This window comes from Mycobacterium sp. (genome assembly GCF_004298145.1).
Taxonomy (GTDB): Bacteria; Actinomycetota; Actinomycetes; order Mycobacteriales; family Mycobacteriaceae; genus Mycobacterium.
Genome location: NZ_SCRH01000031.1, coordinates 1 through 52,641 on the forward strand (window position 1 = coordinate 1; position 52,641 = coordinate 52,641).

General features: G+C 67.7%; 53 protein-coding genes, 1 tRNA gene and 1 pseudogene. 41 read left to right on the forward strand and 14 right to left on the reverse strand.

The features are described 5' to 3' along the window. Positions 1-122 (forward strand): hypothetical protein (locus EPN51_RS11665; RefSeq protein ID WP_293035417.1); only part of this gene is annotated, 122 nt, incomplete at its 5' end. Positions 123-258: 136 nt separating this feature from the next. Here the strand turns inward: EPN51_RS11665 and EPN51_RS11670 are convergent. The 9 genes from EPN51_RS11670 to EPN51_RS11710 all read right to left on the reverse strand — a co-directional run bounded on the left by EPN51_RS11670 (position 259) and on the right by EPN51_RS11710 (position 11,017). Next, positions 259-2,049, reverse strand: a complete 1,791-nt coding sequence (locus EPN51_RS11670) for an ABC-F family ATP-binding cassette domain-containing protein (RefSeq protein WP_293042340.1) — start codon at positions 2,047-2,049, stop codon at positions 259-261. Between the two features lie 123 nt (positions 2,050-2,172). Next, a complete protein-coding gene (locus tag EPN51_RS11675; protein WP_293042343.1) occupies positions 2,173-2,865 on the reverse strand; it encodes a PAS and ANTAR domain-containing protein in 693 nt (230 codons plus the stop codon). Between the two features lie 90 nt (positions 2,866-2,955). Beyond that, complete coding sequence (locus EPN51_RS11680) at positions 2,956-4,074, reverse strand: enolase C-terminal domain-like protein (RefSeq protein ID WP_293042346.1); 1,119 nt, start codon at positions 4,072-4,074, stop codon at positions 2,956-2,958. Continuing rightward, positions 4,071-5,087: an SDR family oxidoreductase gene (locus EPN51_RS11685; RefSeq protein ID WP_293042349.1), complete on the reverse strand. Its 1,017-nt coding sequence runs from the start codon at positions 5,085-5,087 to the stop codon at positions 4,071-4,073. Before EPN51_RS11685 ends, EPN51_RS11680 begins: the two co-directional genes overlap by 4 nt. Positions 5,088-5,129: 42 nt before the next feature. Continuing rightward, entirely contained in the window at positions 5,130-6,920 is a 1,791-nt protein-coding gene (locus EPN51_RS11690) for a glycoside hydrolase family 15 protein (protein WP_293042352.1), read from the reverse strand. After that, complete coding sequence (locus tag EPN51_RS11695; protein WP_293042354.1) at positions 6,913-8,610, reverse strand: GMC family oxidoreductase; 1,698 nt, start codon at positions 8,608-8,610, stop codon at positions 6,913-6,915. The genes EPN51_RS11690 and EPN51_RS11695 overlap by 8 nt, the downstream gene beginning before the upstream one ends. Beyond that, complete coding sequence (locus tag EPN51_RS11700) at positions 8,610-9,356, reverse strand: gluconate 2-dehydrogenase subunit 3 family protein (RefSeq protein WP_293042357.1); 747 nt, start codon at positions 9,354-9,356, stop codon at positions 8,610-8,612. Before EPN51_RS11700 ends, EPN51_RS11695 begins: the two co-directional genes overlap by 1 nt. Before the next feature lie 17 nt (positions 9,357-9,373). Next, positions 9,374-9,880, reverse strand: coding sequence for a hypothetical protein (locus EPN51_RS11705; protein WP_293042360.1), 507 nt, complete (start codon positions 9,878-9,880; stop codon positions 9,374-9,376). Between the two features lie 552 nt (positions 9,881-10,432). Continuing rightward, positions 10,433-11,017 (reverse strand): TetR/AcrR family transcriptional regulator, encoded by a 585-nt coding sequence (locus EPN51_RS11710; RefSeq protein WP_293042363.1) that lies wholly within the window; start codon positions 11,015-11,017, stop codon positions 10,433-10,435. Positions 11,018-11,153: 136 nt separating this feature from the next. On the opposite strand from EPN51_RS11710, the gene EPN51_RS11715 reads away from it, so the two are divergent. From EPN51_RS11715 to EPN51_RS11760, 10 genes are all read left to right on the forward strand, one after another. Further along, the gene (locus tag EPN51_RS11715; RefSeq protein WP_293042365.1) at positions 11,154-12,161 is read left to right on the forward strand and encodes a hypothetical protein; all 1,008 of its coding nucleotides are present in this window, start codon (positions 11,154-11,156) and stop codon (positions 12,159-12,161) included. A 5-nt stretch (positions 12,162-12,166) separates the two neighbouring features. After that, positions 12,167-12,940: an SDR family oxidoreductase gene (locus EPN51_RS11720; protein WP_293042368.1), complete on the forward strand. Its 774-nt coding sequence runs from the start codon at positions 12,167-12,169 to the stop codon at positions 12,938-12,940. Next, positions 12,940-14,130, forward strand: coding sequence for a sulfotransferase (locus EPN51_RS11725; RefSeq protein ID WP_293042370.1), 1,191 nt, complete (start codon positions 12,940-12,942; stop codon positions 14,128-14,130). The genes EPN51_RS11720 and EPN51_RS11725 overlap by 1 nt, the downstream gene beginning before the upstream one ends. Continuing rightward, complete coding sequence (locus EPN51_RS11730) at positions 14,127-14,507, forward strand: nuclear transport factor 2 family protein (protein WP_293042373.1); 381 nt, start codon at positions 14,127-14,129, stop codon at positions 14,505-14,507. The genes EPN51_RS11725 and EPN51_RS11730 overlap by 4 nt, the downstream gene beginning before the upstream one ends. A 44-nt stretch (positions 14,508-14,551) precedes the next feature. After that, entirely contained in the window at positions 14,552-15,496 is a 945-nt protein-coding gene (locus tag EPN51_RS11735; protein ID WP_293042376.1) for a zinc-binding dehydrogenase, read from the forward strand. A gap of 341 nt (positions 15,497-15,837) precedes the next feature. Then, complete coding sequence (locus EPN51_RS11740; RefSeq protein WP_293042379.1) at positions 15,838-16,320, forward strand: STAS domain-containing protein; 483 nt, start codon at positions 15,838-15,840, stop codon at positions 16,318-16,320. Between the two features lie 66 nt (positions 16,321-16,386). After that, on the forward strand, positions 16,387-17,562 hold the full coding sequence (locus EPN51_RS11745; RefSeq protein WP_293042382.1) for a hypothetical protein: 1,176 nt from the start codon (positions 16,387-16,389) through the stop codon (positions 17,560-17,562). A 221-nt stretch (positions 17,563-17,783) separates the two neighbouring features. Further along, the gene (locus EPN51_RS11750; protein WP_293042385.1) at positions 17,784-18,308 is read left to right on the forward strand and encodes a DUF5994 family protein; all 525 of its coding nucleotides are present in this window, start codon (positions 17,784-17,786) and stop codon (positions 18,306-18,308) included. Positions 18,309-18,706: 398 nt separating this feature from the next. Next, positions 18,707-21,745: an acyl-CoA synthetase gene (locus EPN51_RS11755; RefSeq protein WP_293042388.1), complete on the forward strand. Its 3,039-nt coding sequence runs from the start codon at positions 18,707-18,709 to the stop codon at positions 21,743-21,745. After that, positions 21,742-21,957, forward strand: a complete 216-nt coding sequence (locus EPN51_RS11760; protein WP_293042391.1) for a Trm112 family protein — start codon at positions 21,742-21,744, stop codon at positions 21,955-21,957. The genes EPN51_RS11755 and EPN51_RS11760 overlap by 4 nt, the downstream gene beginning before the upstream one ends. Here the strand turns inward: EPN51_RS11760 and EPN51_RS11765 are convergent. The 4 genes from EPN51_RS11765 to EPN51_RS11780 form a co-directional block, all read right to left on the reverse strand. Further along, complete coding sequence (locus EPN51_RS11765) at positions 21,923-22,543, reverse strand: TetR family transcriptional regulator (RefSeq protein WP_293042394.1); 621 nt, start codon at positions 22,541-22,543, stop codon at positions 21,923-21,925. The two genes, EPN51_RS11760 and EPN51_RS11765, sit on opposite strands and share 35 nt — an antisense overlap. Before the next feature lie 109 nt (positions 22,544-22,652). Next, positions 22,653-23,471: an ABC transporter permease gene (locus EPN51_RS11770; RefSeq protein WP_293042397.1), complete on the reverse strand. Its 819-nt coding sequence runs from the start codon at positions 23,469-23,471 to the stop codon at positions 22,653-22,655. Then, a complete protein-coding gene (locus EPN51_RS11775; RefSeq protein WP_293042400.1) occupies positions 23,405-24,169 on the reverse strand; it encodes an ABC transporter ATP-binding protein in 765 nt (254 codons plus the stop codon). Before EPN51_RS11775 ends, EPN51_RS11770 begins: the two co-directional genes overlap by 67 nt. Positions 24,170-24,290: 121 nt before the next feature. Beyond that, on the reverse strand, positions 24,291-25,562 hold the full coding sequence (locus EPN51_RS11780; RefSeq protein ID WP_293042402.1) for an ammonium transporter: 1,272 nt from the start codon (positions 25,560-25,562) through the stop codon (positions 24,291-24,293). Positions 25,563-25,695: 133 nt separating this feature from the next. Between EPN51_RS11780 and EPN51_RS11785 the strand changes: the two genes are divergently transcribed. From EPN51_RS11785 to xerD, 14 genes are all read left to right on the forward strand, one after another. Continuing rightward, positions 25,696-26,301: a DNA-3-methyladenine glycosylase gene (locus EPN51_RS11785; RefSeq protein ID WP_293042405.1), complete on the forward strand. Its 606-nt coding sequence runs from the start codon at positions 25,696-25,698 to the stop codon at positions 26,299-26,301. 92 nt (positions 26,302-26,393) lie between these two features. Next, a complete protein-coding gene (gene tyrS / locus EPN51_RS11790) occupies positions 26,394-27,656 on the forward strand; it encodes a tyrosine--tRNA ligase (protein WP_293042469.1) in 1,263 nt (420 codons plus the stop codon). Positions 27,657-27,782: 126 nt separating this feature from the next. Next, positions 27,783-28,145 (forward strand): DUF732 domain-containing protein, encoded by a 363-nt coding sequence (locus EPN51_RS11795; RefSeq protein WP_293042408.1) that lies wholly within the window; start codon positions 27,783-27,785, stop codon positions 28,143-28,145. Positions 28,146-28,173: 28 nt separating this feature from the next. Beyond that, positions 28,174-28,974 carry a tetratricopeptide repeat protein gene (locus tag EPN51_RS11800; RefSeq protein WP_293042411.1) on the forward strand — a complete coding sequence of 267 codons (801 nt, stop codon included), beginning with the start codon at positions 28,174-28,176 and terminating at the stop codon, positions 28,972-28,974. 18 nt (positions 28,975-28,992) lie between these two features. Further along, a complete protein-coding gene (locus EPN51_RS11805) occupies positions 28,993-30,024 on the forward strand; it encodes an HAD-IIA family hydrolase (protein WP_293042413.1) in 1,032 nt (343 codons plus the stop codon). A 23-nt stretch (positions 30,025-30,047) separates the two neighbouring features. Then, positions 30,048-30,233 (forward strand): hypothetical protein, encoded by a 186-nt coding sequence (locus tag EPN51_RS11810; RefSeq protein WP_293042415.1) that lies wholly within the window; start codon positions 30,048-30,050, stop codon positions 30,231-30,233. Between the two features lie 8 nt (positions 30,234-30,241). Next, the gene (locus tag EPN51_RS11815) at positions 30,242-31,051 is read left to right on the forward strand and encodes a TlyA family RNA methyltransferase (RefSeq protein ID WP_293042417.1); all 810 of its coding nucleotides are present in this window, start codon (positions 30,242-30,244) and stop codon (positions 31,049-31,051) included. Then, on the forward strand, positions 31,048-31,974 hold the full coding sequence (locus tag EPN51_RS11820; RefSeq protein WP_293042420.1) for an NAD kinase: 927 nt from the start codon (positions 31,048-31,050) through the stop codon (positions 31,972-31,974). The genes EPN51_RS11815 and EPN51_RS11820 overlap by 4 nt, the downstream gene beginning before the upstream one ends. Positions 31,975-31,999: 25 nt before the next feature. Beyond that, positions 32,000-33,772: a DNA repair protein RecN gene (gene recN / locus EPN51_RS11825; protein WP_293042422.1), complete on the forward strand. Its 1,773-nt coding sequence runs from the start codon at positions 32,000-32,002 to the stop codon at positions 33,770-33,772. Positions 33,773-33,954: 182 nt separating this feature from the next. Continuing rightward, entirely contained in the window at positions 33,955-35,136 is a 1,182-nt protein-coding gene (gene steA, locus EPN51_RS11830; RefSeq protein ID WP_293042424.1) for a putative cytokinetic ring protein SteA, read from the forward strand. Then, positions 35,137-36,081 (forward strand): copper transporter, encoded by a 945-nt coding sequence (locus EPN51_RS11835; protein ID WP_293042426.1) that lies wholly within the window; start codon positions 35,137-35,139, stop codon positions 36,079-36,081. It abuts the gene before it with no gap. Between the two features lie 122 nt (positions 36,082-36,203). Beyond that, a complete protein-coding gene (locus tag EPN51_RS11840; RefSeq protein ID WP_293042428.1) occupies positions 36,204-37,955 on the forward strand; it encodes a CTP synthase in 1,752 nt (583 codons plus the stop codon). After that, the gene (locus EPN51_RS11845) at positions 37,948-38,580 is read left to right on the forward strand and encodes an NUDIX hydrolase (RefSeq protein ID WP_293042431.1); all 633 of its coding nucleotides are present in this window, start codon (positions 37,948-37,950) and stop codon (positions 38,578-38,580) included. Before EPN51_RS11840 ends, EPN51_RS11845 begins: the two co-directional genes overlap by 8 nt. After that, positions 38,577-39,521 carry a site-specific tyrosine recombinase XerD gene (xerD, locus tag EPN51_RS11850; protein WP_293042434.1) on the forward strand — a complete coding sequence of 315 codons (945 nt, stop codon included), beginning with the start codon at positions 38,577-38,579 and terminating at the stop codon, positions 39,519-39,521. Before EPN51_RS11845 ends, xerD begins: the two co-directional genes overlap by 4 nt. Before the next feature lie 113 nt (positions 39,522-39,634). On the opposite strand, the gene EPN51_RS11855 is transcribed toward xerD, so the two are convergent. Beyond that, entirely contained in the window at positions 39,635-40,387 is a 753-nt protein-coding gene (locus tag EPN51_RS11855; protein ID WP_293042436.1) for an O-methyltransferase, read from the reverse strand. Positions 40,388-40,623: 236 nt separating this feature from the next. Between EPN51_RS11855 and EPN51_RS11860 the strand changes: the two genes are divergently transcribed. From EPN51_RS11860 to EPN51_RS11935, 16 genes and pseudogenes are all read left to right on the forward strand, one after another. Beyond that, a complete protein-coding gene (locus tag EPN51_RS11860) occupies positions 40,624-41,487 on the forward strand; it encodes a ParA family protein (protein ID WP_293042438.1) in 864 nt (287 codons plus the stop codon). Continuing rightward, positions 41,484-42,302, forward strand: a complete 819-nt coding sequence (locus EPN51_RS11865) for a segregation/condensation protein A (protein WP_293042441.1) — start codon at positions 41,484-41,486, stop codon at positions 42,300-42,302. The genes EPN51_RS11860 and EPN51_RS11865 overlap by 4 nt, the downstream gene beginning before the upstream one ends. A gap of 47 nt (positions 42,303-42,349) precedes the next feature. Then, positions 42,350-43,057: an SMC-Scp complex subunit ScpB gene (gene scpB, locus EPN51_RS11870; RefSeq protein WP_293042472.1), complete on the forward strand. Its 708-nt coding sequence runs from the start codon at positions 42,350-42,352 to the stop codon at positions 43,055-43,057. After that, positions 43,057-43,800 carry a pseudouridine synthase gene (locus tag EPN51_RS11875; protein ID WP_293042444.1) on the forward strand — a complete coding sequence of 248 codons (744 nt, stop codon included), beginning with the start codon at positions 43,057-43,059 and terminating at the stop codon, positions 43,798-43,800. Before scpB ends, EPN51_RS11875 begins: the two co-directional genes overlap by 1 nt. Further along, positions 43,797-44,486 (forward strand): (d)CMP kinase, encoded by a 690-nt coding sequence (cmk, locus tag EPN51_RS11880; protein WP_293042447.1) that lies wholly within the window; start codon positions 43,797-43,799, stop codon positions 44,484-44,486. Before EPN51_RS11875 ends, cmk begins: the two co-directional genes overlap by 4 nt. Further along, on the forward strand, positions 44,483-45,883 hold the full coding sequence (gene der / locus EPN51_RS11885; protein ID WP_293042450.1) for a ribosome biogenesis GTPase Der: 1,401 nt from the start codon (positions 44,483-44,485) through the stop codon (positions 45,881-45,883). Before cmk ends, der begins: the two co-directional genes overlap by 4 nt. Before the next feature lie 230 nt (positions 45,884-46,113). Further along, a tRNA-Pro gene (locus EPN51_RS11890) sits at positions 46,114-46,187 on the forward strand. A 90-nt stretch (positions 46,188-46,277) separates the two neighbouring features. After that, positions 46,278-47,471: a site-specific integrase gene (locus tag EPN51_RS11895; RefSeq protein WP_293042452.1), complete on the forward strand. Its 1,194-nt coding sequence runs from the start codon at positions 46,278-46,280 to the stop codon at positions 47,469-47,471. Positions 47,472-47,669: 198 nt separating this feature from the next. After that, positions 47,670-47,888 carry a helix-turn-helix domain-containing protein gene (locus EPN51_RS11900; protein ID WP_293042454.1) on the forward strand — a complete coding sequence of 73 codons (219 nt, stop codon included), beginning with the start codon at positions 47,670-47,672 and terminating at the stop codon, positions 47,886-47,888. Then, positions 47,885-48,373: a hypothetical protein gene (locus EPN51_RS11905; RefSeq protein WP_293042456.1), complete on the forward strand. Its 489-nt coding sequence runs from the start codon at positions 47,885-47,887 to the stop codon at positions 48,371-48,373. The genes EPN51_RS11900 and EPN51_RS11905 overlap by 4 nt, the downstream gene beginning before the upstream one ends. Then, positions 48,370-50,151 (forward strand): hypothetical protein, encoded by a 1,782-nt coding sequence (locus EPN51_RS11910; protein ID WP_293042459.1) that lies wholly within the window; start codon positions 48,370-48,372, stop codon positions 50,149-50,151. The genes EPN51_RS11905 and EPN51_RS11910 overlap by 4 nt, the downstream gene beginning before the upstream one ends. Positions 50,152-50,205: 54 nt before the next feature. Beyond that, entirely contained in the window at positions 50,206-50,469 is a 264-nt protein-coding gene (locus EPN51_RS11915) for a hypothetical protein (RefSeq protein ID WP_293042461.1), read from the forward strand. 257 nt (positions 50,470-50,726) lie between these two features. After that, the gene (locus EPN51_RS11920; protein WP_293042463.1) at positions 50,727-51,299 is read left to right on the forward strand and encodes a hypothetical protein; all 573 of its coding nucleotides are present in this window, start codon (positions 50,727-50,729) and stop codon (positions 51,297-51,299) included. Positions 51,300-51,510: 211 nt separating this feature from the next. Next, entirely contained in the window at positions 51,511-51,891 is a 381-nt protein-coding gene (locus EPN51_RS11925) for a hypothetical protein (RefSeq protein WP_293042465.1), read from the forward strand. 154 nt (positions 51,892-52,045) lie between these two features. Then, on the forward strand, positions 52,046-52,210 hold the full coding sequence (locus EPN51_RS11930; RefSeq protein ID WP_293042467.1) for a helix-turn-helix domain-containing protein: 165 nt from the start codon (positions 52,046-52,048) through the stop codon (positions 52,208-52,210). Positions 52,211-52,322: 112 nt separating this feature from the next. After that, a pseudogene (locus EPN51_RS11935) lies at positions 52,323-52,641 on the forward strand (hypothetical protein); the annotation flags it as partial.

Genomic DNA, 52,641 nt, shown 5'->3' on the forward strand with positions numbered 1-52,641 from the left:
TGGCGCGCCCACCCACCAGGCCCCCACCCGCGGTGGCCCCATGTCCGGGCCCCACCGGTGAGCGCGCCCACTGGTGGTGGTACACACCCTTCCAACCCCAACCACCACCAACAAACAACTGACCCCGCCCACCACCGGCGCCGGATCAAAGCTCAAACATGTTGGGGAATCAAGGAATTCGTTCGCGATAGGCGTCGCGGACGTCGGGCGGACAACCAAACCCGCACCGCCGCCGACGAAAACTATTGCCGCTCACGGCTATTCGAACTGTTCGGAAAGCTCCAGCCAACGGCTCTCGGTCGCGGCGACCTCGTCTTCGAGCGCGCGCAGCTCCTGGGTGAGTCGGGTGATGACGATATGGTCGGACTGGTCGTGCGCGGCGATTTCGTTGTGTTTGTCCTTGATTCGGTCCGCCAAGCGCGCCAACTGGCGATCGGCGGCGGCCACCTCTTTCTCGGCGGCGCGCCGCTGTGCGCCGGACATCGCCGGCTGCGACGGTTGCGACCGTTGCGACGCCGCCGCGCGTTCGGCGCTCGTCCGCCCGGTCCGCTGCTCGGCCAGCCGCAGGTATTCGTCGACGCCACCGGGCAGGTGCCGCAGCCGGCCATCGAGCACCGCGTACTGCTGATCGGTGACCCGCTCCAGCAGGTAGCGGTCGTGCGAGACGACGATCAGCGTGCCCGCCCACGAGTCGAGCAGATCCTCCACGGCGGTCAGCGTGTCGGTGTCGATGTCGTTGGTCGGCTCGTCGAGCAGCAACACGTTGGGCTCGGCCAACAGCGTGAGCATCAGCTGCAGCCGCCGCCGCTCGCCGCCGGAGAGGTCCGCCACGCGGGCGGACAGGTGGCCACGGCCGAAGCCGAGCCGCTCCAACAGCTGCGCCGGGGTGACCTCACGGCCGTCGACCTGGTAGCCGCCGCGCAGCCCGCCCAACACGTCGGCGATCCGGTCCTCACCGACCGCAGCTAGCGCATCGCCCTGCTGGTCGAGCACCGCCAGCCGCACCGTCTTGCCGCGTTTGACGCGCCCCGCATCCGGCGCGATGGTGCCGTCGATCAACCCGAGCAGGGTCGATTTCCCGGCGCCGTTGGCCCCGACGATGCCGGTGCGTTCGCCGGGTGCGATCCGCCACTCGATGTCGCGCAGCACGGGGCGGCCGTCAAACGAGACCGACACGTCGAGCAGGTCGATCACGTCCTTGCCGAGCCGGGCGGTGGCGAGCTTGGCCAACTCGACGGTGTTGCGCAGCGGCGGTACGTCGGCGATCAGCTGGTTGGCGGCCTCGATCCGGAACTTGGGCTTCGCGGTGCGCGCCGGCGCGCCGCGTCGCAGCCACGCCAGTTCCTTGCGCATCAGGTTTTGCCGCTTGGCTTCGGCGACGGCGGACATCCGGTCCCGCTCGACGCGTTGCAGCACGTAGGCCGCATAGCCGCCGTCGAACGGCTCGACGATGCCGTCGTGCACCTCCCACGTGGTGGTGGCGACCTCGTCGAGGAACCAGCGGTCGTGGGTGACCAGTAGCAGCCCGCCGGTGCTGGGCGCCCAGCGTTGTTTCAGGTGACCGGCCAGCCAGGTGATTCCCTCGATGTCCAGATGGTTGGTGGGCTCGTCGAGCGCGATGACGTCCCATTCGCCCACCAGCAAGCTGGCCAGCTGCACCCTCCGGCGCTGGCCGCCGGACAGCGTGGCAACCGTTGCGTCCCAACCGATGTCGGAGGCCAGCCCGGCGACCACATCGCGGACCCGCGCGTCACCGGCCCACTGGTGTTCGGCGGCATCGCCGACCAGTGTCCAGCCCACGGTGCGCTCCGGGTCCAGCGTGTCCGCCTGGTTCAGCGCGCCGACCCGCAGCCCGCTGCGTCGGGTGACCCGGCCGGAGTCGGGCTCTTGCAGCCCGGTGAGCAGCCGCAGCAGGCTGGACTTGCCGTCGCCGTTGCGCCCGACGATGCCGATGCGCGCGCCGTCGTTGATCCCGAGCGTGATCGACCCGAACACCACCTGAGTGGGATATTCCAGGTGTACGGCCTCAGCTCCGAGTAGGTGCGCCACCGGCCCGACCCTAGCGGGGCGACGATGCCGGCCGGTTGACGGCCGGTGGAGGAGTCGCGCGATCCGACCCTGCTGCGGCGACGATGCCGGCCGGTGGGGGAGCCGCGCGATCCGACCCTGGCGCTAGCCGAGCGTCAACAGCGCCCGGTCGACCTGGCTTTGCGTTTCCGGTGACGCCTTGCTGGCCACGGCGTCCAGGAAGCGGCTGGCGACGTCGCGCACCTTGAGATTCTCCTCCTGGGAACGCCACACCAGGATGTCGAACGCACGCTCGGCGGAAATGCCGTAGGCGACCATCAACACGCCCTTGGCCTGCTCGATGCGGCCTCGGGCATCGGCCACCGCCGAGAGCACATTGGTGATGTCGGCGTGCAGCGAGTCGGTGACGTCGACGTAGAAGCCGGATGTGCCGGCCGGCGCACCGGTGCCGTCGACCATCCGATCGCCGGCGACGATGACGCAGTGGGTGCGTCCCGCGGTGTCGATGATCCGGTGCCGACTGCTGAACGCCTTTCCCTTCATCACCTGCTCCAGCACGGCCGCCACCCGCTCACGGTCTTCGGGGTGCTTGTGTCGCAGCAACAGTTCCGTGGTGGGTTCCACCTCTCCCGGCTGGTAGCCGTGTATGCGCGCCACCGCGTCCGACCACTCCCAGCGATGGCCGTCCAGAAAAAACCGGAACCGGCCCACGCGCTGCGGATCGCCCATACCCAGCACCGAGTCGACCGCGCTCAGATCACCTTCGTCGTCTTCGACGACAGCGGACGTGTGGGCCGCACGGCGTTCAAGGGTTTCGTCGTCGGAGTTCACTGTCATCGCGGGTTGCTCCATTCCCTTTTGTCAAAACCTTGGCGTATCGATTCCCGTTTTTGCGCGCGTCATGCATGGTTGTCCGAACGGGCGTGTTCAGGCCACCCGGTACCGCCCTGCGTCGGCGGCCTTGAACTCCAGGCCGAATCCCGGACGGTGCTGGTCGGGCCGCAACGCGCCGCCCTGGGGCGCGAGGGCGCCGTCGAAAAGCATGTGTTCGATGCGGTGGTGATCGTGGAAGTACTCCAGGTGCCGCAGATTCGGGATGGCGGCGGCGACGTGAGCGTGCAGGTTGGGGGCGCAATGCCCGGAGACATCCACGTTGCGGGCGGCGGCCACGGCGGCGGCTCGCAGCCAGTCGGTGATGCCTCCGCAGCGAGTGACGTCGATCTGCAGGCAGTCGACCGCCTCGGCGGCCAGCATCCGGTTGAAATAGGCCAGGTCGTAGCCGTATTCGCCGGCGGTGACGTCCGGGGTCACCCGGTCGCGGACCTCCCGCAGCCCGGCCAGGTCGTCGGAGGAGACGGGTTCTTCGAACCACGTCACACCGTGATCGGCCATGGCGTGGGCCACCCGGATCGCCTGCTTGCGGCGGTAGGCCCCGTTGGCGTCGACGTACAATTCGGTATCAGGTCCGATCACCTTGCGCGCCAATGCGATTCGGTCAAGGTCGCGTGTCACGTCGGAGCCCCATGATTCGCCGATCTTGATTTTGACGCGCGGGATCCTCCACTCGTCGACCCAGCGTTCGAGTTGGGCGCGGGTGGCGCGCTCGTCGTAGGTGGTGAAGCCGCCGCTGCCGTAGATCGGCACTTCGGCGTGCGCCATGCCGAGCAGTCGGCACACCGGCAGGCCCAGCAGCTTGCCCTTGAGGTCCCACAGTGCGGTGTCGATCGCCGAGATCGCGCACGACACCAATCCGGGCCGCCCGTTGTTGCGCATCGCCCTGACCATCGCCTCCCACCGGGCGGGGATGTCGACGGCGTCGTGTCCGATCAGCGTGCCGGCGAGCGGCCCGCTGATCAGCTTGCCGCACGCGCCGTCGCCATAGGTGTAGCCGATTCCGCGCAGGCCACCGGCCGCAACCTCGGCCAGCACCAGCGTGGTCGACGACCAGGGCAGGGTACCGTCGGCTTCCGTTGCGTCGGTGGGGATTTCGTAGACCTGCGCGGAGACCTCGTCGACGGCCGCGTCGACCCGCGCGGCGGTTGTCATCGCGCCCACCGGCGGCCCGCGCGCGCCGCGAGCCACGCGCCCACACCGGCGGCGCCCAGCGCGCCGGTGCCACTGACGACCGGGTGTTGCGATGCCCACAGTTGCGGGCTGTGGGTGTGCGAGTTGTCGTCGAACTCGCCGCGGGCGCCGTGATCGCTGCCGGGCTCCTGATCGAGCGGCCGCCAGAGGTTGTCGGGCCGGTCGGCGCTGACGCGCTCCTCGGTCTGTTGCGAGCCGTATCCGGTGCGGCCGAGGTAGCGGTCCAGCAGCGGTGCGACGAACTTCTGCGCCAGCAGCGTCACCAGGGTCGAATCGCCGACCCAATATTGTTTGCGCCCTGGATGATCCGCGGCGTACAGCACGCCGCGGGCGGCGACCTCGGGCTGGTAGATCGGTGGCACCGGTTGGGGATGGCGGGGCAGCCGGGACAGCACCCAGGAGAATTGCGGGGTGTTGACCGCGGGCATCTGGACCACGGTGATCCGCACCTTCGAGCTCTCGTGGAACAGTTCGCAGCGCACCGATTCGGTGAACCCGTTGATCGCGTGTTTGGCGCCGCAGTAGGCGGACTGCAGCGGGATGGACCGCTGACTGAGCGCGGAACCGACCTGGACGATGGTGCCGCGGTCGCGGGGGCGCATCTTGGCCAGCGCCGCCATGGTGCCGTGCACGTAGCCGAGGTAGGCGACCTCGGTCACGCGTTTGAACTCCTCGGCGCTGATTTCACTGAACGGCGCGAACACGGAGGTGAACGCGACGTTGACCCAGACGTCGATGGGACCGAACGCGGCTTCGGCCTCGTCGGCGGCGGCGACGACGGCCGCGTGGTCGGCCACATCGGTCGGGATGGCCAGCGCCTTGCCGCCGCCGGCTTCGACGTCGCGGGCGGCGCCTTCGAGCCCGGCGGCACCGCGGGCGAGCAGGGCGACGTTCGCGCCGCGCTGCCCGAACTGCTGGGCGGTCGCGCGGCCGATGCCCGCGCTGGCCCCGGTGATCACCACTGTCTGAGTCATCGCGGAAATCCCTTTCGTTCGGTCCGGGTGTCGGGTACCCGATCAGTTATGGTGGGCGGCGTCGTCGGTGAGCATGGCCGTGCATTCCAGCATCAGCGCGTGGGTGAAGGCCTGGGGCAGGTTGCCGCGGAGCTGGCGCTGCCGCACGTCGTATTCCTCGCAGAGCAGGCCCGGCGGCCCGCAGGCGGTGCGGTTGCGTTCGAACCAGCGCATCGCGCAATCAGCATGGCCCAGTTGGTGTTCGGCCAGCGCCATCATGAATCCGCAGAGCAAAAAGGCGCCCTCGGCTTCGCCGAGGTCGCGCGCGTCGTGCCGGAAGCGGTAGACGAACCCGTCGTCGGTGAGTTCGCGGCGGACGGCGTCCAGGGTGGCCCTGGTCCGGGGGTCGTCGGCCGGCACGGCGCCGCGCACCGGCGGCAGCAACAGCGACGCATCGACACCCGGCAGCCGCGGGCTGCGCTGCCAATAGCCGTGCGGGTGCAGACTTTCCGATGCGGTCTCGGCGAGGATCGCGTCGGCCAGCGAAGCGCAGGCCGTGACCTCCGGACCGGCGCCGGCCAGCTTCGCCACGGCGCGTAACCCGGCCACACAGGCCAGGCGGGACTGCGTCCAGTGCTCGTCGTCGATTTCCCAGACGCCGGCATCCGGTTCGCGCCAGCGCTTTTCGATCGCCTGTATCGCGATCTGCGCCGCGCGCCAGCCGTCAGCGTCCAGCCGGTCGGCGGCGCCCGCCGTGGCCAGTAGCTGCAGCGTCTCGCCGAAGACATCAAGCTGGAATTGCTGGTTGACCCAGTTGCCGATCTTGTCGGCGCCGCCGGGGTAACCGGGCAGGTCGAGGGTTTCTTCGCCGGGCACGGCGCCACCGGTGACGGTGTAGGCGGGTTTGAGATCGGGTCCGTCCTCGAGCAGCCGGGCGCCGACGAACTCCACCGCCCGGTCGAGCAGTTCGGTCGTGCCGACGGCGGCAGCGGCCATGCCGGCATATACCTGATCGCGGATCCAGGCATACCGGTAGTCGTAGTTCTGGTTGGTGTGCGCGCGCTCGGGCAGGCTCATCGTGGCGGCGGCGACCATGCCGCCGCCGCTGCTGGTCAGCCCCCGCAGCACCGCGTAGGAGTGGCGCCCGTCGCGGGGAGCGATGGTGCAGTTCAACTCGGGCACGCTGCGCCGCCAGGCGGCGCTGGTGGCCTCCCAGGCGAGGTCGGGGTCCGGCGGCCGCCCGGACAGCGTGTGTTCGGACAGCTCCAGCACCAGATCGTGTTGCCGGCCCTCGTCGAGGGTGATCTCGCAGGTGAGCAGCTCACCCTTTTCGTGGGCCGTTCGGACCGGGCGGGCGTCACAACCGGCCTGCCACCGCCAGTGCAGCCGTCCCGAGCGGCCGCTCCACGCCCCGTCATCCACGGTCGGCTCGCCCGGGCCGTGCCGGCCGAACCCGGCACTCGGCGCCAGCAGCACCCGCACCCGCGCCGTCCCGCGGCAGCCGGTGAGGCGCCGCAGCAACACCGCCCGGTCGGGGTCGCCCGGAAAGGCCAGCGCGTCGCGGCATTCCACGACGCCGTCGCGAGTGATCCAGCGGTTACGCCAGATCAGGGTCCCCGGCTCGTAGTAGCCGCCCCATACGTGCCGCACGCCGGTCGGCGTGACCGCGTAAACACCGCCGCCGCCAATGAGATTGGAGAAGACGGCGTCGGAATCCCAGCGCGGCGCACACATCCACGCCACGTCACCCTGCGGACCGACCAATGCGCCCCGCTCACCGTCGGCGAGCAGCGCATACTCGCGCAGCACCCGGGGGGCGAAGGTGGCCTCGACGTCGATCTTCAGGTCAGCCACGGGCGTGTGCCTTCGACCCCCGCCCCGCACCGGCATCGATCTTTCCGGCGGCCATCCGTTCGGCAAGCCGCGAGGCCAACGCCATGATCGTCAACGCGGGATTGGCGGAGCCCTGGGTGGGACACACCGAGCCGTCGGCCAGAAACAGGTTCGGCACGCCCCACACCCGATGGTCGGAGTCGACCACCGAATTCTGCGGCCCGGTGCCCATCCGGGCGCCACCGATCAGGTGGGCGAAACGCTCGATGGTGAGCACGTCCTGGGCGTCGGCGGCCTGCAGGATATCGCCGATCACCTTGGTGGAGTAGGCCATGTTGGCCTTGTCGTTGTCGCAGAGCGTGTAGTCGAACCGCGCCACCGGGATGCCGTACGGGTCCTTCTCCTGCGCCAGCGTCACCCGGTTGTCCGGCAGCGCCAGCAGCTCGTTGAGCACACCGACGGTCGCCCAGTGGTTGTAGTCGCGCATGTACTCCCGCAAGGCGCGGCCCCAATGCCCGTCGGCCAGCACGTGTTCGGCCCAGCCGATCGGCATCGGCGACACGGTCTGGATGGCGAACCCGCGGGCAAAACCACGGGAGAGGTCGGTCTCGTAGAACTGCTCGGACGACACCTCGGGCGGGGGCGCCTTGTACATACGCACCTCCTCCGACCACCGTCCCGCGGACTGGGTCGCACCCTGCACCATCACGTAGCGCCCGACCTGATCCTCGTTGTTGCCCAACCCGTTCGGGAAGCGGTCGCTGACCGAGTTCAACAGCAGGCGCGGTGTCTCGATCGAATACCCGGCCACGGCAACCGCTTTGGCGCGCTGCAGCCGTTCCTTGCCGCCCACCTCGTCGTAGTAGACCACGCCCCGGGCCGCGCCGGTCTCGTCGAGTTCGACGCGGGAGGCCATGCAGTTGGCGCGGATCTCCACGTCGTGGGCCAGCGCGTCGGGAAGGTGCGTGACATACGGGCTGGCCTTGGCGTTGACCTTGCAGCCCTGCAGGCAGTAGCCGCGGTAGATGCAGTGCGGGCGGTTGCCGAAGGTGCCGTTGACGATGCCGACGGGCCCGACCCGCATCTCGATGCCGAGCTTGAGCGCACCCTCCCAAATCTTGGCGGCCGCACCCGAAATGGGATGCGGGGCAAAGGGGTAGCGATGCGGATCGCCCCACGGCCAGTTCTGCCCGGCCACCGGCAGCTCGAGCTCGATCCGTTCGTAGTGGCGGCGAATGTCCTCATAGCGCAGCGGCCAGTCGGCGCCCACCCCGTCCAGGGTGTAGGTCGCAAAGTCGCTGGGGTGAAACCGCGGGGTGTACCCGGCGTAGTGGACCATGGAGCCGCCGACACCGCGCCCGGAGTTGTTCTTGCCCAGCTCAATCGGATCGTCGCCGCCGATGATGCGCTTCTGTGTCCAGTACAGCGCGTGGGAGCCGGCCTCGTCGGACACCCAGTCCTCGTCGGGGTGCCAGAACGGGCCGGCCTCGAGGATCACGACCTGCCAGCCGGCGCGCGCCAGCCGCTGCGCCAGCACCGAGCCGCCGGCGCCGGCGCCGACGACAACCAGATCGACCTCGTCGTCGTCGCGGTAGCGGCGCATGGTCTTCTCGCCGGGCAGGTCGCGCGAATGCACGTCGAGCAGGAACCGGGAATCGTTGTCTTTCGGTCCGACGGCCCCCTTCAAGAGGCCTCGCCAGAAGTCGCCCATCACACCTCGCCTTCCTGCACGACGTGAACGGGGTCTTCGTCGGTGGCGCCGGGGGTCTCGAACGGTTCGCGCGCGGCGGCGGGCCCGGTGGCACCGCCGAGGCGCATGAACCCGCGCGGGTAGGCGGGGCCGCCGAATCCGATCTCGTTCCAGGCCCACGGGTGGGAGTAGAAGCCGGACAGCGTCATTCGCATGCACATCGACCAGGCGCGCTTGACATTCAGGTTCGCCCAGGCGCCGCCGTCGAGGGCGCCCTGGGAGAACTGGTGGATGATCGCCTCACGGGTTTCGGGCGCTGCGGCGGCGAAGGAGGAAGCGCCGTATTTGGCCGAAGCGGTCTCATTGAGCCCGCGCAGCACCAACCGCCACGCGTCGCGGTCGTCGGGCATGTCGGCGTACTGGTAACCGTCGAGGCGTCCGTCGGCGAGCTTGGAGTCGACGGATTCGGCCGCCGGCACTCGCGGCTCGACGTCCTGCGCCAGCACCGTGTCGCAGAACGCGCGCAGGCAAGGTTCTTCTTCGACGGTGAAAAACCGCAGTGGGCCGGGAGGCCCCAGCCGGGCCAGCACCACTTTCCTGGTGGCGTCGTCCCAGGTGCCGGCGTTTTCCAGCACGTCGAAATCGGGGTAGCGCCCGATCATCTGCGGCGTGGTGCCGCGGCGCTGCCTGGGCAGCCAGGACGGGTGCGGCGGCTTGCCGTCGGGGCGCAGGTTGGGCAGGTGGTCGGGGCGTGAGGTGTCAGCCATCTCAGTATCCCGGTGCCCTATCCCCGGAACCGTTCGCGGCGCAGGATCGATGCCAGCAGCCCCATACCGCCGACCATGCACATCAATCCCGGCGCGGCGATCGGCGGGCCCATGGGCACGTTGTAGGACGCGTGTTTCCATCCGCCCGGCTTGCGCGCGACGCCGCGCGCGTGCAGGTATTCGCCCATCAGCCCGTTGGCCGTGTAGATGCCGGCGGTGATCGGCAGCCAGAGTTTGGCCCAGCGCCGCGAGAACACGCCGCCGATTCCGGCGACGACCACCGGCGGGGTCACCACGATCGGGCTCCACATCCACTTGTTGCCGAAGCTGGCCTTGTAGTGCTCGAAATAGATTTCGGCCGTCGTGACAAGTGCCGCAATGGCGGTCAACCCGGACAGCGAGCGTTCGAAACGACCGTGTGCGACGTCGTACAGCGCCCGCTCGGCCAGTACTGAGACCTCGCCGAGTCCATCGCTGCCGGCGGTGCGGCCCTTACGCCGTCCGCCGTTGCCCAGCAACAACATGTGTATCCCTTCTTCGCTCGCGTCCTGCCGGGCCGGCGATCACCGGCCCGGGGTGGTCTCCTCGGTGAAACGGTTGGCAGCTTCCGCGCACCGTGGGCACCGACGTGGGCGACCGCACGAATGCGTGGTTGATTTCGTGAGCGTGCTCGCCACCCAAATCCGTCGTTGTGTCGATCAAGCGACCTCGCCTTCGGGCTGGAAGGAACACAGTCTGGCGGTCTCCAGCCCCAACACCGTCAATGACGGTTGTGGCAGCCGCCCAGCGCGTCAGGCGTGTACCCGGTGTCCTGGTGCACAAACGAGCTCGCAGTTGATTCACAGCGAGCCACAAGGCGGTGCGGTCGGGAGCATTTGACAGCCTGCCGCGGATTCCCGGTGGAACGGTGACGAGTGTGTCGATCGGTGATCGCGACATCGAAGTGACGATGCGGCGCCATGCCCGGTTGCTGCGCGGTGTCATCCGCGCTCACCGCGCCGTGGCCCGGATACCGTAGGAGGACAGGCATTACGCCGATCGCGGCCATGGCGTAGAGCAGGCGCCGCACGCGAGATTCACTCGGGTCGAGGTGAGATGCGGGCGAGGCTGGCGATCTCGGGACGGAGTTCCTCGAACGTCTGGGGGTGTACGCTCCGCCGGACGAGCACACCGAGGACATACGCGAGGATCACTCTGGCACGTGCGGGTGCCTCGTCCACGCCGGCGTCGGAGAGCAAGCTGGTGAGCAGGTCGATCAGGCCGTCCTGCAGGCGTTCGACCTTGTCTACGTGTCCGGTGCGCGTGACCATCGTCCAGTACTCGAACCACACCAACGACAGGTTCGGGTGGCGATCGAAAACGCCGAGGTAGTCCTCCAGGACGGCCCAGAACCTTGACACCGGATCGTGAAGGCCGGTACCGGCGTGCGCGATCCCCGCGGTCAGCTCGGCGAAGAGCGACTCCATCGCCGCGTCGATGATCTCCTCGGTCGTGGAGAAGTAGTAGTGGATCAGCCCTTGATTCAATCCGCCCGCGCGGGCAATCTCGCGTGTCGTGCAGGCCGCCGGGCCGACGTCGATCAAGACGCTTTTGGCCGCATCAATGATCTGCCGCCGCTTGCGCAGTTGCTTGGGTGACAGCTCCTCGATCTCCACTGGCATGCACGCACCTTAAGCGCCCGTACGGATGCTCACCATTGACAAGGCTCCAGCCGCCCATTAATTTGGGCATGCAACCAATAAATATTGGTCACACGCCCAAATTATGTCGGGCGGAGCGGCCCGGAGCGGAGGCGCGATGACACGGATCGCCGTCTACGGCACCGGGCAGTACGGGCAGGCGGTGGTGCGGCTCGCCGAACGACGGGGCTGGCAGATCGTGGCGGCGTTCAACCGGGCGGGCGCCAAGGTGGGTCAGGACGTGGGCCGGCTCGCCGGGCTGGACCGGGACCTCGGGGTGGTGGTCCAAGACTGCGAGACAGTTGACTTCTCGGCGCTGGAAGCCGACATCGGTGTTGTCACCATGACCGACCGGATCTCGGAAAACTTCGACGCCTACCAGCGGCTGCTGGGGGCGGGCTGCAACGTGATCTGCCACGGCGGCGAGGCGATCCATCCCGTGGCGGTCGATGCGGACCTCGGTGCCCGGATTGACCAGCTGGCACGAGCCAACGCAGTCACCTTCACCGGCACCGGTATTTGGGACATGTCCCGGGTATGGTCCGGGCTGCTGATCACCGGGCCATGCACCGAGATCACCTCGCTCTACCACCGCAGCCTCACCGACACCGAAGGTTTTGCCAAGGAGATCCTGCTGGGCACCGGCACCGGCATGAGCCCCGAGGAGTTCGACCGCACGGTCGGCGCCGCGAACGCCTCCATGGGCGGGCTGTACCCGATCGTGATGCACCTGGTGCTGTCGGCCCTCGGCTACACGGTGACCTCCTGCACCGAGCGGCGCGAGCCCGTCCTGCTCGACCGAGCCTTTCACTGCGAGGCGATCGGCCGCGACCTCGAGGCCGGCAGCTGCGCCGGCATGCGCTCGGTGATCGAGGCCGAGACCGCCGAGGGCGTCACCGGGCTGGCGCACATGGAAGCGCGGGTGTTCTTCCGCGACGACGACATCGAGCACATGCATTGGGAGGCGGAGGGCCACCCTTCGGCGCGGATCACGGTCGAGCGCGACGACGCCTCGAACATGACCATCGCCTCGTTGTTCAACAGGATCCCAGACGTCATCGCCGCCCCACCGGGCATCCAGCTCATCACCCAGCTCGGTCCGATGACCTCCACCGCCAGGAAGTGAGCCCTATGACCAATCCACTCGACTACACCGGCAAGACCGTCCTCGTGGTCGGCGGTACCAGTGGGATCGGTAACGCCATCGCCTGCCGTTTCCGCGACCACAACGCCACCGTGCACATCTGGGGCACCCGCTCCGGCCTCGCGGACTACGCGGACGAGGGCACCGACCTCGACGGCATGAAGTTCAACCAGGTCGACGTGTCCGACCACCATGCCGTAGAGGCCTTCAACTCGGAGTTCGACGTCCTGGACGTACTGGTCTGTTCCCAGGGCGCGATGTTCAATCTCGGCGAGTACGAGATGGACAACTTTCTGCGCGTGTTGCAAGTCAACGTCGGTAGCCTCGCCGCCGTGTCGTTCCGGTTCAAGGACATGCTCGCCGATCGCGGCGGCTCCATCATCATGATCAGTTCCATGGGATCGGTGCTGGCAGTCCCCAGCTCCCCGGCCTACTGCTCCTCCAAGCATGCGGTCACCGGACTCTGCCAGAGCCTGGCCATGGCGTGGGCCGCCGAGGGTGTGCGAGTGAACGCCATCGGCCCCGGCGTGTTCCCCTCCCGCCTCGCCAAGGTCATAGTGGAGAACGCGGACTACCTCAACGCCGTGGTCTCGAAGAATCCCATGGGTCGCCTCGGCAGACTCGAAGAGATCGGTGACGCCGCGCTGTTCCTCGGCTCTCCCATGGCCAGCTATATCACCGGCCACACACTCATGGTCGACGGCGGTCACACCCTCAACGACATCGTCAACCACAACACCGCGACCGCGGCGGTGACCTAATGACGACCCTGAAGACGACCACCTTGGATGCCGACGCCGTCATCGCCGAAGCCGTCGCCCGCAGCGGACTACGTGACTTCGGCCCGGACGACTTCATCGAACCCCTGCGGCGATTCACCTGGGCCTGCCACGACGACGCACACATCTCCGCGGAGGGCGCGGCGGCGATTGCCGAAACCCTAATCGGCAAGTTGATCAGCCGGTTACGGTTCGAAGACGACCTCAAACGCCACCCGGAGATTCTCGACGAACCGCTGGTCTCTCCGCTATTCCTCATCGGCGCCGGCCGGGTCGGATCCACCAAGATGCACCGGCTACTTGCCAACGCCGCCGGTATCCAGTCGCTGCCCTTCTGGCAACTCCAGAACCCCGCACCCAGCCGCGACGGCACCGACCAGCGGCAGGCTGCCTGCGAGAGTTTCTGCACACAGATCGAGCACGGGCTCCCACAGTTGTTCGCCGCGATCGAACCGGTGGCCGACGAACCAGACGAAGAGGTCCACCTGTTCGACCTCACGATGCGCCAGTTCTACTTCAGCGCCCTGGCCTATACCCCCAGCTACTTCGACTGGGTCCACGCCCAAGACTGGCAGTCGCCCTACGAATACCTCAAGAAACTGCTGCAGTACCTGCAGTGGCAGAACGGCACCGCCGGCCGACCGGTGCTGCTCAAGGGCCCGTTCCACACCCCCTACATCGACATCATCGCCCGGGTGTTCCCCGACGCGAAGTTCGTGCAGATCCACCGCGACCCGGTCACCTGCGCCGCGTCGCTGGGCAAGGTCGCCTGGATGCTCCAGGGCATCGCCCACGGCACGGCTACCAAGCACGAGTACGGCCGGCTCTTGGAGGACTACCTGGTGCGCTCTCTCGTCGGCAACCTCGCTCCGCGCGAACAGCTCGCTTCCGACCAGATCACCGACTTCTACTACGAGGACGTCGTCGCCGACGCGCCAGCGCTGGCCGAGAAGATCTTCCAGTTCTGGGGACAGCCACTGACCGACGCCGACCGGGCCGCCATCCGCGACTGGGAGGCCACCAACCGTCAGCACAAGTACGGCAGGTTCGAGTACTCCCTCGAGGAGATGGGTGTCAACCGGGTCCGAATGGAGACCGAACTTGCCCCCTACCTCCAGCGCTTCTATCCACCCACTCCGCCCGCACCGTGTTCCGAGGAGACAATGAAGTGATCGCGTCCACCACTGACACCACCCGCGTGACGCTGGAACGCATGTATGCCGCCGCCCACGACAGCGACGTGGCCGCCCTCGCAAGTCTCATGCACCCCCAGGTCCGCGTCGATGAACCGTCGTTCCTGCCCTACGGCGGCACCTACACCGGACTCGACGAATTCGCCGCCGTCTTCACCGAGGCCGCCAAAGTGCTCGACATGCCCAAACTGCGCATCCACAGCATCACCGCCGAAGACGAGAACGCCTTCGCCATCGTCACCGTCCCACTCGTCGACTCCGCTCAGACGATCAGCATCGTCGAACACTGGACCGTCGCGGACGGCCTGATTACCACGGGTCGCATCTACTGGTTCGACCGTCCCACCGAGACATAGCGCGACAGGCTCACCCATATCCCTACAGTGAAAGGACGACCCGAATGCGCGCTTGGCGCAAGCTCGGTCCGGGCGGAGACCTGGAAGTGTCGGTGATCGACGAACCGGTCCCCGGACCGGGGGAGTTCGTCCTGGACGTGCACGCCGTCGGACTGTGCCACAGCGATGTCACCATCGTTGACGGGCCGGGTGAGCAATGGCTGGCGAAGATGCCGATCACCCTCGGGCACGAGGTGGCCGGGGTCGTGTCCGCCCTCGGCGGCCCGTCCGACGACATCCGGATCGGCGACCGGGTCGCCCTGCTCAGCCTCGACTTCGGCAACTGCCCAGGCATCTCCCGCGACGGCGGATACGCCGCGAAGACGATCGGCCGGATGGACAGCTTCGTCCCGATCCCGGAAGGCGTGGACTTCGCCTCGGCGGCCGTCGGGACAGACGCGGGCATGACCGCGCACCACGCCGTCCGCGCAGCGGCCGTCACCTCGGGCACCCGGGTCGGAATCATCGGATTGGGAGGCCTGGGCACTATGGGCGCACAGCTCGCCCAGCACCTCGGAGCCGAGGTCTACGCAGCCGAAACGCGCGACGAGGTCCGCGAGCACTCCGCGCGCTACGGGGTCACCGCATGTTTCCCCGACGCCACCGGATTTACCGGCCTCGATCTGGATGTGATCATCGACTTCGCCGGCGTCGGCACCACCACCGCGATCGCGGTCGGCACCGTGAAAGCCGGGGGAACGGTGGTGGTCGTCGGCCTCGGAGCGTTCGAGTCGACCATCTCTACCAACGCACTCGTCACCAAGGCCATCACTCTCACGGGCTCACTCGGTGGCACCCGCGAGGACGTCGAAGGCATCTTCGCCGCGATGGCCGCCGGCGCGATCAAGCCCGAAATCGACCCAATCCGATTCGATGACATCGGCGAAGCGATATCCCGCCTCCGTGCGGGCGCCGTACGCGGACGCTTCGTCGCCCAACTAGCCGACTGATTGGACCACCAGCAGCCACGCTTGCTGCCAGTTGCCTGCCCTGCCTCATGTACGGCAGGACTAGCGGTTCGGCTATCACCGCGCCGGCGTTCTCTGGCCTATCGATTTGCCTTCACCGGGTGTTGTCGGATGGCGACAACCGTCCGCCGTGGCGTTGTGCGGTCCGGGCAAAACCCGCCGCGCGTGCCCGCGTCACTCTGGAAGTCAGGGACCACCCTGACGACACCCATACTGCGAAAGGATAAAGCACGATGACGAGTCCTCGACGTGGTTGACACGGTGGGAATACCGACAAACCCTCAATTCTTAGTTAACACAAGTGATTTCGAGGTCTGTTTCCCATGCTTGTCGCCAATAAGGCCCGCCATAACAAGTTCCGCGCACACCCGCCTGCGGGCACCCGGCGCCTGACATCCGGGCATCCCGGCATGTCGCTGCGCACACACTTCCAGCCCGGCATGCTCATCGTGCAGGCACGCGGGGCGATCGAGGCGGGCAATGCTGCCCGGCTGAGTGACCACATCACCGATCTGGCGAACCCCGGCCGTCCCTTGATCCTCGACCTTCGAGGTGTGAATTTCATGAACGACGACGGCTTCTATGTCTTGGTCAGAATCGCCGAGTGCTCGCACAGAACGGGGATGCGATGGGCGCTGGTAGCCAGCGAGGCCGTCGATCGGCTCCTGAGTGTCACGCCCAGCACCTACCGGCTACCCATCGCAGCCTCGGTGGATGAGGCCATGCAGCGGTTGACATCTCACGACCCGGCTTGGGCTCTACCGCACCGGGTCGTCACTACCGCCAAGGAGCTCACGAGGTGCTGATACGAGCAGACGGTTGGCAAACAGTATTGACTGCCCACGGGCCGGCGAAGAAAGAGGTGATGAACGGTGGTCGCGATCGAGTGGCTTGACCAGGACAGTCTGTGGGCTCTCTCCCGGCGAACTGACAAGCTGGGTGTGTTGTCGGTGTATGTGAACGCCGATCCCCGGCAAGACCCGAATCTGCAAGCGGCCGCCATCGACGTGAAGAACCGATTCCGGGAACTGCAATGTCGGATCGTCGGGGATATGGGTGTTCAGGGGAGCCGCGATGTGGTTGCCGCACTGGAGCGGCTCCGGGAGCAACTCGAGAGCCTGACAAGCCCGGCGGCCCCGGGCCGAAGCCGAATCGCCTTCGCCGCGTTGGACAGCGGCTGGATGCTGCGGCTTGAGAGCGCGATGCCGGTGACCAATCGGGTGGTATTGGGCGACGCCCCGTTCATCCACCCGCTGCTGGAGTTGCTCGACGAAGGTCGGGCGGCAGGGGTCGTCCTGGTTTCCGCGCAGGAGGCCCGGCTGTTCGAATGGCGAGCCGGATCACTGCAGCTGCTGACGCGAATCGAGCAGCCGTATGTTCAGGCGCCGCACGAACGTGCGGGTCAAATCGGGGGCGGTCCCGAGGGGCAGTTCCACACACCGATGCGCGAACAGCGCCAAGCGCGCGATCGGGACCGGATGCTGCAGTTCTTGGACCGGGTCGCCGAAGCGGCTGCCGACTTGGCCGGATATCGCGGCTGGGAGCGGATACTCGTCAGTGGCGGGGAGCGCTGGACCGAACCGGCCGTCGCGAGGTTCCCCCGGGCACTTCGTGCCAAGGTGTTCGCAGACACTCGAATATTCAACGGGCACAATGACGTTGAACTGTCCATGGCCGTGACGCAATGGGTTCACGACCAGCACGCCGAGCACGAGCGGCAGCTTCTGGAGCATGTGCGTGACGTCGCCGGATCCGGACGCGCGGCCCTCGGGTTGTCCGAGGTGACCGCGGTGTTGAACGCGGGCCGCGCCGCGCATTTGGTGTATGACCCGCAGGTCCGCTACCAGGGGACCGTGGGCGCCGACGGGGCGCTCTACGGCGGCGACGAGGTCGGCCCGAACGGATATCCGGTGACCCCGGAGCCCCGGTTGACCGAACGGCTGGTCGAGCGGGCGCTGATGACCGGGGTAAGAATCAGTCCCGTCGACGGCGCGGCCGACGGAGGACTCAAGGACGCCGATGGCGTCGCCGCGCTACTGCGCTGGTAAAGACCGTTCACGCGGTACCGATCGCCGCGACGCGGGGCGCGCGGCGCTCGCACCACTGCAGAAGTCCAGCGCGACTTCGAGATCCGCCGTATATAGAGCGAGTCGGCCGCACGACGCGAAAAGCGCTCTGTCCGTGAGAAAGACGACACACTGACGCGGTGCGCACCGAAACGGACGTTGCACGAAGCGCATCGAGGGCAAGAGGTCCAGAAAGGTAAGCCATGACGACCACAGAAGACGTCGACGCAGCACAGGCAGGGCGATCGACGGCGGAAACGTTGCGTTTGCGGTTGAAACCCGCGCGCCGCACGTGCGGTTACCTGCGCGGGGCCTGGTGGCCACGCTCAACGAGGCTTGCCGACGAGCTCCCGGCTCTGTTCGAGGCATTCTCGCAAAGGGTGGGAGAGATTGATCGGGTTCGCTATCACCAAAACGATTGGTCGCCGGCGACTCCGAGCCTCGAACATCAAGGCGGCGAAGTGATTCTCGATCCCAGCACAGAGTCCTCGAACGTCATATCAGTGTTCGGTGCGCGCTTCGGCCGGTTACGACTGCTGCTGGTGCCTCCCTACACCGATGCGAGCGAGGCGTATACCGCGATGACGACGGCGGCCAGCGCCGGTGATGCCTCGACCCCCGACCAACTACTCGGGCACACCGAGCGCCGCGCCAAGGATCGCCGCCAGGCTCTTATCGCGTTGCAGCGATGGGAATCTGACGGAGGAGCACTCCGCGATCTTCGATGACAATCGCGGCCACCCGCCGGGGCCGCTCCACCGCGGTGAGGCCGCACCAGCCTCCCGCATCCGAAAAGCGAAGGGGCAACGATGACGTCAACGGTAAGGGCGCAGTTCGGTGCCGATATCGCCGAAGCGACTCGCGGACGACCGAGCACCGCGCTGATCGACTGAGCCGCCGCCCTGCGTGATCGATACATCCCGGGCAGGCGGGCGTGCGTCAGCACCCGGGCGGCGCGCCGGTGCTGCCCTGGCTGTGCCTTCCCGCTTGCCGGCACCATTGCCCAGCCCGAATGTGGGCCCGTGCGGCGCCACCGAACGGCGCCGGCGGGCCCCGCCTTCGCAGTCCGCATCACGCTGTCGGCAAACAGCCTGACCAGAACCGCCAAGGCCGCTGATGTGCCATGATGTCGGAGCTGTCAAGACGCAGGGGAGCAGCGGTGGATCTCAATTTTTCGATGGTCACACGACCGGTCGAGCGGCTGATCGCCACAGCACAGAACGGGCTGGAGGTCTTGCGTCTGGGGGGTTTGGAAACCGGCACGGTGCCGTCGCCGTCGCAGATCGTCGAGAGCGTGTCCATGTACAAGCTCCGGCGCTATTTCCCGCCGGACAGCCGGCCCGGCCAGTCGCCCGTCGGGCCGCCGGTGCTGATGGTGCATCCGATGATGATGTCGGCCGACATGTGGGACGTGACCCGCGACGAAGGCGCGGTGGGGATCCTGCACGCCCGCGGGCTTGATCCCTGGGTCATCGACTTCGGCGAACCCGACAAGGTCGAAGGCGGCATGCGCCGGACCCTGGCCGATCACATCGTCGCGCTGGGCCAGGCCATCGACACCGTCAAGGACGCGACCGGCAGCGATGTGCACCTGGTCGGCTATTCGCAGGGCGGCATGTGGTGCTATCAGGTCGCCGCCTACCGCCGCTCCAAGGACCTCGCCAGCATCGTGACGTTCGGTTCCCCGGTGGACACCCTGGCCGCGTTGCCCATGGGCATCCCGCCAAACTTCGGCGCCGCGGCGGCCAACTTCATGGCCGATCACGTGTTCAGCCGGCTGGCCATCCCCAGCTGGATGGCCCGCACCGGGTTCCAGATGATGGATCCGCTCAAGACGGCCAAGGCGCGGGTCGACTTCGTGCGCCAGCTGCACGACCGCGAGGCGCTGCTGCCGCGCGAGCAGCAACGCCGCTTCCTCGAACGCGAAGGCTGGATCGCGTGGTCCGGCCCGGCGATCTCCGAGCTCCTCAAGCAGTTCATCGCCCACAACCGGATGATGACCGGCGGGTTCGCCGTCAACGGGCAGATGGTCACCCTCACCGACATCACCTGTCCGGTGCTGGCCTTCGTCGGAGAGGTCGACGACATCGGGCAGCCGGCCTCGGTGCGCGGAATCCGGCGGGCGGCGCCGTACGCCGACGTCTACGAGTGCACCATCCGGACGGGCCACTTCGGCCTGGTCGTCGGTTCCAAGGCGGCCCAGCACAGCTGGCCGACCGTCGCCGAATGGGTGCGCTGGCTGTCCGCCGGCGGCGACAAGCCCACCAGCATCGAGCTCATGGCCGACCAGCCCGACGAGCACACCGACAGCGGCGTGGCGTTGAGCTCCCGGCTCGCGCACGGCATCGGGGAAGCCTCCGAGGCGGCGCTGGGAATGGTGCGCGGCGCGGCCAACACCGTCGTCGCGGCCAACAAATCGGTACGCACCCTGGCCGTCGAGACGGCGCGCACGCTGCCGCGATTGGTCCGGCTGGGGCAGATCAACGACCACACCCGGATCTCGCTGGGCCGCATCATCGAGGAACAGGCCCGCGACGCCCCGCAGGGTGAATTCCTGTTGTTCGACGGGCGGGTGCACACCTACGAGGCGGTGAACCGGCGCATCAACAACGTGGTCCGCGGCCTGATCGAAGTCGGCGTGCGACAGGGCGACCGGGTCGGCGTGCTGATGGAGACCCGGCCCAGCGCGCTGGTGGCCATCGCCGCGCTGTCCCGGCTCGGTGCCATCGCGGTGGTGATGCGGCCCGACGCCGACCTGGCCGCGTCGGTACGGCTCGGGGGAGTGAGCGAGATCCTGACCGACCCCACCAACCTCGACGCGGTGCTGGAGTCGGACGGCCAAATGCTTCGGCAGGTGCTGGTGCTCGGCGGTGGCGAGTCGCGCGATCTGCACCTACCCGAGGACTCCCTTGAACAGCCCCTAGTCATCGACATGGAACAGATCGACCCGGACGCCGTCGAGCTGCCCGGCTGGTATCGGCCCAACCCGGGGCTGGCCCGGGATCTCGCGTTCATCGCGTTCAGCGCGGCCGGTGGCGAGCTGGTGGCCAAGCAGATCACCAACTATCGCTGGGCGGTGTCGGCGTTCGGTACCGCCTCGACGGCCGCCCTCGACCGCCGCGACACCGTCTACTGCCTGACACCGCTGCATCACGAGTCGGCGCTGCTGGTCAGCCTGGGCGGCGCGGTGGTCGGCGGCGCCCGCATCGCGCTGTCGCGCGGCCTGAACCGGGACCGGTTCATCCAGGAGGTGCGTCAGTACGGCGCCACCGTGGTGTCCTACACCTGGGCCATGCTCCGCGAGATCCTGGACAGCCCGGCTGGGCCCCCCTTCGTCCTGCACGGCAACCACCCGGTGCGCCTGTTCATCGGTTCCGGTATGCCGACCGGGCTGTGGGGGCGTGTCGTCGACGCGTTCGCGCCCGCCCACGTCGTCGAGTTCTTCGCGACCACCGACGGGCAGGCGGTGCTGGCCAACGTGTCCGGCGCCAAGGTCGGCAGCAAGGGCCGCCCCCTGCCGGGCGCCGGGCACATCGAGTTGGGTGCCTACGACACCGAGCACGACCTGATCCTGGAAAACGAGCGTGGGTTCGTGCAGATCGCCGAACCCAATCAGGTCGGGGTCCTGCTCGCCGCCTCCAACGGCCCAATCGATCCGAGCGCCTCGGTCAAGCGCGGGGTCTTCGCCGCCGGCGACACCTGGATCTCGACCGAGTACCTCTTCTACCGGGACGACGACGGCGACTACTGGTTGGCGGGCCGGCGCGGCTCGGTGGTGCGGACCGAGCGCGGCCTGGTCTACGCCGAGCCGGTCACCGACGCCCTGGGCTGCATCAACGGTGTCGACCTCGCGGTGACCTACAACGTGCCCGCGGGTGGACATGAGGTGGCGGTGTCGGCGGTGACGCTGTTGCCGGGCGCCTCCATCACCGCGGCCGACCTGACCGAAGCCTTCGCCAAGATCCCCATCGGCCTGGGGCCCGACATCGTGTGCGTGGTCCCGGAGATGACGTTGAGCGCGACCTACCGCCCCACCGTGAGCGCCCTGCGGGCCGCCGGGATTCCGAAGGCGGGACGCCACGTCTGGTATTTCGATACGGAGACCGAACAGTATCGACGGCTGACCCCCGGGGTGCGTTCCGAGCTGAGCGGCGCGCGGTCATGATCGACGACGCACTGCTGAACATCCTGGTGTGCCCGGCCGACCGGGGCCCGCTGGTGTTGGTGGGGCAGGAATTGCTCTACAACCCCCGGCTGCGCCGCGCCTACCGCATCGAGGACGGCATCCCGGTGCTGCTCATCGACGAGGCCCGCGACGTCGACGACGAAGAGCACACGCGGCTCATGGCACAAGGCCGTCCGGCAGATCCCCGGTGAGGTAGCGCTGCAGGTTCGGCGCGATGGTTTGCGCGATCTGCTCGGGCGGCAGCGACGCGAACGGCTCGACCTGGACGATGTAGCGCGCCATGACGACGCCCATCAATTGCGACGCGAAGAACTGGGCGCGGATCGTGCCCGTCCCGGGTGGATTATCCACGCGTGGAGCAACTTCCGCGGTGACGATCTCCTGCAGGAAGGACCGCGCCAGGCTCACGTCGGCGCCGGCGAGCAGCGATCGCAACGTGGCGATCAAACCGGCCCCCAGCTCGGAGTCCCAGATCGGCAGCAGTACCGACGGCAGCCTGAATCCGAGCTCTTCGACGGGCACATCCCGCATGGGCACCAGCACCGTCATGGGGTCGATCGGAATGCGAATCGCGGCGGCGAACAGTTGCTGCTTGGTTCCGAAGTAGTGGTGCACCAGGGCGGAGTCGACCCCGGCGGCCGCGGCCACCGCCCGTATCGACGTCCTGTCAATGCCTTTGCGCGCAAACAGTTCACGGGCGCTGTTCAGAATCCGGTCGCGGGTGTCGGAGTTTCCCGCCGGCCGCCCCCGCCGACGCCCGGCGCTTGCGATCGCCACTAGTGTCCTCCGTGGCGACCCGCTGCGCCCGGCTGCGCCGCGCTTGCGATCGCCACGCGCCTGTGGTGGCGACCCGCTGCGCCCGGCTGCGCCGCGCTTGCGATCGCCACTAGGGCGTCCGTCGCCGCAGTGTCGCCGCGGCCAGACACAGCGCCGCCAGGGCGAAGCCCAACACCACGGCGATGTCGCGCACCGCAATGAAGGTCAGTCCCGGGTGTGCACCCACCTGTTGCAGGGCCTCCAGCGCGTAGCTGGCCGGCAGCACATTGCTGATCCATTGCAGCCAGTGTGGCATCAGCGCTCGCGGCACGATGATGCCGGCCAGCAGCAGCTGCGGCACCATCACCAGCGGGATGAACTGCACGGCCTGAAACTCGGTGCGGGCGAACGCACTACACAGCAGGCCTAAGCCAACTCCGAGCACGGCGTTGACGATCGCGATCACGAACACCCACAACGGGCTGCCCGCCGTGTCGAATCCCAGCATCCAGAACGACACGATGCAGGCCAGAATGGCTTGTGCCGCAGCGGCTGTGGAGAAGGCGGTGCCGTAGGCGATCAGTAGGTCGAGCCGGCGCAGCGGTGTGGTCAAGATACGCTCCAGCGTTCCGGAGGCCCGTTCGCGTTGCATGGTGATCGCCGTGATGATGAACATCACGAAAAGCGGGAACAGGCCCAGCAGGATCAGGCAGGCGTTGTTGAACGGGGTCGGGCCGCCGGGGCGGTGCGGGGCGTTTTCGAACATGAAGTACATCAGGGTGATCACCAGGACCGGTACCAACAGGATCATCGCGACGCTGCGGTGATCGGCGGCCAACTGGCGCAGAATCCGCGCCGTGGTCGCGGTGTATCCGTTGAGGCTCAGCCCGCTTCGCGCATGGTGCTGCGCTTGATGATGGACAGAAACGCGTCGTCCAGTGACGTGCATCCGGTGTCCTCTCGCAGTTGGGTTCCGGTGGTGTGGGCGACCAGCCGGCCTTCGCGCATCAGCAGCAGGTCCTGGCAGTGGTCGGCTTCGTCCATCACGTGGCTGGAGACCAGCAGAGTGGCCCCGGCGCGGGCCAGTTCGGCGAACTGATCCCAGAGGTCCGCGCGCAGCACGGGATCCAGGCCCACCGTGGGCTCGTCGAGCACCAGCAGATCGGGCCGGCAGACCAGCGCGCACGCCAGCGACGCCCGGGTGCGCTGACCTCCGGAGAGGTTGCCGCACAAGGTGGTCCGGTGATCGGTGAGCCCGACGCGTTCGATGGCGGCGTCGGCGGCCTGCCCGTCGAACCCGTAGAGCGTCGCGAAGTAGCGAACGTTGTCGACGATGCGCAGGTCGTTGTAGATGGTCGGGTCTTGCGGCAGGTAGCCGATGCGGCGGCGCAGTTCGGCGCTGCCGGCCGGCCTGCCGAGCACCCAGACGTCGCCCGAGGTCACGATCTGGGTGCCGACGATGCACCGCATCAGGGTGGTCTTGCCGCAGCCGGACGGGCCGAGCAGGCCGGTGATGCTGCCCCGCGCGATCTGCACGGAGAAATCGTGCAGAGCTGGGTGTTTGCCGCGAGTCACGCGCAGGTGATCGATTCTTACCGCCGGTCCCGCGGAACTGGAGATTAATTCATCACGAGATGAACTCATCATGTGATGAATATTCCTCGCACGCGGTGGCGCTGTCAAGGTCGAACCAGGGGTCCGCGAAACTGCAACTACCGACGGGCTCACTCGCGTTATACGTCGGTAGGTACAGTCTCGCGGCTATCGATCAGCTTCCGATGCCCGGGCGGCGCTGCGGCAGATGGCCGTGCACGCCTTCGGCGTAAGCGGTTTCGGCGTGCTGGGTGAGGTCGGCCCCGGTGGTCTCGTCTTCCGGGCTGAGCCGAAAGCCCATCACCCGGTCGATCACCTTGGCCAGCAGGAACGACATGGCGAACGCGTAGGACGCGACGACCACGATCGCCAGCGTCTGCTTGCCCAGTTGGCCGACGCCGCCCCCGTAGAGCAGGCCGCGCGGGCCCGCGGTCATCACCGCCGTGGCGAGCAGCCCGATCAGGGACACGCCGACGACACCGCCGACGAAGTGCACGCCCACAACGTCGAGCGAATCGTCATAGTTGAAGCGCAGTTTCGCGCCCACCGCGAACGAGCACACGACGCCCGCGGCGAGGCCGACGACCGTCGCGCCGAGCGTGTTGACGGTCCCGCACGACGGGGTGATGGCCACCAGGCCGGCGACCACACCGGAGGCGGCACCGAAGGTGGTGGGCCTGCCGTCGCGAATCTGTTCGACCCCAAGCCAACCGAGCATGCCCAGGCAGCCCGCGACGAGGGTGTTGAGGAAGATGGCCGCCGCGGTCCCGTTGGCGGCCAGGGCGGAACCGGCGTTGAACCCGAACCAGCCGAACCACAGCAGCCCGACACCGACGAACAGCAGCGGCAGATTGTGCGGCCGCATGGCGTCTTTCTTGAAACCGATGCGCGGCCCGAGCACCAGCGCCAGCGCCAGCGCGGAGGAACCCGAGACGATCTCGACGACCAGGCCGCCCGCATAGTCGAGGACACCCAGCCTGGCCAGCCAGCCGCCGGGCCCCCACACCCAGTGCGCGACAACCGAATACACGGCGATCGTCCACACCGGCACGAACATCATCCAGGCGGCGAACTTGGCGCGGTCGGCGATCGCGCCACTGACCAGCGCGGCCGTGACGATCGCGAACGTCAACTGGAACGTGGCATACAGCAACTCGGGCACTGCTGTGCCGTGAACGGTGTCGGGGGTGATGCCGAGCATCCCGAAATGCCTGAGGTTGCCGACCAGCCCGTCCGCCCCATCTTCGGAGAACGCCAGGGTGTAGCCGACCAGCAGCCACGCCACGGTCACCATCGGGATGGAGATGAAGCTCATCATGATCATGTTGAGCACCCCGGTGGTGCGGACCATGCCGCCGTAGAAGATCGCCAGGCCGGGGGTCATCAGCAAGACCAGCGCGGTGCTGGCCAGCAGCCACGCCGTGGCGGCAGGGTCAATCGTGTGCATGTGGGCTCCTTTGGGTCCCGGACACCGGGATACTGCCACGTTTGGGCCGCCGGTAGGTTCGTTGGGTTACTGAACACAGGACTCAGGATCTGAATTGGTCGAGGCTGGACGACGATCTCGCGTAAGCACGGCTGTGGACCAGCTGTCGGTCGACCCGGTCGAGGCCGCGCGCCGGTTGTTGGGCGCCACCCTCACCGGGCGGGGCGTGACGGCCATCGTCGTCGAGGTCGAGGCGTACGGGGGAGTTCCCGACGGTCCGTGGCCGGACGCCGCGGCGCACTCGTACAAGGGTCTGCGGGCCCGCAACTTTGTCATGTTCGGGCCGCCCGGGCGGCTCTACACCTATCGCAGCCACGGCATCCACGTCTGCGCGAACGTCTCGTGCGGACCCGACGGCACCGCGGCCGCGGTGCTGTTGCGGGCCGCCGCCCTCGAGGACGGCACCGACGCGGCCCGCGCCCGCCGCGGCGAACTCGTGCACACCGCGGCGCTGGCGCGCGGCCCGGGAAACCTGTGCGCTGCCATGGGAATCACCATGGACGACAACGGAATTGACCTGTTCAGCCGCACCAGCCCGGTGACCCTTGAGCTGCACGAGCCGCTGACCTCGGTGTCCGGTCCGCGGGTGGGTGTCAGCCAGGCCGCCGACCGGCCGTGGCGGTTGTGGCTGCCCGGCCGCTCGGAGGTCTCGGCGTACCGTCGCAGCCCCCGCGCGGCGGCGCCGGGCGACAGCGACTAAACGCGGCGAACGTCGAGTCGTTGGGCGAGAACGCCCCGATACCGCGCCACAAGTCGACGTTCGGCATCATCGCTCTGGAAGACTCGTACACCATGATCCTCGACGAGCTGGGCTGGCGCGGCCTGATCGCGCAGTCCACCGACCTCGATGCGCTGGCCGCCGAAGCCCGGCGCGGGCCGATGACGGTGTACGCCGGCTTCGACCCCACCGCGCCCAGCCTGCACGCCGGGCACCTGGTGCCCCTGCTGGCGTTGCGCCGGTTTCAGCGGGCCGGTCATCGCCCGATCGTGCTCGCCGGCGGTGCCACCGGCATGATCGGCGATCCGCGCGACGTCGGCGAGCGGACCCTCAACGAGGCCGACACCGTGGCCGAGTGGACCGAACGGATCGGGGGACAGCTGCAACGCTTCGTCGACTTCGACGAATCACCCACCGGCGCGGTCGTCGTCAACAACCTGGACTGGACGCGTCCCCTGTCGGCGATCGAGTTCCTGCGCGACGTCGGCAAGCACTTCTCGGTCAACGTCATGCTGGACCGCGACACCGTCCGGCGGCGCCTGGACGGCGACGGCATCTCCTACACCGAATTCAGCTACATGCTGTTGCAGGCCAACGATTACGTCGAACTGCACCGCCGCTACGGCTGCCGCCTGCAGATCGGCGGCTCCGACCAGTGGGGCAACATCATCGCCGGGGTACGGCTGGTCCGCCAACAGCTGGGCGCCTCGGTCCATGCGCTGACGGTGCCGCTGGTGACCGCCGCCGACGGCACCAAGTTCGGCAAGTCCACCGGCGGCGGCAGCCTGTGGCTGGACCCCGCCCTGACCACCCCATACGCCTGGTACCAGTACTTCTTCAACACCGCCGACGCCGACGTGATCCGCTACCTGCGGTGGTTCACGTTCTTGACGGCCGACGAGCTGAGCGAGCTCGAACAGGCCACGGCGGACCGCCCTCAACAACGCGCCGCCCAGCGGCGGCTGGCGCGCGAACTCACCGTGCTCGTGCACGGCGAGGCGGCCACCGAGGCGGTCGAGCACGCCAGCCGGGCGCTGTTCGGGCAGGGCGAGCTGGACCGCCTGGACGAGGCCACGCTGGCGGCGGCGCTGCGCGAGACGTCGGTCGCCGAGCTCAAACCCGGTGGCCCCGACGGGATCGTCGACCTGTTGGTCGCCAGCGGTCTGTCGGAGAGCAAGAAGGCCGCGCGGCGCACCATCGGCGAAGGCGGCGTCTCGGTCAACAACGTCCGCGTCGACGACGAGGACTGGGCGCCGCAACCGTCCGACTTCCTGCACGGCCGATGGCTGGTGCTGCGCCGTGGCAAACGCACCGTCGCCGGGGTCGAAAAGGTCTAGACCGCCTAGCCCGCTTAGCCCGCTTAGCCCTTCCCAGGCCCGAACCGCTCCCGCAAAACGCGTACGTGCACAGTTCGTTACCTCACCGTGTCGTCGGCGTGATCCGCGGGGACCACTGTTGTCACGGTGATTTTCGCGACGCGTGTGCGGTTGACCGTCCTGCCGATCCTGGGGGTGATCACGGGCTTGGTAGCGCTGGCCGCGGCACTGTCGGCGCCGATCCGCGCCGACATGCTCGGGAATGCTTTCCTGTCGGCGCTGACGAACGCCGGGATCTCCTACGCCCAACCGACCGGCACCACGGCGATGGGACAGTCGGTGTGCCCGATGCTGTTCGAGCCCGGTGGGTCCTTCGACGCCGTGACGTCCAAGATGGCCGAGGGCAACGGAATGTCCTACGAGACGGCGGGCAGGTTCACCATTGTCGCGATCGCGACCTACTGCCCGGCGATGATCGCGCCGCTGCTGAGCAACCGGCTGCACGGCTAGCCGAATCATTGCCCGTATCCTCGGCAGCGTGGTCGACGACAGGCAGAGGCACCGCGGCGAGCGTGGGGCGCGGCCGGCATCCGGCGGATGGTCCGGTCCGGGCCGTGCGCGGGCGGCTCAGCCACAGAGCGCCGGGCGCCGGGAGGCGCAGGCCGATCGCGCGCCGCAGGACGGGCCGCCGGTACCGCCGGGCGTGGAGGCCAACCAGCTGGCACCCGACATTCGCCGCGAACTGAGCACCCTGGACCGCGCCACGGCCGACGCGGTGGCGCGCCACCTGGTCGCGGCGGGCGAGTTGCTGGACGAGGATCCCGAGGCGGCGTTGCTTCATGCCCGCGCGGCGCGGGCCCGGTCCAGCCGCATCGCCACCATTCGGGAGGCGGTCGGGATCGCCGCCTACCACTGCGGCGACTGGTCGCAGGCGCTGGCGGAGTTGCGCGCCGCCCGCCGGATGGGCAGCAAGTCCTCGTTGCTCGCGTTGATCGCCGATTGCGAACGCGGGCTTGGCCGCCCGGAACGGGCGATCGAACTCACGCGCGGGCCGGAGGCCGCCGAGCTGTCCGGCGACGACGCCGACGAGTTACGCATCGTCGCCGCCGGGGCGCGGGCGGACCTCGGACAGCTGGAGCGGGCGCTGACCGTCTTGTCCACGCCGCAACTGGATCCCAGCCGCACCGGCTCCACGGCGGCGCGGCTGTTCTACGCCTACGCGGACACGCTGCTCGCGCTCGGCCGCGGCGACGAGGCGCTGCACTGGTTCCTGCGTTCGGCGGCCGCCGACGTCGACGGCGTCACCGACGCCGAAGACCGGGTCAGCGAACTCGGCTGACGTGACGGATTCGACCGCGTGAAAAGCCTTGCGCAGGAATATGACTGCCTGCTGATCGACCTGGACGGTACGGCGTTTCGCGGCCGCCAGCCCACCGAGGGCGCGGTGCAGGCGTTGGCCGAGTTGCGTAGCCGCGCGTATTTCGTGACCAACAACGCGTCCCGCAGCGCCGACGAGGTCGCCGCGCACCTGAGCGACCTCGGTTTCACCGCCACCGCCGACGACGTCGCCACCAGCGCCCAGAGCGCGGCGCGGCTGCTCGCCGATCAGCTGCCCGCGCAATCGCCGGTGCTGATCGTGGGCACCGAGGCCCTGGCCGGCGAGATCACGGCCGTCGGGCTGCGCCCGGTGCGCCGCTACGACGACGCCCCGGCCGCCGTCGTGCAGGGCCTGTCCCTGACCGTCGGCTGGCCCGATCTCGCCGAGGCCGCGCTGGCCATCCGGGCCGGCGCGCGGTGGGTGGCGGCCAACGTCGATCTCACCTTGCCCACCGAGCGCGGGCTGTTGCCGGGCAACGGATCCCTGGTGGCCGCGCTGCGGGTGGCCACCGGCGCCGAACCCCAGGTCGCGGGCAAGCCGGCGCCCGCGCTGCTGCTCGACGCGGCGGCCAGGGGCGACTTCCGCGCGCCCTTGGTGATCGGCGACCGGCTCGACACCGACATCGAGGGCGCCAATGCCGCCCAGCTACCCAGCTTGATGGTGCTCACCGGGGTCAATTCCGCGCGGGACGCGGTGTACGCCAAGCGTGCCCAGCGCCCCACCTACATCGGCCATGATCTGCGCTCGCTGCACACCGACGGCGAACAGCTCGCGGTGGGGCCGCAGCCGGGCTGGCGGGTCGACGTCGCGGACGAGGCGATCACCGTCAGCGCCGGCGGCCCGAACAAGGGGCCGGAGGACGGCGACGGCCTGGCGATCGTTCGCGCGGTCGCCAGCGCGGTATGGGCAGCGGCCGGCCCCGATTCCGACGAGCCCCGGGTGCGCATCGAGGCCGCCGACGACCGGGCGCGCGCCGCGCTGCAGCGCTGGTCTTTGGTGCACACCGACTGACGGGTGACTAGCGTAGGAACGCGATGACTATCGACCCCGATCAGATTCGCGCCGAAATCGACGCCTTGCTGGCCCGGCTGCCCCATCCCGGCGAGCAGCAGGATCCCGAGAAGGTGCCCTCGCTCGACGAGCTCGAAGAGATCGCGCGCCGCCTCTCCGAGGCGCACGACGTCCTGCTGGCCGCGCTGGAGTCGGCGGAGAAGGGCTGAGTGCGCGCATGTCTCGACGCGCCCGCGTTGACGCCGAGCTGGTACGGCGCGGGCTGGCCCGGTCGCGTCAGCAGGCCGCGGAGTTGATCGGCGCCGGCAAGGTGCGCATCGACGGGATGCCCGCGCGCAAGCCCGGCACGGCCGTCGCCGTGACCGCGGCCCTGACCGTGGCCACCGACGGTGAACGCGGCTGGGTCTCCCGCGGGGCGCACAAACTCATCGGGGCCCTGGACGCCTTCGGGATTGCCGTCGCGGGCCGGCGCTGCCTGGATGCCGGCGCGTCGACGGGTGGCTTCACCGAAGTCCTGCTCGATCGCGGGGCCACCGAAGTGGTTGCCGTGGATGTGGGATACGGCCAGCTGGCGTGGTCGCTGCGCAGCGATTCACGGGTGGTCGTCGTCGAGCGGACCAACGTTCGTGACCTGACGCCGGAGGCGATCGGCGGGCCGGCCGACCTCGTGGTGGCGGACCTGTCGTTCATCTCGCTGTCCACGGTGTTGCCGGCGCTGGCTGGATGTGCCGCACCGAACGCGGATATCGTTCCCATGGTGAAGCCACAGTTTGAGGTGGGCAAGGGCCAGGTCGGTGCGGGCGGTGTGGTTCACGACCCCGGCCTGCGCGCCGATGCCGTTTCGCGCGTCGCGCGTCGCGCCGGCGAGCTGGGTTGGCACACCGTCGACGTCACCGCCAGCCCGCTGCCGGGGCCGTCGGGCAACGTCGAATACTTTCTCCGGCTGCGCGCCCAGACCGATCGTCCGCTCGCCGGCGACGCGCTGGTGGCGGCGGTGCGGCACGCGGTGGAAAGCGGGCCGCGGTGAGTCCAGCCGAACGTACCATTTTGCTGGTCGTCCACACCGGTCGCGAAGAAGCGACCGAGACGGCCCGTCGTGTACAGAAGACGCTCGGCGACAATGGGATTGGGCTTCGCGTCCTGTCCGCCGAGGCGGTCGACAGGGGGCCGTTGCACCTGGCCCCCGATGACATGCGGGCGATGGGCGTGGAGATCGACGTGGTCAACGCCGACGCGCAAGCCGCCGAAGGCTGCGAACTGGTGCTGGTACTCGGTGGCGACGGGACGTTCTTACGGGCCGCCGAATTGGCACGCAACGCCGATATTCCGGTGCTCGGCGTGAACCTGGGCCGGATCGGCTTTTTGGCCGAGGCCGAGGCCGAAGCCATCGAACAGGTGCTGGACCATGTTGTCGCACAAGACTATCGGGTGGAGAAACGCTTGACGCTCGATGTGGTCGTGCGTCAGGGCGGCCGCGCCTCCGCGCACGGCTGGGCGCTCAACGAAATCAGCCTGGAAAAGGGCCCCCGGCTCGGCGTGCTGGGGGTGGTGGTCGAGATCGACGGGCGGCCGGTGTCCGCCTTCGGCTGCGACGGCGTCTTGGTATCGACGCCGACGGGATCCACCGCCTACGCGTTCTCCGCGGGCGGTCCGGTGTTGTGGCCCGACCTCGAGGCAATCCTGGTGGTACCCAACAACGCCCACGCGCTGTTCGGTCGCCCCATGGTCACCAGCCCGAACGCCACCATCGCGATCGAGGTCGAGGCGGACGGCCACGATGCCCTGGTGTTCTGCGACGGCCGCCGGGAGATGCTGATCCCGGCCGGCAGCCGGATCGAGGTGAAACGCTGTGATACGGCGGTGAAGTGGGCCCGGCTGGACAGCGCCCCGTTCACGGATCGGTTGGTGCGCAAGTTCCGGCTGCCGGTGACCGGGTGGCGCGGGAACTGACGGCGCAGCGCGGGGTTCTCACTGAATGCTGACTGAAATCCGCATCGAGTCGCTCGGGGCGATCAGTTCCGCGGTCGGGGAGTTCGACCGCGGCCTGACCGTATTGACCGGGGAGACCGGCGCCGGGAAGACCATGGTGGTGACCGGGCTGCACCTGCTCGGCGGTGCCCGCGCAGACGCCACCCGGGTCCGGTCGGGCGCTGACCGGGCTGTCGTCGAAGGTCGTTTCAGCACAACCGATCTCGACGAGGCCATGGTGGTGCGGCTCGATGAGATGCTGGACGCGTCGGGCGGGGAACGCGACGAGGACGGCAGCGTGATCGCGCTGCGCTCGGTCAGCCGCGACGGGCCGTCGCGCGCGTCGCTCGGCGGCCGCAGCGTGCCCGCGAAGTCGCTGGGCGACTTCACCGCGGGGCTGCTGACCTTGCACGGGCAGAACGACCAGCTGCGACTCATCCGGCCCGAGGAGCAGTGTGGCGCGCTGGACCGGTTCGCCAAGGCGGGCCCGGCGCTCGAGCGCTACTGCAAACTGCGCGACGCCTGGCTCTCGGCGCGACGCGACCTGCTCGACCGCCGCAACCGCATGCGCGAACTCGCGCTGGAGGCCGACCGGCTGACGTTCGCCCTCAACGAAATCGACGCCGTGGACCCACAACCCGGTGAGGACGACGCCCTGGTCGCCGAGATCGTGCGGCTCTCCGAACTGGACACCCTGCGCGAAGCCGCGGCCACCGCGCGCGCGGCGTTGTCCTCCGACGAGACGGATGGGGTCGCGCTGGGTGCCACCGACAGCCTGGGAAAGGCAAGGGCCGCACTGGAATCCACCGACGACGCGAAGCTGGTGGCGTTGGCCGGCCAGATCGGCGAGGTGCTGACCGTGCTCGTCGACGCGGCCGGTGAACTGGGCGGCTTCCTCGAGGAGCTGCCGGTCGATGCCAGCGCGCTGGAATCCAAGCTGGCCCGCCAGGCCGAACTGCGCACACTGACCCGCAAGTACGCGGCGGACATCGACGGGGTGATCCGGTGGGCCCAGGAGTCGCGGCAACGGCTCGCCCAACTCGACGTCACCGAGGAAGGCTTGACGGCGCTGGCGGCCCGGGTCGACGAGCTCGGCCGCGAATTGGCCGGGGCCGCGGCCGATCTCAGCAACACACGGCGCAAGGCCGCCAAGCGACTCGCCAAGGAGGTCACCGCCGAGCTGTCGGGGCTGGCGATGGCCGACGCCCGATTCACCATCGACGTGAGCCTGGATGCCGTGCCGGACGCCGCGGCGCCCGCCGACGACTCGGCCGCGCTGCGGCTGCCGTCGGGCGAGCTCGTCCGCGCCGGCGCCGACGGCGTCGACCAGGTCGAGTTCGGGTTCGCGGCGCACCGCGGGATGGACCAGCTGCCGCTGGCCAAGAGCGCCTCCGGCGGCGAGCTGTCCCGGGTGATGCTGGCCTTGGAGGTGGTGCTGGCCACGTCCCGCAAAGAAGCGGCGGGCACCACCATGGTGTTCGACGAGGTCGACGCGGGCGTGGGGGGCCGGGCGGCCGTGCAGATCGGGCGTCGGCTGGCGAGGTTGGCGCGCACCCACCAGGTCATCGTGGTCACGCATCTGCCGCAGGTGGCGGCGTACGCCGACGTGCACCTGGTGGTGCATGCCGCCGGGCCCAAGGGAACGAGCGTGGTGCGGCGCCTGGGCGGCGACGAGCGGGTCGCCGAGCTGGCGCGGATGCTGGCCGGGCTGGGCGAATCCGACAGCGGCCGCGCGCACGCCCGCGAGCTGCTCGAGGCGGCGCAGAAAGACGAGATCTGACGAGATCTAAGGCCGCGAGCGTCGACTTGTTGTGGGCGTCCGGCCCCATTTCGCGCATCAGGTCGACATTCGAGACCGGTTCGGCATCCACCTGTTACTAATGTGACTCTAGATAACTTCTGAGGCTGGTGTTACGGCGCGCCTCCCCACCTCGCCCACGCATCCCCGACAGAATCGCCCCCATGAAGATGTCAGGCCTGCTTTCCCGTAATCCCGCCCGGCCGGGCCTGGTCGGCACCGCGCGCGTCGACCGGAACATCGATCGATTGCTGCGCAGGGTCTGCCCCGGCGACATCGTCGTGCTCGACATCCTGGACCTGGATCGCATCACCGCGGACGCCCTGGTGGAGGCCGACATCGCCGCCGTCGTCAACGCATCGCCGTCGGTGTCGGGCCGCTACCCCAATCTGGGGCCTGAGGTGCTGGTCAACAACGGTGTGACCCTGATCGACGAGGCCGGACCCGACATCTTCAAGAAGGTCAAAGACGGCGCCAGGATCCGCCTGTACGAGGGCGGGGTGTACGCGGGTGATCGCAGGCTGGTCCGCGGCACCGAGCGCACCGATCACGACATCGCCGACCTGATGCGGGAGGCCAAGAGCGGCCTGTCCGCCCATCTGGAGGCGTTCGCCGGCAACACCATCGAGTTCATCAAGAGCGAGAGCCCGCTGCTGATCGACGGGATCGGCATCCCAGACGTCGACGTCGACCTGCGTCGTCGGCACGTGGTGATCGTCGCCGACGAGCCCAGCGCCGAGGACGACCTCAAGTCGCTCAAGCCGTTCATCAAGGAGTACCAGCCGGCGCTGATCGGTGTCGGCGGCGGCGCGGACGTGTTGCGCAAGGCGGGCTACCGCCCACAGGTGATCGTCGGCGACCCCGACCAGATCAGCACCGACGCGCTCAAGTGCGGCGCCCAGGTCGTGTTGCCCGCCGACGCCGACGGCCACGCGCCCGGGCTGGAGCGCATCCAGGATCTCGGTGTCGGGGCGATGACGTTCCCGGCCGCGGGTTCGGCGATCGACCTGGCCCTGCTGCTGGCCGATCACCATGGCGCCGCGCTGCTGGTGACGGCCGGCCACACCGCCAACATCGAGACGTTCTTCGACCGCACCCGCGCCCACAGCAACCCGTCCACCTTCCTGACCCGACTGCGGGTCGGGGAAAAGGTGGTGGACGCCAAGGCCGTGGCGACCCTGTACCGCAACCACATCTCCGCGGGCGCCATCGCGCTGCTGGCGCTGACGATGCTGATCGCGGTGATCGTCGCCCTGTGGGTGTCGCGCACCGACGGTGTGGTGCTGCATTGGGTCACCGACTACTGGAACCACTTCTGCCTGATGGTGCAGAAGTGGGTCACCTAGATGATCTCGTTACGCCAACATGCCCTGTCGCTGGCCGCCGTGTTCCTGGCGCTGGCCGTGGGCGTCGTGCTGGGCTCCGGCTTCTTGTCGGACACCTTGTTGTCCAGCCTGCGTGACGAGAAGAAGGACCTGAACACGCAGATCAGCGGGCTCAACGACCAGAAGAATGTGCTGAACGAAAAGCTCAGCGCGGCAAACAATTTCGATACCCAACTGGTTGGCCGGATAGTGCACGACGCGCTGGCCGGCAAATCGGTGGTGGTGTTCCGCACCCCGGATGCCAAAGACGACGACGTGGCCGCGGTGTCGAAGTTCATCGGCCAGGCCGGCGGGGCGGTGACCGGGACGGTATCGCTGACGCAGGAGTTCGTCGAGGCCAACTCGGCGGAGAAGCTGCAGACGGTGGTGAACTCGTCGGTGCTGCCCGCCGGTCAGCAGCTCAGCACCAAGCTCGTCGACCAGGGTTCGCAGGCGGGTGACCTGATGGGCATCGCGCTGCTGGCCAACCCGAACCCGGCCGTCCCGCAGGTCGACGAGCCTCAGCGCAACACCGTGCTGGCGGCGCTGCGCGACACCGGCTTCATCACCTACCAGGCGACCGATCACATCAGCGCGGCGAACGCCGCGCTGATCGTCACCGGCGGCTCGCTGCCCCAAGACGCCGGGAACCAGGGTGTCAGCGTCGCCCGGTTCTCGGCCGCGCTGGCACCGCACGGCTCGGGCACGCTGCTCGCCGGGCGCGACGGTTCGGCGACCGGGGGTGCCGCCGTCGCCGTGACTCGCGCCGACGCCGGTTTGAATGCCGCGGTCAGCACGGTCGACGACGTGGACGCCGCGCCCGGACGCATCACCGCGGTGCTGGGTCTGCACGACCTGATGAATGGTGGTCACGCCGGCCAGTACGGCACCGGTCACGGGGCGACGTCGATCACGGTGCCCCAGTAGCGGGCGTGTTAGCCGCGACACAGCGCGGCTGATGTTAGGGTGGGTTTCCGTGGGTCGGCAGGCCCATCTAGTTATTCGCTAGAACAATTTTCAAGCCCTGCCCGTCTTCACGGAGGTCGCCTGTGCGAAAGCACCCGCAATCCGCCACCAAGCACCTCTTCGTCAGCGGGGGAGTCGCTTCCTCGTTGGGTAAGGGCTTGACCGCCAGCAGCCTCGGTCAGCTACTGACGGCGCGTGGGTTGTATGTGACGATGCAAAAGCTCGATCCGTACCTCAACGTCGACCCGGGCACGATGAACCCGTTCCAGCACGGCGAGGTCTTCGTCACCGAGGACGGCGCCGAGACCGACCTCGACGTCGGGCACTACGAGCGGTTCCTGGATCGCGATCTGTCCGGCTCGGCGAATGTCACTACGGGCCAGGTGTATTCGACCGTCATCGCCAAGGAACGCCGCGGCGAATACCTCGGCGACACCGTCCAGGTGATCCCGCACATCACCGACGAGATCAAACGGCGCATCATGGCGATGGCCGAGCCCGACGCCCAGGGCAACCGCCCCGATGTCGTCATCACCGAAATAGGCGGCACCGTCGGCGACATCGAGTCGCAGCCCTTCCTGGAGGCGGCCCGCCAAGTGCGTCACGACCTGGGCCGCGAAAACGTGTTCTTCCTGCACGTCTCGCTGGTGCCCTACCTGGCCCCGTCGGGCGAACTCAAGACCAAACCCACCCAGCACTCGGTGGCCGCGCTGCGCAGCATCGGTATCACCCCGGACGCGCTGATCCTGCGCTGTGACCGCGACGTCCCCGAGGCGCTGAAGAACAAGATCGCGCTGATGTGCGACGTCGAAATCGACGGCGTCATCTCCACCCCGGACGCCCCGTCGATCTATGACATCCCCAAGGTGCTGCACCGGGAAGAGCTCGACGCCTATGTGGTGCGCCGGCTCAATCTGCCGTTCCGCGACGTCGACTGGACCGAATGGGACGACCTGCTGCGCCGGGTGCACGAGCCGCACGAAACCGTGCGAATCGCCCTGGTGGGCAAATACGTTGAACTCTCCGATGCTTACCTGTCGGTCACCGAGGCGCTGCGTGCCGGCGGGTTCAAGCACCACGCCAAGGTGGAGCTGGTCTGGGTGGCGTCCGACGACTGCGAGAGCGCGGCCGGTGCCGCTGCGGCACTGGGCGACGTGCACGCTGTGCTGATCCCCGGCGGGTTCGGGATCCGCGGCATCGAGGGCAAGCTCGGCGCCATTCACTACGCGCGCACACGGGGGCTGCCGGTGCTTGGCCTGTGCCTCGGCCTGCAATGCATCGTGATCGAGGCCGCCCGCTCGGCCGGGCTGACGGAGGCCAACTCGGCCGAATTCGACCCGGACACACCGGATCCCGTCATCTCGACGATGGCCGATCAGGTCGACATCGTCGCCGGCGAGGCCGACCTCGGTGGCACCATGCGCCTGGGCGCCTATCCCGCCGTGCTGGAACCGGATTCGATTGTGGCCCAGGCGTATGGCACCACAGAGGTGTCCGAACGGCACCGGCACCGCTACGAGGTGAACAACGCGTACCGCGACAAGATCGCCGAAAGCGGTCTCAGGTTTTCCGGCACCTCTCCCGACGGTCACCTGGTCGAGTTCGTCGAGTACCCGCCGGACGTGCACCCGTTCATCGTCGGCACCCAGGCTCATCCGGAGCTGAAGAGCCGGCCCACCCGGCCGCACCCGTTGTTCGTCGCGTTCGTCGGGGCGGCCATCGAGTACAAGGCGGGCGAACGGTTGCCGGTGGAAATCCCCGAGCAGTCGTCCAACGGCATCCAGCACCGGGACAGCGCCGCGCGGCCCATACCTGAGCCCGCGTCCCGTGGCTGAACACGTCTTCTCCACGGCGTCTTCCGAAACGCTGTACACCGGAAAGATTTTCGCGCTGCGCAGCGACCGGGTGCGGATGCCGGGCGACACCACCGCGGTGCGCGAGGTTGTCGAGCACTACGGGGCGGTCGCCGTCGCGGCGCTGGACGACGACAACAACATCGCGATGGTCTACCAATACCGGCACGCGTTCGGCCGGCGGCTCTGGGAGCTGCCGGCCGGGCTGCTCGACGTCGCGGGGGAGCCGCCGCAGCAGACGGCCGCCCGCGAACTCCACGAGGAGGTCGGCCTGCAGGCGGCCACCTGGCAGGTGCTGGTCGACCTCGACTCCGCGCCGGGCTTCAGCGACGAATCGGTGCGAATTTATCTGGCCACCGGGCTGCGCGAGGTGGGCAGGCCCCAGGCGCATCACGAGGAAGCCGACATGAGGATGAGCTGGTTTCCCATCGCGGATGCCGCCCACCGGGTGCTGCGCGGCGAGGTCGTGAATTCCATTGCCATCGCCGGGATTCTGGCGGCCCGTGCCGTCATCGAGGGGTTCGCACCGCCTCGGCCGGTGGACAGTCCGTGGATCGACAGGCCCAAGGCATTTGCTGCTCGAAAAGCGGGGCAGGCCGGGCCATGACAACGGCACTTACGCTGGACACGCAACTCCAGGGCTACCTCGACCACCTCACGATCGAGCGCGGCGTCGCGGCGAACACGCTGAGTTCATATCGCCGAGATCTGCGCCGCTACACAAAACACCTGTCGGGCCGTGGAATTCACGATCTGGCCGAGGTGGGCGAGAACGACGTCAGCGAATTCCTGGTGGCGCTGCGCCGCGGCGACCCGGATACCGGCGCGGCGGCGCTGTCGGCGGTGTCGGCGGCGCGTGCCCTGATCGCGGTGCGCGGCCTGCACCGGTTCGCCGCGGCCGAAGGGCTGGCCGAACTCGACGTGGCGCGCGCCGTCCGCCCGCCGACCCCGGGCCGCCGCCTGCCCAAGAGCCTGACCATCGACCAGGTCCTGGCGCTGCTGGAGGGTGCGGGGGGCGAGAGCCCGGCCGACGGCCCGCTGACCCTGCGGAACCGGGCGCTGCTGGAACTTCTGTACTCCACCGGCGCGCGGATCTCCGAAGCCGTCGGCCTCGACGTCGACGACATCGACACCCAGGCCAGGTCGGTGTTGTTGCGCGGCAAGGGCGGTAAGCAGCGGCTGGTGCCGATCGGCCGGCCCGCCGTGGCCGCGTTGGACGCCTATCTGGTGCGCGGACGCTCGGAGCTGGCGCGCCGCGGGCGCGGGACGCCGGCCATCTTCCTCAACGTGCGCGGCGGGCAGTTGTCGCGGCAAAGCGCGTGGCAGGTCCTGCAGGATGCGGCCGAGCGCGCCGGGATCACGTCGGGTGTGTCGCCACACATACTGCGGCATTCCTTCGCCACCCACCTGCTCGAGGGCGGTGCCGACGTGCGCGTGGTGCAGGAGTTGCTCGGACACGCCTCGGTGACGACGACGCAGATCTACACCATGGTCACCGTGCACGCGCTGCGAGAAGTGTGGGCCGAAGCCCATCCGCGGGCCCAGTAGCGAGCACACCCCCTTCGCGCCGAAAACCCCTTCGCGCCGAAGACCCCCTTCGCGCCGAACGTCGAGTTGTTGCGCGAAAATGGCGGGCGGAATCGTCGACAACAAGTCGACGCTCAGCCCAGGTAGTCGGACTCCAGCACCAGGTCGGACATCAGCGACTGGTACTCGAGGTGGGTCTTGTGTTCGATCGTGTTCCACACCTTGCCCTGCTGCCGGTGCATGTACTCGCGATACTTCGGTGCGCCCGGCACCCGCACGTTGTCGGCGACCACGATCGAGCCCGGATGTAACCAGCCCCGATCCAGGATGCTCTTCAGGTCGTCCAGGTAAGCGTCCTTGTCGTGATCGAGAAACACGAAATCGAGTGCGCCGGAGGCAAACCCGTGCTGGTTGGCCAGCGCGTCCAGGGTGCGGCCACCGTCGCCGATGGTGCCGACCACACACGTCACGCGGTCGGCCACACCGGCATGGGCCCAGATCTGGCGGGCGTTGGCGGCGTTGGCCTCGGCGAGTTCGACCGAGAACACCTTGGCCGACGGCGCGGCCCGGGCGATGCGTAACGCGCCGTAGCCGCAATAGGTGCCCAGTTCGAGCGCGAGCGCCGGATCGGCGCGGCGCACCGCGGCGTCGAGCAGCAGCCCCTTCTCGTCGCCGACGTTGATCAGCATCGACTTCTCGTAGGCGAACTTGTCGATGGTGGTCAGCACGTCGTCGATGTCGCCGGCCCGGGCGTTCCGCAGTACGTACTCGACGGCGGCCGCTTCGCGCCCGTCACCGATCTGGCCCGTCGTGGTGATGTTGCGATTGCCGACGGCCATCCGCCAGACCGACCATCGCAACAGGGGCATCCGTCGCTTGAGATCCATAGGGGCCACGATAGGCCGAACCCCGATAGTGCTATCGCCGGCGACAGCATTTTTCGGCGGCCACATCCACCCTCAAAACTGGTGCGGCTGTGACGGAAGTGAATAGGCTGTCGGGATGTGCGTTTCACCACCGATTTCGCCTCATATTGGCTGGTTAATTGCCTGCGGGTCGCCGGGTTTCGGCGCGTGGACCCGTTAGACTTTCGGTCGATGTTCACTTCCCGAACACCCCCGCCATGACCGAGCAGCCGGACAGCGGCGTCGAGCTCGGCCTGACCGGGCGGCCGCCGCGGGCGATCCCGGAGCCGCAGCCGCGCACCTCGCACGGCCCGGCCAAAGTCGTCGCCATGTGCAACCAGAAGGGCGGCGTCGGGAAGACCACGTCCACCATCAATCTGGGTGCCGCGCTCGCCGAATACGGCCGCCGGGTGCTGCTGGTGGACATGGACCCGCAGGGCGCGCTGTCCGCGGGCCTGGGCGTCCCGCACTACGAGCTGGACAAGACCATCCACAACGTGCTGGTGGAGCCGCGGGTGTCGGTCGACGACGTGCTGCTGCAGACCCGGGTCAAGTACATGGATCTGGTGCCCAGCAACATCGACCTGTCGGCCGCCGAGATCCAGCTGGTCAACGAGGTGGGGCGCGAACAGACCCTGGGCCGGTCGCTGCACCCGGTGCTGGACCGCTACGACTACGTGCTGATCGATTGCCAGCCGTCGCTGGGACTGCTCACCGTCAACGGCCTGGCCTGCTCGGACGGTGTGGTGATTCCCACCGAGTGCGAGTACTTCTCGCTGCGCGGCCTGGCGCTGCTGACCGACACCGTCGACAAGGTGCGCGACCGCCTCAACCCGAAACTCGAGATCAGCGGAATCCTGCTCACCCGCTACGACCCCCGCACGGTCAACTCGCGCGAGGTGATGGCCCGGGTGGTGGAGCGGTTCGGTGACCTGGTGTTCGACACCGTCATCACGCGCACCGTCCGCTTCCCGGAGACCAGCGTGGCCGGCGAACCCATCACCACGTGGGCCCCGCGATCCACCGGGGCCATCGCGTATCGCGCGCTGGCCCGCGAGTTCATCGACCGATTCGGCGCGTGAACGCGACTGCAAACGGTGAGGCGCCCCAGCAGAACGGCTTTCAGGTCCGCCTGACCAATTTCGAGGGCCCGTTCGATCTGCTGTTGCAGCTGATCTTCGCCCATCGCCTCGACGTGACCGAGGTGGCGCTGCACCAGGTCACCGACGACTTCATCGCCTACACCCGCGAAATCGGTCCCCAGCTGGAGCTGGAGGAGACCACCGCGTTCCTGGTGGTGGCCGCGACCCTGCTTGACCTGAAGGCTGCCCGGCTGCTGCCGGCCGGGCAGGTCGACGACGACGAAGACCTGGCGCTGCTGGAGGTGCGCGACCTGCTGTTCGCGCGGCTGCTGCAGTACCGCGCGTACAAGCACGTTGCCGAGATGTTCGCCGAGCTGGAGGCCAGCGCGCTGCGTAGCTATCCGCGCGCCGTGTCGCTGGAGGACCGGTTCACCGAGCTGCTGCCCGAGGTGATGATCGGCGTCGACGCCGACCGCTTCGCCCAGATCGCGGCGATCGCGTTCAGCCCGCGGCCCGTCCCGACGGTGTCGGTCGGGCACCTGCACCAGGTTCAGGTCTCGGTTCCCGAGCAGGCCAAAAAATTGTTGGCGATCCTCGAAGCGCGAGGTAGCGGCGCGTGGGCCACGTTCTCCGAGCTGGTCGCCGATTGTGAGGCGTCCATGGAGGTGGTCGGGCGCTTCCTGGCGCTGCTCGAACTGTATCGGTCGCGGGCGGTAGCATTCGACCAGTCAGAGCCGCTTGGCGTGCTCCAAATTTCGTGGACCGGGGAACGTCCGGTCAGTGAAGCCTTGGTAGAAGTGCGGGACGAAACATGAATGGCGCCGGTGACGACGCGGAGCACAGCGATGCGGAGGACGCGCGCGTGACCGATGTGCTGCCTGGCGTCGATCTGGATGCGGCTCTCGAGGTGGGCATCCCGGACATCGCCGAGGCAGCGCCGATGGAATCCGAGGAACTCGGCTCCGTATTGGAGGCGCTGCTGCTGGTGGTGGACACCCCGGTCACCGCGGAGGCGCTGGCGTCCGCCACGCAACAACCGGTGTATCGGATCGCCACCAAGCTGCAGGAGATGGCCGAGGAACTGACCGCGCGTGACAGCGGTATCGACCTGCGGACAAACAGCGAGGGTTGGCGGATGTACACCCGCGCCCGGTTCGCGCCCTACGTGGAGAAGCTGCTGCTGGACGGCGCGCGGTCAAAGCTCACCCGGGCCGCGCTGGAGACGCTGGCCGTCGTCGCCTATCGCCAGCCCGTGACACGCGCGCGGGTGAGCGCGGTCCGCGGCGTCAATGTCGACGCCGTGATGCGCACCCTGCTGGCGCGCGGCCTGATCACCGAGGCCGGAGCCGACGACGACACCGGCGCCGTGATGTTCGCCACCACCGAGCTGTTCTTGGAGCGCCTGGGGCTGACGTCGTTGGCCGACCTTCCGGACATCGCGCCGCTGCTCCCCGACGTGGACACGATCGAGGACCTCAGCGAATCCTTGGACAGCGAGCCACGTTTCATCAAACTTTCCGGCGGTCAGGCATCCGACCCGGCGCTGACGTTCGACGTGGACCAGGATTGATGGTCGAAACTGAGGGGATCCGGCTGCAAAAAGTGTTGTCCCAAGCCGGAATAGCGTCGCGGCGGGCCGCCGAGAAGTTGATCATCGAAGGCCGTGTCGAGGTGGACGGGCGGGTGGTGACCGAACTGGGCACCCGCGTCGACCCGGACGCTTCGGTGATCCACGTCGACGGCGCCCGGATAGTCCTCGACGATTCCCAGGTGTATCTGGCGCTGAACAAGCCGCGCGGGGTGCACTCGACCATGTCGGACGACCGCGGCCGGCCGTGTATCGGCGATTTGATCGAACGCCGAGTTCGCGGCAACAAGAACCTGTTTCACGTCGGGCGGTTGGACGCCGACACCGAAGGGCTGATCCTGCTGACCAACGACGGCGAACTCGCCCACCGGCTGATGCATCCCTCCCACGAGGTGCCCAAGACGTATCTGGCCACGGTGACCGGCTCGGTGCCGCGTGGCGTCGGTAAGTCGCTGCGCGCGGGGATCGAGTTGGATGACGGGGTGGCGCGGGTCGACGAATTCGCGGTGGTGGACGCCATCCCGGGTAAGACGCTCGTGCGGGTGACGTTGCACGAAGGGCGTAATCGCATCGTGCGCCGGCTGTTGGCGGCCGCGGGATTCCCGGTGGAATCGTTGGTGCGCACCGATATTGGGCCGGTTTCGCTTGGCAAGCAGCGGCCGGGCAGCATCCGGGCGCTGGGGCGCGACGAGGTGGGGCAGCTGTACAAAGCGGTCGGCCTGTGAGCGAAACGAGCGTCGTGGTGGCCATCGACGGCCCGGCGGGGACCGGAAAGTCCTCGGTGTCAAAGGGGTTGGCGAAGGCCCTGGGGGCGCGCTATCTGGATACCGGAGGGATGTATCGGATGGTGACGTTGGCGGTCTTGCGCGCTGATATCGACCCAGATGACGCACAGGCCGTCGCGCACACGGCGGAAGCCGTGCAGATGGCGGTCGATTACCAGCCCGACGGGGACCGATATTTCCTGGGTGGAGAGGATGTTTCAGCGGAGATCCGCGGCGATCAGGTCACCGCCGCCGTGTCGGCGGTGTCGTCGGTTCCCGCCGTGCGCACCCGGCTGGTCGGCTTGCAACGCGAAATGGCCGACGGCATGGGCAGTGTCGTCGTCGAGGGCCGAGACATCGGCACCGTCGTCCTGCCCGACGCGCCGGTGAAGATTTTCCTGACGGCGTCGCCCGAAACGCGGGCGCGCCGACGCAACGATCAGAACGTGGCGGCCGGGCTGGCCGACGATTACGACGCCGTGCTCGCCGACGTCCGCCGCCGCGACCATCTGGATTCCACCCGCGCGGTGTCGCCGCTGCGGGCGGCGCCTGACGCGGTGGTCGTCGATACCGGCGAGATGACCGAGGCGCAGGTGATTTCCCGCCTGCGGGATCTGGTCAAGCAGCGAAGCGGGGCGGTGCGATGACTCACGACGGCACGTGGACTGACGAAAGCGACTGGGGGTCCGTCGAATTCGGCCTGGACGAACAGGAGGAGGCCGGTCCGGCGCCCGTGGTGGCGGTGGTCGGCCGGCCCAACGTCGGCAAGTCGACCCTGGTGAACCGGATCCTGGGGCGGCGGGAAGCGGTCGTGCAGGACGTCCCGGGCGTCACCCGCGACCGAGTGTCCTACGACGCGCTGTGGACCGGCCGTCGGTTCATCGTGCAGGACACCGGGGGATGGGAGCCCGACGCCAAGGGGCTGCAGCAGCTGGTGGCGGAACAGGCCTCTGTGGCCATGCGCACCGCCGATGCGGTGATCCTGGTGGTGGATGCCGTGGTCGGCGCCACTACCGCCGATGAAGCCGCAGCCCGGATTCTGCTGCGGTCGGGAAAACCAGTGTTCTTGGCCGCCAACAAGGTTGACAGTGACAAGGCCGAAGCGGACGCGGCGATGTTGTGGTCGCTGGGGCTCGGTCAGCCGCACGCGATCAGCGCGATCCACGGCCGCGGGGTCGCCGATCTGCTCGACGAAGTACTGGCCGCGCTGCCCGCGGTGTCCGAGGTGGCCCCCAAACCCGGTGGCCCTCGGCGCGTGGCGCTGGTCGGCAAACCCAACGTGGGCAAGAGCTCGCTGCTGAACAAGCTGGCCGGTGATCAGCGTTCGGTGGTGCACGATGTCGCGGGGACGACGGTGGACCCGGTGGACTCCCTCATCGAGCTGGGCGACAGGGTATGGCGGTTCGTCGACACCGCGGGTTTGCGGCGCAAGGTCGGTCAGGTCAGCGGCCATGAGTTCTACGCCTCGGTTCGCACCCACTCGGCCATCGACGCGGCCGAGGTGGTGGTCGTGCTGATCGATGCGTCGGATCCGCTGACCGAACAAGATCAGCGGGTGCTGTCGATGGTCATCGAAGCCGGCCGGGCACTGGTGCTGGCATTCAACAAGTGGGATCTGGTCGACGAAGACCGGCGCGAGCTGTTGGAGCGCGAGATAGACCGCGAACTGGTGCAGTTGCGGTGGGCGCCGCGCGTCAACATCTCCGCCAAGACCGGCCGCGCGGTGCAAAGGCTGGTGCCCGCGATGGAGGCCTCGCTGGCGTCGTGGGACGCGAGGATCGCCACCGGGCCGCTGAATTCCTGGCTGAAAGAGGTGGTGGCGGCCACCCCGCCCCCGGTGCGTGGGGGTAAGCAGCCGCGCATCCTGTTCGCCACCCAGGCCACCGCCCGCCCTCCGACCTTCGTGCTGTTCACCACGGGTTTTCTCGAGGCGGGGTATCGGCGTTTCCTGGAACGCCGGCTGCGCGAAACCTTTGGGTTCGAGGGGTCGCCGATCCGGATCAACGTGCGGGTACGCGAAAAGCGGGGAGCCAGGCGGCGCTGAACGCCTTGGCCCTCAACATGCGTGGGCCCCACCGCGACCGACGGGTAAGTCTCGATTCCGATAGCGCATCTGATAGCGCGTTCGCGAGTCGCCTAACGATCGCCAGGCTGTACTGAGTGGCTCGCGAGATCAGTGACACGCACGGCGCGGTGCAGGCGGAGGTCGCTTGGCGGGTTGGCGGAGCGTTTACGGTAGGCTTTCGACCTGCTGCCGGTGGAACCACCGGCACGCGGGCTGTGGCGCAGTTTGGTAGCGCACTTGACTGGGGGTCAAGTGGTCGCAGGTTCAAATCCTGTCAGCCCGACACAGGTCAGAGGCGTTTTTACTACCCCAATGATACGGAAATTCTTGGCGTACGCCCTTTAGTACGCCCACCAGGTCTACACTGGCCTGCATGGCGAAGCGCCGCGCCAATTCACAAGGCAACGTCTACCAGCGGCCCAATGGGCGTTGGGAGGCTCGGCTGCGCTACCGCGACCCCGACACCGGCGAGCAGAAACGCGTGAGCGTCTACGGCGCTACCCAGAAGGCGGCGCTGGCCGAGCTGGACAAGGTGCGTGACCGACTCAAAGAGGGGCAGCCGCCCCGCGACGCCACCACGACGCTTGCACAGTGGATGACCCACTGGCGGGCAACAACCCTGGCGGCGTCCGACCGCAAGCAGGCCACCCGCGAGCTGTACGCCAACCTGTCGCGCAAACACATCGAGGGCGCCCCGATCGGGCGCGTACGGCTCGACCGGCTGCGCCCGTCCGACGTCGAGAAGTTGGTCCTCGACATGCGGTCGCAGATGAAGCCAGGAGAGCGGACCGACGATAACCCGAACCCCGATCCGGTGCGGGCATTGTCCGACTCGACGATCCGGTCGACGTACACCGTGCTGCGGGCCGGCCTCGACGGCGCTGTCCGTGACGGACTACTCGCGAAGAATCCCGCGGCTGCCGTCAAACGCCCCGGCGTTGAACGGCAGGAAGCACACCACCTCGACCGCGACAACGTGGTGAAGCTCCTCGACGCTGCCCGTGGATCGCGTTATCACCCTGCGCTGGTGCTGATTGCGTCTACCGGGCTGCGGCGCGGTGAAGCCGCGGCCCTGCGATGGGAGCACGTCGACCTCGGCGCCCGTTCGCTGCGTGTCGCGGCGACCGTGGCTCGTGTCGACGGCAAGCTGATGACCACGCCGCCGAAGACGGAGCGGTCGAGGCGCGCTGTGCCGCTGTCGGTTCCGGTCGTGGAAATGTTGCGCGCACACCGCGCCCGGCAGAAGCGAGAGCGGCTACAGGCCGGCAACCAATGGCGCGAGAACGGCCTCGTGTTCGCCACCGAGTTCGGCACCCAGGTCGACCCACGGAACCTGCTGCGGACCATACAGGCCGCAGCGAAGAAGGCTGGGCTGCAAGACGTCGACGTGCATACACTGCGCCACAGCGCAGCCTCAGCGTGGCTTGAGGGCGGTGTGCACATCAAGGCGGTTGCCGATCTGCTCGGGCACAGCTCTATATCGATCACCGGGGACATTTACGGCCACGCCGAGGATGCGACCGCGCGGGCCGCGGTGGATGGCTTAGCGGATTCACTCGGGCTGTAAAGCCTCCTACTGGCACAACTTTGGTGTTGACTGGTCATAGGAGGCTGCGTTGGCCGCTACCTGCGGCGATACACGTTCTGAGCTGTAAAAGTGTTGACTGAGGCATGGCTAGACATTACAAATCACGAAAAGTTGTGGCCTACTTGTCATTAGAGAACACCGAGCGACGGTGACTTACAGGCACGAAAGGGCCGACCAATGACGACCACACAGCAACTCGTGCCCATCGGCATGACACCCGATGAAGGAGCCCGATTTGCGCTTGGCGGCGTCTCCCGGCCCACCATCTACTCCCTCGTCAAGCGCGGAGAACTCTGCCACGTCAACGTTGGGCGCCGCGGATTCATCACTGCCGCAAGCATCGACGCCTACATCGAACGATTGACCGCTAAGCGCGCGCCCGTGAGCGCGGCGTGAGCATCAATTGGCGCGACTTCGACACGTTCGGCGACGAACGGATAAAACCAATCGATGACCCCGACGATCCCGTGATCTTCAACCCGCAGGTGGGCGACACGGTGAAACTCATCTGGCCGGCCACAAAAAACGGTTTCCCAGAGGCGATGTGGGTTGTCATCGCGGACGCAGGTGCACACGGGCAACTAACCGGCACCCTTGTGAACGCACCGATCGCTCATGCGTTGGAGTACGGCGACGAAATCCGTTTTCATACCGGCGATGTTGTGCAACTGATCCCGCCGCCGGCCGCAGGAGCTAGGACGACCCTCAACGACACCGATACACCAATAATAGCAGGCGATACCACCAACAAGTGGATAGCCGACTTCGAGCGTCGCGCCATCCGCGCATCCGTCGACCCGCACTACGCCGACATGATGCCCCTCGGGGTCCGACTGCGCGCCAACATGATCCGCGCACGCCTGACGGGCGGTGCGGCATGAGCGCGAACGAAGAAACCACCTCAACCGACTGGACAGCAGCCCAACACAACGACTGGCTGTACGCGGTGTTCGGTGACCCCAAGTTGCCGCACCGAGCTAGTGTGCTCGGCGCCGCAACGGCTTTCCAGCTCGGGCGGAAGGGAAGCTTCCGGGCATCTCTGCGGGAGCTGGCACACGCCGCCGGCATCAGCGATAGGCTGGCTAGGCGGGCGGTGTCCGACCTTCGGGACGCCGGCTACTGGCGGGTCGGCATGAGGCCCGGGCGCATGAGCTATCAGATAGACCTTCTGCCTCAGGCGCCAGGCGCGCCACTCGAGGCCCTCGAATGGCACGAAACACTAGCCCAGAACCGCAGATACGCAACCAAGGACCGCCCCGCCGCAGACGGCTACGAGGAGAAGGCCACCATACTGCGGGACTTGTGGCGGGATCCGCACACATCGCTTCAGGCGAAACGGGTAGGTGCGTCGGCGATCTACCGGCTCGCCGGGCACCGCAGCGCATTCCACGCCCAGACCGACGAGCTATACGCAGCCTCCGGCACGACACGGAAGATGGCGCGCCCCGCTATCGCGGAGCTGGCCGCCAGGCTCTACTGGAACATCGAGCCCATCGCCGACAGCGTCGCCAGCGACAAATACGAACTCATCTCGCCGCCTGAGCGGCGCGCCCTGTGGCGGAAGGCCGAACAGGACTATCTATCTAATGTCAATAGGTGGCTTTACGCCGAGGGACGGCACATCGAAAAATGGTCAGAAGGCTTGCAGAGTTTCTGGGCTGAACTGCTCGAAATGGAACGAAAGCCTTATATCGACTGGTTCGCAGCGGAGCAAGCGTATGTGGCGCAGTGCAACGAATGGCTCGCCGTGGAGTTCGGCTATGATCATAAATTCCACAAATCAGTCTTCGACCTGTTGACATTCGCGGGCATAGACGACGATACAGCCTTTAGCGCTGCGACCCAGAAACTGGCCGAGCATAAGAATGGGCTATTCCCCGGCGTCGGCGAACTCGTCGCTGTCATGGAGGGAATCAAGCGCATCGCCTTGGACGAGTCGCAACCGTGGGGTGGCCCAGGCCACCGCAGCGTGCAACTCCTGGAACCGACCGCCGCCGACCTATTTGCCGCAAACGAGGCTTGGGCGGCCGATGCCGCCGCCGAACGGGCCGACCGAGACGTGGCCGGATGCGGTGAGTACACGGCGGCCGAAAATGGTCAGGGTGCGGCCCATATTGGTCAGGGTGCGGCCGAAATTGGTGAGGGTGCGGCCCATATTGGTGAGGGTGCGGCCGAAATTGGTCATGAAAAACTCGCTGACCAGCAAGAACGGTTTCTAAGTCATGAAGGTACTAAGTACCTGAATGACGAGAAGACGCTCCCCCTACCGGACGCGCCTACGGCGCGCCGTCCGGGGTCGCTTGGAAAGACGCCCACCACAACCCCAGCGGACGACGTTAGGCACGTGGATGGCTGTTCGCTGTGCAACGACCGCGGCCTGTTCCTCGACGGCGCCCAAGACGAACACGGCCCTGCCCTGCTCTACGAAATGACCACCGCGGATGGCCTCCATTCACGAAACATCGAATGCCAACATTCCCTAGACGCCAACCTCGCGGAAATACTGCGCATCCAAGTCCGAGGTAGCTGGGAAGCCACAAAATCATGCTGGCGCCTGATTGACGACTACTTCGATTTCATTTACGAGGATGATATATACGATCCCACGACTGGTCGGATTGTTCTTGCCGACGAGGACGAATATGCCTACAATGGTTAGATACAGCGGCACTGCTGGTATTCGAAATCCACACACTCTGACGGGAGAAATGTCATGGATTCCTACTCGCCTACGGAATGGTTGGATTTCCAAAGCATCGAACAAAGCTGGGAGCTGGGCGACGACTGGTGGGCTGTCACGCTGGTCGACCACCTCGGCCGCACGTCGCTGCGGATGGTTGACGACGTCGAGCTGGCGTACCTGCGTTCAGGCCGGCGGGGGATGCGGGAATTCTCGCACGTTGCGCTGCTCGACCGCGAAGGCTGCTTGCGGCCCGAACTGCAGGCTCGCGTCAACAGGGTTGCCGCGAAACGCTAGCTGCCGCAGGCGTGGGTGGCATCCACCCGATGCGGCGCCAGCACTCGACGGGGATAGCCGTTGGGCAATCCACGGCAGCCGCAGGGTGATTCGGTGAACGCCGACCCGATCGCTCCGACGGCGCTCAGCGTTGTCTGCCCCGTCCTGTCGTGCCGTGCGCGCCGCGGAGATCGTTGCGTGATGTCTGTCGGGTGGCGTGGCTATCACTGGCAACGCGCGATGGCCGGGCTTAAAACTGAGTTCCCCGAGGTGGTCTCGTGAACACCGACCAACTGGCCGCCCTGCTCGGGGCTGCTGCAGCGGCCCCGAGGATGCGCGATGCCGCCTGCCGCAACGAAACATGGCTGTCGGACGTCGAGGCCCGCTCGTGCCGGGCAACGATCGACTCCGGAATTGATGTATGTCTTGGCTGTCGGCATATGCAGCAGTGCAGCGACTGGGTTGACAGCCTGCCGGCGGATCAACGACCGCGCGGCGTGGTTGCCGGCAGGCTGGTGGATCCAGATGCGTACCAGACGGCCAAGGCGGCGATGGCCGCCGATATGGCGGGCCGCCAACCGAAACCGGAGCGGCAGCCGAAGCCCAGCCGCCCTGTGCGGCGGTTGCGGCAGAAGATTCTGGCCGCGGTGGATAGTGCTGGCGCCGAAGGGGTGACGGTGCGGGAGGCCGCGGTGGCGTTGTATGGCGCGGATCCGACGGGTACCTGTGTCGAACTGGCTAGGCAAGCCATCCAGCGGCTGATCGCTCGCGGCGTGCTGCACCGTGTCAGTTCCGGCGGCCGCGGCCTGGCGCGGTACGGCCGCGTTGACGCCCTCGAGGCGGCGTCGTGACTGGGCGGCCGCGGGAGCCGCGGCGGGGGCGGCGTGGTTTGGCGAAGCTTCGGGCTGAGCAGACCGCGTGCATCCGGGGCCATCAATTTGATGTCGTGAACACGCGGTGGCAGGTCGACGCGGCCGGCTATTTGCATCGCCAGTGTCGGCGCTGTGCTCGTGGCACGCGGTCGGTTACGACTCATGGCCACGACGAAACGGAAGGCAGAAAATGACTGAGCACACACCGCTCGACGCGTTGGCGCATGCGCACGCGAAGGCGAAGTTCATCGCCGCGTGGGTACAGCCACACGACCCCGATGGGCAGCACCAGCTCACCAGGTACCTCAACAAGCTCGAGCGCGACCTCGGCGAGCATGTGGAGCGGTTCGGCATCGCCAACGCCACCCACTACACGACGGGGCTGCCGATTTGGAGCTTGGAGAAGCCTGCGGCGGGAGCGGATTTCGCGTGGGTATGGCATCCCGACCCGGCGCATCCGTCGAACGCGCCGCGGATCCTCGACGCGGATGCCGACCTGGGGAATGGGGAGCGGGGCACGATTGTGATCAGCTCACCGGGCCGCATCGATGTGGTGCGCCACAAGGTCTAGCGTTTGGTGTGTCGCCTATTTCGTGAAATGTCAGCTGTTGGCATATAATCGAAGGTGATTGACAGCGCCGGCGACACTTGCGGCGCCATCCACGCCGATACGGCATGTTCACCACTGGTAAAGCGGGAACGACACCCACTGAAAGCACCAGAACATGTCGTGGCTCACCACCCGAGAAGCCGCTACCCGCGCCCGCGTATCAACCAGAACGATCCAACGGATGGTCAGCAACGGATCGTTGCCCGCCAAGAGGTTTGGGCCGCGACTGGTGAGAATAGAGTCTTCCGATCTTGACGCTGCAGCGCGGAGTGTCGCATGACCGCCCCGGCGCTCGCACCCCAACCTAGCCGTCTCACCGCGTGCACTGGTTGCAGGGTGTACGGCAGGAACTGCCCGAAACGCGGAGGCGGCCAACCCGTTAGGGGCCAGCGATGAGCGGCAAGGGCGTCGAACTAGCATCCGGGTATGTCAGCCTGACCGTCAAGAAATCTGGCGACGGCCTAAAAGAGGTCGAGGCGGAGATCACCAATGTCGGCAAGACCGCCGACAAGGTCGGGAAACAGGCCGGGCAGTCCCTCAACGACGGGATTACGAAGGGCGCCAAGAACGCTGGGAAGTCCGTTGGCGACGCGATCATCGAGGGCGCGCAGAAGGGCAGCAAGAAGGCCGGCGAAGAAATCGGCAAAGAGCTCGAAAAAGCCGGCAAGAATACGAAAGTAACCCCGCAGGTCGACACCAAACCGGCCCGGG

Excerpts from the sequence above, each read along its gene's own strand:
- EPN51_RS11815 (WP_293042417.1), top strand. The coding sequence starts at position 30,242 with ATGTCTCGACGCGCCCGCGTTGACGCCGAGCTGGTACGGCGCGGGCTG.
- EPN51_RS11915 (WP_293042461.1), top strand. The coding sequence starts at position 50,206 with ATGGATTCCTACTCGCCTACGGAATGGTTGGATTTCCAAAGCATCGAA.
- EPN51_RS11855 (WP_293042436.1), bottom strand. The coding sequence starts at position 40,387 with ATGGATCTCAAGCGACGGATGCCCCTGTTGCGATGGTCGGTCTGGCGG.
- EPN51_RS11750 (WP_293042385.1), top strand. The coding sequence starts at position 17,784 with ATGACGACCACAGAAGACGTCGACGCAGCACAGGCAGGGCGATCGACG.
- EPN51_RS11685 (WP_293042349.1), bottom strand. The coding sequence starts at position 5,087 with ATGACTCAGACAGTGGTGATCACCGGGGCCAGCGCGGGCATCGGCCGC.
- EPN51_RS11680 (WP_293042346.1), bottom strand. The coding sequence starts at position 4,074 with ATGACAACCGCCGCGCGGGTCGACGCGGCCGTCGACGAGGTCTCCGCG.
- EPN51_RS11710 (WP_293042363.1), bottom strand. The coding sequence starts at position 11,017 with ATGCCAGTGGAGATCGAGGAGCTGTCACCCAAGCAACTGCGCAAGCGG.
- EPN51_RS11810 (WP_293042415.1), top strand. The coding sequence starts at position 30,048 with ATGACTATCGACCCCGATCAGATTCGCGCCGAAATCGACGCCTTGCTG.
- EPN51_RS11895 (WP_293042452.1), top strand. The coding sequence starts at position 46,278 with ATGGCGAAGCGCCGCGCCAATTCACAAGGCAACGTCTACCAGCGGCCC.
- EPN51_RS11715 (WP_293042365.1), top strand. The coding sequence starts at position 11,154 with ATGACACGGATCGCCGTCTACGGCACCGGGCAGTACGGGCAGGCGGTG.
- EPN51_RS11770 (WP_293042397.1), bottom strand. The coding sequence starts at position 23,471 with ATGCACGTCACTGGACGACGCGTTTCTGTCCATCATCAAGCGCAGCAC.
- EPN51_RS11700 (WP_293042357.1), bottom strand. The coding sequence starts at position 9,356 with ATGGCTGACACCTCACGCCCCGACCACCTGCCCAACCTGCGCCCCGAC.
- EPN51_RS11925 (WP_293042465.1), top strand. The coding sequence starts at position 51,511 with ATGACTGAGCACACACCGCTCGACGCGTTGGCGCATGCGCACGCGAAG.
- EPN51_RS11755 (WP_293042388.1), top strand. The coding sequence starts at position 18,707 with ATGTCGGAGCTGTCAAGACGCAGGGGAGCAGCGGTGGATCTCAATTTT.
- xerD (WP_293042434.1), top strand. The coding sequence starts at position 38,577 with ATGACAACGGCACTTACGCTGGACACGCAACTCCAGGGCTACCTCGAC.
- EPN51_RS11760 (WP_293042391.1), top strand. The coding sequence starts at position 21,742 with ATGATCGACGACGCACTGCTGAACATCCTGGTGTGCCCGGCCGACCGG.
- EPN51_RS11740 (WP_293042379.1), top strand. The coding sequence starts at position 15,838 with ATGCTTGTCGCCAATAAGGCCCGCCATAACAAGTTCCGCGCACACCCG.
- EPN51_RS11720 (WP_293042368.1), top strand. The coding sequence starts at position 12,167 with ATGACCAATCCACTCGACTACACCGGCAAGACCGTCCTCGTGGTCGGC.
- tyrS (WP_293042469.1), top strand. The coding sequence starts at position 26,394 with ATGATCCTCGACGAGCTGGGCTGGCGCGGCCTGATCGCGCAGTCCACC.
- EPN51_RS11875 (WP_293042444.1), top strand. The coding sequence starts at position 43,057 with ATGGTCGAAACTGAGGGGATCCGGCTGCAAAAAGTGTTGTCCCAAGCC.
- der (WP_293042450.1), top strand. The coding sequence starts at position 44,483 with ATGACTCACGACGGCACGTGGACTGACGAAAGCGACTGGGGGTCCGTC.
- EPN51_RS11735 (WP_293042376.1), top strand. The coding sequence starts at position 14,552 with ATGCGCGCTTGGCGCAAGCTCGGTCCGGGCGGAGACCTGGAAGTGTCG.
- EPN51_RS11835 (WP_293042426.1), top strand. The coding sequence starts at position 35,137 with ATGATCTCGTTACGCCAACATGCCCTGTCGCTGGCCGCCGTGTTCCTG.
- EPN51_RS11930 (WP_293042467.1), top strand. The coding sequence starts at position 52,046 with ATGTCGTGGCTCACCACCCGAGAAGCCGCTACCCGCGCCCGCGTATCA.
- steA (WP_293042424.1), top strand. The coding sequence starts at position 33,955 with ATGAAGATGTCAGGCCTGCTTTCCCGTAATCCCGCCCGGCCGGGCCTG.
- EPN51_RS11725 (WP_293042370.1), top strand. The coding sequence starts at position 12,940 with ATGACGACCCTGAAGACGACCACCTTGGATGCCGACGCCGTCATCGCC.
- EPN51_RS11695 (WP_293042354.1), bottom strand. The coding sequence starts at position 8,610 with ATGGGCGACTTCTGGCGAGGCCTCTTGAAGGGGGCCGTCGGACCGAAA.
- EPN51_RS11775 (WP_293042400.1), bottom strand. The coding sequence starts at position 24,169 with ATGATGAGTTCATCTCGTGATGAATTAATCTCCAGTTCCGCGGGACCG.
- recN (WP_293042422.1), top strand. The coding sequence starts at position 32,000 with ATGCTGACTGAAATCCGCATCGAGTCGCTCGGGGCGATCAGTTCCGCG.
- EPN51_RS11910 (WP_293042459.1), top strand. The coding sequence starts at position 48,370 with ATGAGCGCGAACGAAGAAACCACCTCAACCGACTGGACAGCAGCCCAA.
- EPN51_RS11900 (WP_293042454.1), top strand. The coding sequence starts at position 47,670 with ATGACGACCACACAGCAACTCGTGCCCATCGGCATGACACCCGATGAA.
- EPN51_RS11780 (WP_293042402.1), bottom strand. The coding sequence starts at position 25,562 with ATGCACACGATTGACCCTGCCGCCACGGCGTGGCTGCTGGCCAGCACC.
- EPN51_RS11705 (WP_293042360.1), bottom strand. The coding sequence starts at position 9,880 with ATGTTGTTGCTGGGCAACGGCGGACGGCGTAAGGGCCGCACCGCCGGC.
- EPN51_RS11675 (WP_293042343.1), bottom strand. The coding sequence starts at position 2,865 with ATGACAGTGAACTCCGACGACGAAACCCTTGAACGCCGTGCGGCCCAC.
- EPN51_RS11860 (WP_293042438.1), top strand. The coding sequence starts at position 40,624 with ATGACCGAGCAGCCGGACAGCGGCGTCGAGCTCGGCCTGACCGGGCGG.